This window comes from Segetibacter sp. 3557_3 (genome assembly GCF_004354985.1).
Lineage (GTDB): Bacteria > Bacteroidota > Bacteroidia > Chitinophagales > Chitinophagaceae > Segetibacter.
Genome location: NZ_SMSK01000014.1, coordinates 115,343 through 173,013, shown reverse-complemented (window position 1 = coordinate 173,013; position 57,671 = coordinate 115,343). Strand labels below are relative to the sequence as shown.

General features: G+C 45.7%; 52 protein-coding genes (2 of these 52 running past the window's edge). 23 read left to right on the top strand and 29 right to left on the bottom strand.

Features of this window, described 5'->3' with window-relative positions; genetic code table 11:
- From murI to yidD, 4 genes are all read left to right on the top strand, one after another.
- Positions 1 to 378, top strand: partial view of a glutamate racemase gene (gene murI / locus EXU57_RS18740; RefSeq protein ID WP_133269767.1) — the 3' end only. 441 nt of this gene lie to the left of the window's left edge; only the last 378 of its 819 coding nucleotides appear in the window; its start codon lies beyond the left edge, outside the window; the stop codon is at positions 376 to 378.
- Between the two features lie 213 nt (positions 379 to 591).
- Positions 592 to 747: a 50S ribosomal protein L34 gene (gene rpmH / locus EXU57_RS18735; protein ID WP_133269766.1), complete on the top strand. Its 156-nt coding sequence runs from the start codon at positions 592 to 594 to the stop codon at positions 745 to 747.
- A 32-nt stretch (positions 748 to 779) separates the two neighbouring features.
- Positions 780 to 1,229 carry a ribonuclease P protein component gene (locus tag EXU57_RS18730; RefSeq protein ID WP_207955532.1) on the top strand — a complete coding sequence of 150 codons (450 nt, stop codon included), beginning with the start codon at positions 780 to 782 and terminating at the stop codon, positions 1,227 to 1,229.
- Positions 1,216 to 1,449: a membrane protein insertion efficiency factor YidD gene (yidD, locus tag EXU57_RS18725; protein WP_317130034.1), complete on the top strand. Its 234-nt coding sequence runs from the start codon at positions 1,216 to 1,218 to the stop codon at positions 1,447 to 1,449. Before EXU57_RS18730 ends, yidD begins: the two co-directional genes overlap by 14 nt.
- 54 nt (positions 1,450 to 1,503) lie before the next feature.
- Here the strand turns inward: yidD and EXU57_RS18720 are convergent, their stop codons facing one another.
- Positions 1,504 to 2,109 (bottom strand): superoxide dismutase, encoded by a 606-nt coding sequence (locus tag EXU57_RS18720; protein WP_133269764.1) that lies wholly within the window; start codon positions 2,107 to 2,109, stop codon positions 1,504 to 1,506.
- A gap of 300 nt (positions 2,110 to 2,409) precedes the next feature.
- On the opposite strand from EXU57_RS18720, the gene EXU57_RS18715 reads away from it, so the two are divergent.
- Both EXU57_RS18715 and EXU57_RS18710 read left to right on the top strand, forming a co-directional pair.
- Positions 2,410 to 2,802, top strand: a complete 393-nt coding sequence (locus EXU57_RS18715) for a response regulator (RefSeq protein WP_133269763.1) — start codon at positions 2,410 to 2,412, stop codon at positions 2,800 to 2,802.
- A gap of 118 nt (positions 2,803 to 2,920) precedes the next feature.
- On the top strand, positions 2,921 to 3,244 hold the full coding sequence (locus tag EXU57_RS18710; protein ID WP_133269762.1) for a hypothetical protein: 324 nt from the start codon (positions 2,921 to 2,923) through the stop codon (positions 3,242 to 3,244).
- 22 nt (positions 3,245 to 3,266) lie between these two features.
- Here the strand turns inward: EXU57_RS18710 and EXU57_RS18705 are convergent, their stop codons facing one another.
- The 5 genes from EXU57_RS18705 to EXU57_RS18685 form a co-directional block, all read right to left on the bottom strand.
- Positions 3,267 to 3,722, bottom strand: coding sequence for a response regulator (locus EXU57_RS18705; RefSeq protein ID WP_133269761.1), 456 nt, complete (start codon positions 3,720 to 3,722; stop codon positions 3,267 to 3,269).
- 148 nt (positions 3,723 to 3,870) lie between these two features.
- Entirely contained in the window at positions 3,871 to 5,007 is a 1,137-nt protein-coding gene (locus EXU57_RS18700; protein WP_133269760.1) for an NAD(P)/FAD-dependent oxidoreductase, read from the bottom strand.
- Positions 5,000 to 5,689 carry a methyltransferase domain-containing protein gene (locus EXU57_RS18695; protein ID WP_133269759.1) on the bottom strand — a complete coding sequence of 230 codons (690 nt, stop codon included), beginning with the start codon at positions 5,687 to 5,689 and terminating at the stop codon, positions 5,000 to 5,002. The genes EXU57_RS18700 and EXU57_RS18695 overlap by 8 nt, the downstream gene beginning before the upstream one ends.
- Complete coding sequence (locus EXU57_RS18690) at positions 5,686 to 6,768, bottom strand: type III polyketide synthase (protein WP_133269758.1); 1,083 nt, start codon at positions 6,766 to 6,768, stop codon at positions 5,686 to 5,688. The genes EXU57_RS18695 and EXU57_RS18690 overlap by 4 nt, the downstream gene beginning before the upstream one ends.
- On the bottom strand, positions 6,761 to 7,633 hold the full coding sequence (locus tag EXU57_RS18685) for a UbiA family prenyltransferase (protein ID WP_243745655.1): 873 nt from the start codon (positions 7,631 to 7,633) through the stop codon (positions 6,761 to 6,763). Before EXU57_RS18685 ends, EXU57_RS18690 begins: the two co-directional genes overlap by 8 nt.
- A 123-nt stretch (positions 7,634 to 7,756) precedes the next feature.
- On the opposite strand from EXU57_RS18685, the gene EXU57_RS18680 reads away from it, so the two are divergent.
- Genes EXU57_RS18680 through EXU57_RS18670 form a run of 3 tightly spaced genes read left to right on the top strand, consistent with a single transcriptional unit; the run spans position 7,757 to position 9,298 of the window.
- On the top strand, positions 7,757 to 8,356 hold the full coding sequence (locus EXU57_RS18680; RefSeq protein ID WP_133269757.1) for a DNA-3-methyladenine glycosylase family protein: 600 nt from the start codon (positions 7,757 to 7,759) through the stop codon (positions 8,354 to 8,356).
- Positions 8,357 to 8,388: 32 nt separating this feature from the next.
- Positions 8,389 to 8,730 carry a heavy metal-binding domain-containing protein gene (locus EXU57_RS18675; RefSeq protein ID WP_133269756.1) on the top strand — a complete coding sequence of 114 codons (342 nt, stop codon included), beginning with the start codon at positions 8,389 to 8,391 and terminating at the stop codon, positions 8,728 to 8,730.
- 52 nt (positions 8,731 to 8,782) lie between these two features.
- Entirely contained in the window at positions 8,783 to 9,298 is a 516-nt protein-coding gene (locus tag EXU57_RS18670; protein WP_133269755.1) for a hypothetical protein, read from the top strand.
- A gap of 7 nt (positions 9,299 to 9,305) precedes the next feature.
- On the opposite strand, the gene EXU57_RS18665 is transcribed toward EXU57_RS18670, so the two are convergent.
- From EXU57_RS18665 to paaA, 9 genes are all read right to left on the bottom strand, one after another.
- Complete coding sequence (locus EXU57_RS18665) at positions 9,306 to 9,716, bottom strand: hypothetical protein (protein ID WP_133269754.1); 411 nt, start codon at positions 9,714 to 9,716, stop codon at positions 9,306 to 9,308.
- A 307-nt stretch (positions 9,717 to 10,023) separates the two neighbouring features.
- A complete protein-coding gene (gene obgE, locus EXU57_RS18660; RefSeq protein WP_133269753.1) occupies positions 10,024 to 11,022 on the bottom strand; it encodes a GTPase ObgE in 999 nt (332 codons plus the stop codon).
- Positions 11,023 to 11,453: 431 nt separating this feature from the next.
- A complete protein-coding gene (locus EXU57_RS18655) occupies positions 11,454 to 12,047 on the bottom strand; it encodes a transferase hexapeptide repeat family protein (protein ID WP_133269752.1) in 594 nt (197 codons plus the stop codon).
- Between the two features lie 253 nt (positions 12,048 to 12,300).
- Positions 12,301 to 13,074 (bottom strand): enoyl-CoA hydratase-related protein, encoded by a 774-nt coding sequence (locus EXU57_RS18650; protein WP_133269751.1) that lies wholly within the window; start codon positions 13,072 to 13,074, stop codon positions 12,301 to 12,303.
- Between the two features lie 29 nt (positions 13,075 to 13,103).
- Complete coding sequence (paaD, locus tag EXU57_RS18645) at positions 13,104 to 13,616, bottom strand: 1,2-phenylacetyl-CoA epoxidase subunit PaaD (RefSeq protein ID WP_133269750.1); 513 nt, start codon at positions 13,614 to 13,616, stop codon at positions 13,104 to 13,106.
- A gap of 25 nt (positions 13,617 to 13,641) precedes the next feature.
- Entirely contained in the window at positions 13,642 to 14,421 is a 780-nt protein-coding gene (gene paaC, locus EXU57_RS18640) for a 1,2-phenylacetyl-CoA epoxidase subunit PaaC (RefSeq protein ID WP_207955531.1), read from the bottom strand.
- Between the two features lie 70 nt (positions 14,422 to 14,491).
- On the bottom strand, positions 14,492 to 14,872 hold the full coding sequence (locus tag EXU57_RS18635; RefSeq protein WP_133269748.1) for a four helix bundle protein: 381 nt from the start codon (positions 14,870 to 14,872) through the stop codon (positions 14,492 to 14,494).
- A 281-nt stretch (positions 14,873 to 15,153) separates the two neighbouring features.
- Positions 15,154 to 15,438, bottom strand: a complete 285-nt coding sequence (paaB, locus tag EXU57_RS18630) for a 1,2-phenylacetyl-CoA epoxidase subunit PaaB (protein WP_133269747.1) — start codon at positions 15,436 to 15,438, stop codon at positions 15,154 to 15,156.
- A gap of 92 nt (positions 15,439 to 15,530) precedes the next feature.
- Positions 15,531 to 16,478, bottom strand: a complete 948-nt coding sequence (gene paaA, locus EXU57_RS18625) for a 1,2-phenylacetyl-CoA epoxidase subunit PaaA (RefSeq protein ID WP_133269746.1) — start codon at positions 16,476 to 16,478, stop codon at positions 15,531 to 15,533.
- A 337-nt stretch (positions 16,479 to 16,815) separates the two neighbouring features.
- Here paaA and EXU57_RS18620 point away from each other — a divergent pair, with 337 nt between their 5' ends.
- The 11 genes from EXU57_RS18620 (at position 16,816) to EXU57_RS18570 (ending at position 36,926) form a co-directional block, all read left to right on the top strand.
- Positions 16,816 to 19,875, top strand: coding sequence for a SusC/RagA family TonB-linked outer membrane protein (locus EXU57_RS18620; RefSeq protein ID WP_133269745.1), 3,060 nt, complete (start codon positions 16,816 to 16,818; stop codon positions 19,873 to 19,875).
- Between the two features lie 23 nt (positions 19,876 to 19,898).
- The gene (locus EXU57_RS18615) at positions 19,899 to 21,440 is read left to right on the top strand and encodes a RagB/SusD family nutrient uptake outer membrane protein (RefSeq protein ID WP_133269744.1); all 1,542 of its coding nucleotides are present in this window, start codon (positions 19,899 to 19,901) and stop codon (positions 21,438 to 21,440) included.
- Between the two features lie 19 nt (positions 21,441 to 21,459).
- The gene (locus EXU57_RS18610) at positions 21,460 to 22,350 is read left to right on the top strand and encodes a LamG domain-containing protein (RefSeq protein ID WP_133269743.1); all 891 of its coding nucleotides are present in this window, start codon (positions 21,460 to 21,462) and stop codon (positions 22,348 to 22,350) included.
- Positions 22,351 to 22,568: 218 nt separating this feature from the next.
- Positions 22,569 to 25,628, top strand: a complete 3,060-nt coding sequence (locus EXU57_RS18605) for a SusC/RagA family TonB-linked outer membrane protein (protein WP_243745654.1) — start codon at positions 22,569 to 22,571, stop codon at positions 25,626 to 25,628.
- A 23-nt stretch (positions 25,629 to 25,651) separates the two neighbouring features.
- Entirely contained in the window at positions 25,652 to 27,175 is a 1,524-nt protein-coding gene (locus EXU57_RS18600) for a RagB/SusD family nutrient uptake outer membrane protein (RefSeq protein ID WP_133269741.1), read from the top strand.
- 20 nt (positions 27,176 to 27,195) lie between these two features.
- A complete protein-coding gene (locus EXU57_RS18595) occupies positions 27,196 to 28,077 on the top strand; it encodes a LamG-like jellyroll fold domain-containing protein (RefSeq protein WP_133269740.1) in 882 nt (293 codons plus the stop codon).
- Between the two features lie 156 nt (positions 28,078 to 28,233).
- Complete coding sequence (locus tag EXU57_RS18590; RefSeq protein WP_243745653.1) at positions 28,234 to 29,814, top strand: glucoamylase family protein; 1,581 nt, start codon at positions 28,234 to 28,236, stop codon at positions 29,812 to 29,814.
- Between the two features lie 176 nt (positions 29,815 to 29,990).
- The gene (locus EXU57_RS18585) at positions 29,991 to 31,364 is read left to right on the top strand and encodes a glucoamylase family protein (RefSeq protein WP_243745652.1); all 1,374 of its coding nucleotides are present in this window, start codon (positions 29,991 to 29,993) and stop codon (positions 31,362 to 31,364) included.
- A gap of 423 nt (positions 31,365 to 31,787) precedes the next feature.
- Positions 31,788 to 33,539, top strand: coding sequence for a family 43 glycosylhydrolase (locus EXU57_RS18580; protein ID WP_243745651.1), 1,752 nt, complete (start codon positions 31,788 to 31,790; stop codon positions 33,537 to 33,539).
- A gap of 103 nt (positions 33,540 to 33,642) precedes the next feature.
- Entirely contained in the window at positions 33,643 to 35,934 is a 2,292-nt protein-coding gene (bglX, locus tag EXU57_RS18575) for a beta-glucosidase BglX (RefSeq protein WP_133269738.1), read from the top strand.
- Between the two features lie 203 nt (positions 35,935 to 36,137).
- Positions 36,138 to 36,926: a prolyl oligopeptidase family serine peptidase gene (locus EXU57_RS18570; RefSeq protein ID WP_133269737.1), complete on the top strand. Its 789-nt coding sequence runs from the start codon at positions 36,138 to 36,140 to the stop codon at positions 36,924 to 36,926.
- A 372-nt stretch (positions 36,927 to 37,298) separates the two neighbouring features.
- Here EXU57_RS18570 and paaE read toward each other — a convergent pair whose 3' ends face one another.
- The 3 genes from paaE to EXU57_RS18555 all read right to left on the bottom strand — a co-directional run bounded on the left by paaE (position 37,299) and on the right by EXU57_RS18555 (position 42,130).
- Positions 37,299 to 38,366, bottom strand: coding sequence for a 1,2-phenylacetyl-CoA epoxidase subunit PaaE (gene paaE / locus EXU57_RS18565; protein ID WP_133269736.1), 1,068 nt, complete (start codon positions 38,364 to 38,366; stop codon positions 37,299 to 37,301).
- 46 nt (positions 38,367 to 38,412) lie between these two features.
- On the bottom strand, positions 38,413 to 39,009 hold the full coding sequence (locus EXU57_RS18560; RefSeq protein ID WP_133269735.1) for a TetR/AcrR family transcriptional regulator: 597 nt from the start codon (positions 39,007 to 39,009) through the stop codon (positions 38,413 to 38,415).
- Between the two features lie 196 nt (positions 39,010 to 39,205).
- Positions 39,206 to 42,130, bottom strand: coding sequence for a glycoside hydrolase family 3 N-terminal domain-containing protein (locus EXU57_RS18555; protein WP_207955528.1), 2,925 nt, complete (start codon positions 42,128 to 42,130; stop codon positions 39,206 to 39,208).
- Between the two features lie 260 nt (positions 42,131 to 42,390).
- Between EXU57_RS18555 and EXU57_RS18550 the strand changes: the two genes are divergently transcribed.
- Positions 42,391 to 43,413 carry an LD-carboxypeptidase gene (locus EXU57_RS18550; RefSeq protein ID WP_243745650.1) on the top strand — a complete coding sequence of 341 codons (1,023 nt, stop codon included), beginning with the start codon at positions 42,391 to 42,393 and terminating at the stop codon, positions 43,411 to 43,413.
- 130 nt (positions 43,414 to 43,543) lie between these two features.
- Entirely contained in the window at positions 43,544 to 44,323 is a 780-nt protein-coding gene (locus EXU57_RS18545; RefSeq protein WP_133269733.1) for a porin family protein, read from the top strand.
- Positions 44,324 to 44,587: 264 nt separating this feature from the next.
- On the opposite strand, the gene EXU57_RS18540 is transcribed toward EXU57_RS18545, so the two are convergent.
- From EXU57_RS18540 to EXU57_RS18490, 11 genes are all read right to left on the bottom strand, one after another.
- Positions 44,588 to 44,971 (bottom strand): VanZ family protein, encoded by a 384-nt coding sequence (locus EXU57_RS18540; protein WP_165958201.1) that lies wholly within the window; start codon positions 44,969 to 44,971, stop codon positions 44,588 to 44,590.
- A gap of 85 nt (positions 44,972 to 45,056) precedes the next feature.
- On the bottom strand, positions 45,057 to 45,620 hold the full coding sequence (locus EXU57_RS18535; protein ID WP_133269731.1) for a fasciclin domain-containing protein: 564 nt from the start codon (positions 45,618 to 45,620) through the stop codon (positions 45,057 to 45,059).
- 1,049 nt (positions 45,621 to 46,669) lie between these two features.
- Positions 46,670 to 47,500 (bottom strand): anti-sigma factor domain-containing protein, encoded by an 831-nt coding sequence (locus tag EXU57_RS18530; RefSeq protein WP_133269730.1) that lies wholly within the window; start codon positions 47,498 to 47,500, stop codon positions 46,670 to 46,672.
- Positions 47,501 to 48,004: an RNA polymerase sigma factor gene (locus EXU57_RS18525; protein WP_133269788.1), complete on the bottom strand. Its 504-nt coding sequence runs from the start codon at positions 48,002 to 48,004 to the stop codon at positions 47,501 to 47,503.
- A 116-nt stretch (positions 48,005 to 48,120) separates the two neighbouring features.
- Positions 48,121 to 48,498 carry a glycine cleavage system protein GcvH gene (gcvH, locus tag EXU57_RS18520; RefSeq protein ID WP_133269729.1) on the bottom strand — a complete coding sequence of 126 codons (378 nt, stop codon included), beginning with the start codon at positions 48,496 to 48,498 and terminating at the stop codon, positions 48,121 to 48,123.
- A 50-nt stretch (positions 48,499 to 48,548) separates the two neighbouring features.
- Positions 48,549 to 49,355, bottom strand: coding sequence for a peptidylprolyl isomerase (locus EXU57_RS18515; protein ID WP_133269728.1), 807 nt, complete (start codon positions 49,353 to 49,355; stop codon positions 48,549 to 48,551).
- A gap of 9 nt (positions 49,356 to 49,364) precedes the next feature.
- The gene (locus tag EXU57_RS18510) at positions 49,365 to 49,709 is read right to left on the bottom strand and encodes a hypothetical protein (RefSeq protein ID WP_133269727.1); all 345 of its coding nucleotides are present in this window, start codon (positions 49,707 to 49,709) and stop codon (positions 49,365 to 49,367) included.
- A gap of 179 nt (positions 49,710 to 49,888) precedes the next feature.
- Positions 49,889 to 51,049 (bottom strand): galactokinase, encoded by a 1,161-nt coding sequence (gene galK / locus EXU57_RS18505; protein WP_133269726.1) that lies wholly within the window; start codon positions 51,047 to 51,049, stop codon positions 49,889 to 49,891.
- Positions 51,050 to 51,057: 8 nt separating this feature from the next.
- Entirely contained in the window at positions 51,058 to 52,005 is a 948-nt protein-coding gene (locus EXU57_RS18500; RefSeq protein WP_133269725.1) for an aldose 1-epimerase, read from the bottom strand.
- A gap of 27 nt (positions 52,006 to 52,032) precedes the next feature.
- Positions 52,033 to 53,193 carry a hypothetical protein gene (locus EXU57_RS18495; protein ID WP_133269724.1) on the bottom strand — a complete coding sequence of 387 codons (1,161 nt, stop codon included), beginning with the start codon at positions 53,191 to 53,193 and terminating at the stop codon, positions 52,033 to 52,035.
- Positions 53,177 to 54,163: a DUF2157 domain-containing protein gene (locus EXU57_RS18490; protein WP_133269723.1), complete on the bottom strand. Its 987-nt coding sequence runs from the start codon at positions 54,161 to 54,163 to the stop codon at positions 53,177 to 53,179. Before EXU57_RS18490 ends, EXU57_RS18495 begins: the two co-directional genes overlap by 17 nt.
- A 319-nt stretch (positions 54,164 to 54,482) precedes the next feature.
- Here EXU57_RS18490 and EXU57_RS18485 point away from each other — a divergent pair, with 319 nt between their 5' ends.
- Positions 54,483 to 57,671, top strand: the 5' portion of a protein-coding gene (locus EXU57_RS18485) for a methylmalonyl-CoA mutase family protein (RefSeq protein WP_133269722.1). Its footprint extends 270 nt past the window's final position; the window shows 3,189 of its 3,459 coding nt (coding positions 1-3,189); the start codon lies at positions 54,483 to 54,485; its stop codon lies beyond the right edge, outside the window.

Here is a 57,671-nt window from a genome sequence, read left to right as displayed (position 1 = left end):
GCATGCCCGATGTGGGTTCCGCTAATTGAGAATAATGAACACAATTCTCCCGGAGCTGATTATTTTATCAGCCAGTGCGTGGAGCGACTGCTGGAGAAGTCGCCGTTGATCGATACCATCCTGCTTGCATGTACCCACTATCCTTTGTTAATGCACAAGCTTCAGAAGCTGCTGCCTGCAAGCGTAACCCTGCTGCCACAGGGAAGCATTGTGGCTGAAAGCTTATGCAACTACCTCGGGCGGCACCCGGAGATAGCCGCAAATTGCAGCAAGAATGGCAGTGTTCGCTTCTATACCACCGACTCTGCGCTGACTTTCAATCAACAAGGTTCCCTTTTTTATGGAAGTGAGGTATCGTCCGCTCATGTGGAGCTCTAGTTCATTTTAATTCGCAGGACCGGTTTATCGAACTGTAGACTGGTGAGCGGACCAACACTCAAGCAAAAACGAGTGCCAGGCTTAAAAAAACTCGCCCGAGAAATCCATTCTTAATTTTTTTGCCCTACTTTTGCCGTCCTTTCACCGAGGCAGTACTTATGGGATGTACGGCCAGGCCGAAACAATATTTCCGGGTTAGTAAAAAACAAAAAAATGAAACGTACATTTCAACCACATACACGCCGCCGTAAATCTGTACACGGTTTTCGTAAACGTATGGAAAGCGCTAATGGCCGCAAAGTGCTGGCAAGCCGCCGTAGCAAGGGCCGCGTAAAACTTACTGTATCCGACGAAAGACGCCTGAAGTAACGGTGATGCCTTCGCGATCAAACATATAAGCCCTGTCTTTCGATAGGGCTTTTTTTATCAATTCTTTTGTTATCATACACCACAGCTACAATAGTACCGAACGGCTAAAAAGTCGGAAGTTAATCGAGGATCTCTTTAAAACGGGAACCAGTTTAAATGGTTTCCCGGTTAAGCTATTGTACAAGGTAGTCGACGACATCAATCAACCGCTGCTTCAAGCGGGGGTCAGTGTTGGCGCTAAACGGTTTAAAAAGGCCGTGGATCGTATTAGGATTAAACGTTTGTTGAGGGAGAGCTACCGGCTACAAAAGTACCAGTTGCAGGATCAATTGTACAAGCGTAACATCCGTGTTGTGTTATTTTTGATATACATCGGGCCGGAGATGCCTGAGTACGATCTGGTATATGCAAAAACAGGTCTTCTTATCGCACGTCTTACCGAACATTTTACGCCGAAAACGCCGTTGCGTGAAAAGCATTAAAGAAATACTTATTGGGCCCTTCATCTTGCTAATAAGGGGATACCAGGTGCTGATTTCGCCGTTGCTTGGTCCTAAGTGCAGGTTTACGCCTACGTGCTCCCAATACGCTCTCATAGCGTTGAAAAAGCACGGGCTGCTAAAGGGAAGCTGGCTTTCAGTTAAGCGGATTGTGCGTTGCAATCCCTGGGGTGGACATGGACATGATCCTGTACCGGAATGAGCTATAAAAATCAAAAGCCCCGCAACGCCGGGCTTTTGATTAAGGTAAGCAAGATTATTGTGCTGCTGAAAATCTTTCCGAGACCTTATTCCAGTTCACTACGTTCCAGAAAGCGGCCAGGTAATCCGGGCGCTTGTTCTGATACTTAAGATAGTAGGCGTGTTCCCAGACATCAATGCCTAAAAGCGGCGTGCCTTTTACTTCGGCAACATCCATCAACGGATTATCCTGGTTTGGTGTTGATGATACTTCAAGTTTACCATTATTACTGGTCAGCCATGCCCAGCCGCTTCCAAAGCGAGTTGTACCAGCCTGGTTCATTTTTTCTTTTAAGGCATCGAATGAGCCAAAAGTGCTGGTAATTGCTTCCATAAGAGGTCCGGTAGGTTGTCCGTCAGCTGATGGCGTCAGGCTTTCCCAAAAGAAGCTATGGTTCCAGTGACCACCGCCGTTATTACGTACGGCAGGGCTGATTGCACCAGCTGAAGCTACCAGTTGTTCAAGGCTTTTGTTTTCGTGTTCTGTACCTGCAATTGCTTTATTAAGATTATCAACATACGCCTGGTGGTGTTTGCCATGATGGATCTGCATGGTAGCGGCGTCTATATGCGGTTCGAGGGCTTCTGGCGCATAAGGCAAAGCCGGTAGAGTAAATGCCATAGTTATAAATTTTGATGTTTGAGGTGAATGTAATACCAACAAATTTATGCCTGATAAGTTAGAAGTTCATTGTCTCTCAAGCAAATGTTTCTGAATTCGGAAACGCGCGAGGTAAGATCCGGAAGAGTGATGTATGCGAATACATCGGATCAGCTGACGAAAACTGTTGAACTCAAGCCGTAAAGTTCTGATCTCGCAATAGTTCTGACCAATTGCTGATAATGGCTTTGATTAAATATTCTCTTTATAAATCTTACATTTATTTGAGAAATTGTTTCTACACTTCAAAAAAATTCATTATTGATTAAAGCTGTTTTGTACTGGCAGCATTTTTATTCACATATTATCATGGGAAAGAAGAAGGTGTTAATAATAGATGATGAGGTTGACTTTTGTTTACTCATGCAATTCTATCTATCAAAAAAGAACTGCGAGGTTCAAATATCTCATACGCTTAAAGAAGGCATGGGTTTACTGGAAAACGATAATCCGGACATCGTGATACTCGATAACAATTTGCCAGATGGTCTTGGTTGGCCTGCCGCAAAAAGTATTCTTGCAGTAATACCCGATGTTCAGCTTTTCCTAATCAGCGCAAATAAGTCAAACAATAAACCTGAAATCTCTAATTCTCATTTCCATGTTGTCGAGAAGCCAATTTCGATAACGCAAATCGATAACTTTCTCCGTTAAGTTACCGGCTTTTTTTTGCCGGACTGAACGTCAAATCCTTTCCTTATCGCGCCTCATCTAATCTTTCCTGTTTCTGGTACAGTTTTAATGGTACTTAGTGGTACTCAAATCATATTTTATGGACAATCAACAATATTTGGATGAACAAACCAAAGGTTCTTCTCCAACCTCTTCACCTCAGGATCCTGAAACAAACAGCGGAGAGTCTTACGGACAGGGTCCTAAACCAATTGTCAATGAGCAGGAGCAGCATAAAAGCGTAAACCAGGAAGAATATGTTGATGATCTTGCTGCAAATACCCGTTTCGGCGAGTCAGACAAATATGGTTTTCCAAAGAATAACGACCTCGACATTACAAGTACTCCGCCGGTAACCGAGATAGACGATGACCTGGATAGCTCGAAAAACAACGTTCCAAACTTGAACGATCGATCAGCATAAGCTTTTGGCCGGCACGAAACCTTTAAATTGACCAGGTGGCGCATTGTATCCAAAATCTACCTAAGTCGCCCATGGTACGGGCCCAGTCGGTAGCAGTTTTTGGTTTAGTTACATAGCAGTTTGCTCCCAGTTCGTACGCTTTTTCTATGTCTTTTGATGAACTTGATGTAGATAGCACTACAACCGGTATCCTGCAGAAATCGTTATCCTCTTTTATCTCCTTTAATGCTTCAAAACCATCTTTCCTGGGCATGTTGATGTCCATGATAATCAATTGAGGTAACGCCTGGAGATTTTGTTCTTTTGCTTTTTTACGGAGATGGTCCATCAATAACTGTCCATCTTCAACATCGTTCACTTCCACAGGCAGATTGTTCTCTTCAAATGACGTCCGGGCAAACTCAATATCTTCAGCATCATCGTCGGCAATAAGTATCCGGAACGGCTTTGTTGATAAATGGCGATTATTTGAGCCCATAAGTACAATTTAGGTTGACAGATAATTGGATAGAGTGGCTTATTATACCGATAAGGTAGACGTTTCATTTTAAACAGAACAGTTTTATATCCCGTTTAGGTGTGTCTTTCGCAAAAGTACAACTTGCAGGTTGTAGTTCGTTCTTGTACTAAAAGGGTTTACCATGGGTAAGGCCAATGATAATTTTTGCGATCGACGGAACTGCGTTCATTGATCGCAGAAAAACTTTCGTGGTAAAGTTGCCTCCAAAAAGCTGTTGAACCCACCGGCCCGTTCGTAACCGGCTTCCAAATTCCTGTTTCCAGCGCTTCGAATACGATAGCTCCAGTGCGTGCCGACTAATTTTATCCTCCAAAAAATCTTGTATAAGTCCAAATGCAATCTTCGAAGAGTGCATGGCCATGCTCATCCCATTACCGCATAAGGGAGTAATCATACCGGCAGCATCCCCAACCATTAGTATATGATCTTCAACCAGCGACTTGGACGAGAAACTTACACCCGAAATCGTTAGTGGCTCCTTATAGAGAAATTCGGCTGTGCTAAAAATCCTGTCAAGTTGTGGATTTTTTGCCAGCACCTCCTGTTCCATTACTTTGATGTTACTGCCCGCGGATCTCAGATTTTCAGCAGTAGTAAGGTAACACAGGCAACACTTATCGTCTTCAATGTTCGATATGCCGCAGTAGCCATTTTTAAAATTGTGTAAGGAAATAAGATTTTTCGGTTGCGGATACCTAATGTGATACTTAACACCAATGTAGTTGTTCAGTGATGACGGTTTTTGCAAAATGAAAGGTCTTCTGAACTTAACGTCGAGGTTGCTTTTTTTGCCATAACAACCGGTAACTACCTTTGCAACGATGTGTCCTGCAGTGCTTAATATTGTAAACTGCCCGCTCTTGTACTCCGCGCTGGAAACCTTGCACTTCGTAAATACATCTGCTGACTCTTTTGCAATATCAAACAGGTAATTGTCAAGTACATACCGGCTGATGCCGAACCCACCCTGATGTAAAGGGAACTCCGCGATCTTTCCATCAATGTCGGAAGCCTGCAATGTATCAATGAGCGGAATACCAAATCCTTGTAGATCTACCCCAAGTGATTCGATAAAGCTGCGACTTTCAAGACTGATGTATTCGCCACAAACCTTATGGTAAGGATATTCTTCTTTTTCGAACAATGCAACCTTATAACCTGCCTTGCCACCTTGAATGGCCAGCGCAAGGCCCGCAAGTCCTCCGCCGATAATGGCTATGTCGTATATCTTACTACTATTCATGGGAACAAACCAGGAGATGTCGAAAAGCCCACTGCCAAGTAAGCGAATACTCTTTTATTCCAGCCCGGTTTAAAATAGATTGCCATTCTTCTTTTTTAAAGCCCCTTGCAACACTTAGCGGGGCATCGTTCTTAACAAGGTACGATGAAGAAAACAATTTAGTTAACAGTTTGATGGACCGGTAAGCTAAGGGGTGCCTGTGCAGATCATTGATGAAAAACCCTCTTGTGCTATTATTATGCATCCACCTGATCTGCCCAACCAGTTCATCATCCGAAAAATGATGACACAATAAACTGGAGTAAATGATATCAGGTTTTGGGTTAAACCGAACTGACCGGTAATCACTGGTTATCCAGGTAACACCACCAGGCATTTGCTTTTTAGCGTATGCAATACATTCCGGTTTGAGATCTATCCCGATAAAAGAGGCTTTAATATTATTGCGCGAACACCAGGTGCTTAATGCGATCATATTGTCGGCTCCGCCACAACCTACTTCACATATTGTTATCTCTTTCGCATCGTGCAACAGTAGTTTCAAGCCGCGAACCGAAATCGCATGCCCGCCCAAAAGGGTATTCACGATATTGAGCTCCTTCATGTTCTGCCTGATGTCGGCAAACGGAATATCATCCCTGTCCAGAAACTCTTTTTCGTATGATCTTTCGACCAGGTTCATGAGGTAGATGCAATAAATGTTTCCATTGTAAGTCCGGGGCCAAAAGCTACACCAAATACACTTGCAGGTTTCTCACCAATGTTTTCCAAAATCTTTTTTAGCACAAATAGTATGGTCGGCGACGACATGTTGCCGTAGTTACAAAGCACATCGGCCGAATACGACATAGCACAATCTGTAAGCCCGGTTTGTTGTTGAATGACGTCAAGAATCTTACGCCCGCCCGGGTGAAAGCACCAATGCGTAATATCTTCTTTGTTTACCTGTGCCTGTAATAATGCCTTCTCGATTAAACCTCCAATATCGTCTTTGATTAAAGCTGGGATATAAGAGCTCAGGGTCATCAAAAAGCCTTTTTCACTTATTTTCCAGCTCATGTCGTTGTAACCCTTGTTGGCAATATAGGAATAGAAACTCGTGAGTGAAAGTGTGTGCTTCTTTTTGATGGTGTTCGAAACGAGCACTGCTGCACTTCCGTCGCTGAATAGGAGACTACTTGCAGCATTGTCGACATTGTACTCATTTTGAAAGTGAATCGTGCACAGTTCAGTTGCCACCACCATCACGTTAGCCCCGGCTGTTGATGCACAGATCATCTGAGCAAGCTTAAGTGCGTGTATAGCTGCGTAACAACCCATAAAGTTTACAGAGGTTCGGAAGCAATCCGGTCGTAAACCCAACGCATTTACGAGTTCGATATCCAAACCCGGAGCACTCATGCCTGTACAGCTCACCGTGATCAGGTGGGTGATCTCATGCGCATCAAGGTGCCCGCGAATACAATCGTTTACCGCTTCAAGAGACAAGGAAAGGGCATGTTTACTGAATAGTTCCATTCGGGCAGCAAGCGATGGCGCCACATTTTCTTTTAATGACATTAGTGGGGTAGCTGCCTGTTTACCGTTGTATTCTTCAAGTACCGAATAACGCTGGTTGATGCCACTGTGCGAATACAGGAACGACAATTTTCTTTTATCTGTTTCATCAAGACCAAAAGCTTGCTGCATAAACTGCAGGATATCCTGTTGGGGATGTTGATGCGCCGGGACAGCTGTTCCTATTGAAATGATATTAGCCAAGTTGATTGAGGATAAGTAATGTTATAAATCCCGCGCTTGTACACGTGCTTGCAATCCAGTTCATCTTCATCGTATTTTGAAAGTCTGCATAGCGCTCATCTTTCCAGACACGGATCGCCCAGCGTATGAAAAATACAAGTACAGGAATAAAGAACATTTGTAAAATGAAAAAGCGGGTTAATTGTTGATGATTACTGTAATATAAAAACAACAACAGGAATGCAATTGCATACATGATACTACAGAATATAAATGTGCCACGCTTTCCCAGCAACATACTGATGGTGGTTACCCCATCTTTGCGGTCCTGATCGTGCTGATACACCTGCGTAATCGGATAAAAACCGCCAATCAAAAATGCTGCAGAAAGTAACAGGGTAAGTGGCATGTGTACCGTTCTGTAAATTTCTGCGCCATGGTAGACCATGAAAAATGTAAGGGCTCCCTGGTTGATGATCACTGTCAGGTAACCTAATATTGGGTACTGCTTCAGCCGTACTCCCCGAAAACTATATAGCCTTGAACACAGGATATAAAACAAGAAAACAAACGCAAAAGTTGTTGAAATCAGAAAGGAAAGAATAATTGCAATAAGATCCATTGCAATGGTAACTAAAAATAGTTGCCGGGTTGGCTGCATAGGCGACTTGATACCTCCTATACTTTCTTCATCCCTATCCATATAACTGTTATAGCCATTACTCGATGGATACAACAGAAAGTGAAGTAGAACAAATATCAATGCCGCCCTCCCCCAATGAATCGCCGGCACAAAGCTTAACGCAAACCAATACACAGGCATCAGGAAATATGAAAATGGAAAACGTAAGAGTTGTATGGTAGAGCGCTTGAGCACCTGTTGCATTTAGTGGTGATTAAATCAGCAGTTCCTATCCGGACAGTTGATAAAACGACAGGCCACTCACATATCGTGCACCTGGTTTATCAGACTTATTGGGTATGCATATTAATCAATTAACTTAGAAGTATGGACTACATGATGCATTTGAAAAAAGACAGGAAACTGTCGAAGATACTTGCCGCACCATTGCCTCCCCTTACGCTACATACAAACATTCCTTTGCGGTTGATTACGAGCATCATGGGGCAGCAACTTAGTACGAAAGTAGCGCAGGTAATCTACAGGCGTTTTCTGGAAATCTATCAAGGAAACGAACCGGCCCCAAAACAGGTGCTTGCTACACCAAACGAGACACTACGGGCGATAGGGCTGTCGAATGCAAAAGTTAGTTACGTGAAAAATGTTGCCCAGTTTTGTATTGATAACAACATTACGGATGACAAGTTGCTCACGATGAGTAATGAAGAAATCATCGAATTACTGACTACAATCAAGGGCGTAGGTAAATGGACCGTTGAAATGTTACTCATGTTTACGCTGGGAAGGGAAGATGTATTTGCCGTTGACGACCTGGGAATTCAACAAGGCATGATGAAAGTTTTTAATCTCAGTAACGAGGACAAGAAAAAACTAAAACAAGATATGCTTGCCATTTCAGCAAAGTGGTCTCCATATCGAACCTATGCTTGTCTGCACCTTTGGAAATGGAAGGATGGGGAAGTTTGAATAGCCTAATTTTACGTTATACAGAAATCATTATGATCACTACAACCACGAATACGATTGAGGGCTATCCGGTTAAAGATTACCTGGGTGTAATAAGCTCCGAGGCAATTATTGGCGCAAACATATTTAAAGACCTTTTTGCCGGGCTTGCTGACATTGTTGGAGGGCGAAGTATGACCTATGAAAAAGTGATTGACGAAGCACGTACAAATGCGTTAAACGAACTTACTGATAAGGCACGTAAAATAGGTGCAAACGCAATCATAGGTATCGACCTGGATTTTGAAACCGTAGGAGCGAGCGGCAGCATGTTGATGGTAATCGCAACCGGTACGGCGGTCAGAATAGAGGCAAACTCAGGGGGCCAGTTGTAAGATCCGGAAAGTGCGTAGGCTAATTGGTGTTTAAAAAATCAAATAAAACTTGATGTATAAGATTGTTGTGATGGCTGTTCTGCTGGTTTTGACAGCTTGCGGAGATGCACGTAATCCAAAGAACAATACTGAGAAGAACATTTATCGTTCAGCAGACAAGATGCTGCTCGCTTTTCGAAATAAAGACTGGGAAACTTTTATGACATACCTGCACCCCAATATGATTGCCCGCCTGGGTGGAAAAGATCAGATGGCCAGGCTTATGACAGCACAAATGAAAGATGTACCCGACTCAGCAATAAAAAAATTAATGGTGTCAAGAATACTGCAAGTGAAAGAAACACCTACAGATGTTCAGTGTATTGTTGAGCAACAAATGATGATGCACCTACAAGGCGCAGAGGTAACTTCAACCACTTACCTTGTAGGCGAATCACTTGATCATGGAAAAAACTGGACTTTTTTTGATGCATCAAACAGCGGTGTAGCAAGTCCTGGAACAATTAAGCCAAATCTTAGCCCGGAACTAAAGATTCCTGAGAAAAAACAGGATGCCCGGGAGTTATGATGCCAGCTTACAGGCGCTTAACTACAAGATTTTCTACCACCTTTGTTTGGGGCCGTATTGAAAAGGTTTCTTTAATTACCTCTTTGTTCATACGTATACCAAAGCTTACCAGGCCTTGTTCCGGCGTTTTTTGCAGGTAGATTTTCCTGCTGAAATTTTTGGTGTCGTAGCTGTGGCGGTACAGGGTTTCATTCTGCTCATTTTTAACCTCCAGAATAAATGGTTTTCCTTCCGGATTAAGAAAGTCTACTGAAAATGTCAGCAGGTGCTCGGTAGCACCGAGATACCTGATGTTGGCAGCTGATGATACGGAGTCTTTTGCCGGATCTGTAACACTTGCGCTAACGGACAAAAAGGAAAAGGACGCTGCGATTAGTAAACACAGTTTTCCCCGATGCATAAATAATTGCTTTTTCATAACGTTGTTTTTAAAGTGCGAAAAAAGAGATAATTGGAAGCAACGCTTATACAAGCAATGACAGGTGCAAACAATCTAAAGCAATCGGGAGAATGAAGGCAAGCTGGTATGGCAGCAAGAAGGATGTCGAGGATCGAGGTTTGATTTAAACCGTTAGCCTCAATGAGCCGTAAAAGTAATCGAATTTTGTGAACCGGTTACATAGTTCATATGAACAAATTGTAACGATCAATCGTACAACAATCAGAATAAATATCGGGCCAATTTGTATATCCTACGATGCAACTTTAGTAGTGAAATATGATCGCTAAACAGGTTTATTCAGCGTTTTCCAAAGCAGGTCCTTGAGCTCCGTGAGTCCCTGCTGGGTCACTGAAGAAATAAAAAGATGAGGTATGTTTTCAGGTAACTCCTTCTTAATGTCTCTTTTTAATTCATCATCCAGCATGTCGCTTTTACTAATAGCGATGATGAAGTCTTTCTGCAACATCTCAGGATTATACTCTTCGAGTTCTTTTAATAAAATCGCAAATTCTTCTTTATGATCCTTGCTGTCAGCTGGCAGTAAAAACAACAGGCAGGCATTTCTTTCAATGTGTCGTAAAAAACGATGTCCAAGCCCTTTTCCTTCAGCCGCGCCCTCTATTATTCCGGGCAGATCCGCAATGCAAAAGCTTTTGCCATCCCGGTATTCAACCATTCCCAGGTGAGGCACCAGGGTTGTAAAAGCATAATCAGCGATTTTTGGTTTTGCTGCAGTTATGGTCGACAGCAGGGTTGATTTTCCTGCATTAGGGAAACCCACAAGACCAACATCTGCAAGCACCTTTAGTTCAAGTACCTTCCAACCTTCAACTCCTTCTTCGCCAGGTTGAGCATGTTCCGGCGCCTGGTTAGTAGGGGTGGCAAAATTAGAATTGCCAAGGCCGCCGCGTCCACCCTTCATCCAAATCACTTCTTGCCCTTCTTCCAGGATTTCTGCTTCAACGTTTCCGCTGAGTTCATCTTTAGCAATCGTTCCTAATGGCACTTCAATGATCACGTCTTTGCCTTCGCGTCCGGTCATATTGCTTTTACTACCGTTTTCACCGTTCTCGGCAAGTACGTTTTTATAATAACGCAAATGCAGCAACGTCCATAGCTGACTGTTGCCCCTAAGTATAATGTGTCCGCCGCGTCCCCCGTCACCGCCGTCAGGCCCACCCATAGCGGTAAGTTTATTACGAAGAAAATGCCTGCATCCTGCACCGCCATGACCACTGCGTGCGAAAATGCGTATATAGTCAATAAAGTTTGTCTTTTCCATTTGTAGCTAAAGCAGCAAAGATAAGCTTTATGGTACGCGCAGCGGACGATCGCCCAACATCGTTGCCCGCCCGGTCCACCCCAGTCGGACGCCCGCCCGGATGAACCGGTTCGGACGGGGGTATCACTCACTTATACCGAATCTTTTGATCTTTTCAGAGGCGTATAATGCTAAGGTGCATTTACCGGTACTAGTTAATTATGAGTTCCTGCTGCAGCCGTTAATTTTTACTGGCAAACTATTAGCTGTCGCCTATTCGCTTTAAAAAAAATCTGTGGCAATCCGTTCAATCCAGGATACCCGGGTGCCATTGTTAGCATACACACAATAGCACTTGTAAGGTTATGCGTGCAACAGCAAGTTCTTGACAATACCAGCCGACATAGATTTAAATTCGCCTTGTCTCAGAGAGGTTTTCATGCTAAGAAAAGCTAAGGCCGGTTCTTTTTCCACGTAAAGTAATTTGCCGGCTGTACCGGCCGGCCTGGCTCTGGTTCGGTAAGCGGATCACATTCCTTCCAAGCTTCAAACATCTGCTGTGGCAATTGTTGGTATAACCTGGTGCCATCCGTTTTCCAGGCAATCATATCGTCGCTAACCTCCTTGATAATTTTTGCAGGGTTTCCAACCAGTAAGCTGCGATCCGGGATGTTATCACCTGCTTTTACAAAGCTTAACGCGCCAATGATACATTCATCACCAACGATCACATTGTCCATGATAACGGCATTCATACCAACGAGGCAGTTGCGCCCGATTGTCGCCCCATGAATAACAGCCCCGTGACCAATATGCGCACCTTCTTTCAGGAGCACTGAAACACCCGGGAACATGTGGATCGTACAGTTTTCCTGCACGTTACAGCCATCTTCAATCACAATTCCACCCCAGTCGCCCCGGAGCGCAGCGCCCGGCCCTATGTATACGTTTTTGCCGATTATAACATTGCCGGTAACTGCAGCTTGCGGATGCACAAAAGAACCCGGATGTACCACAGGTGTAAAGCCGTTGAAGCAGTAAAACATTTTTGAAATTTGTGGTATTGGTTTTTTCCAGATTTAATAACCCAATTACCTGGTAAGCAAACTGGATCTTGTCACGCGGGGTTGATGTCAATCGTTCAGGGTTTGATGCCGATTAATTCGTGCTTGAACCCTCGACAAGTGGTCGGTAGTTCCGGTTCCCTTTTAACCGGCGTTTTCCCTGTGCAACGGCAGCATTGTTCCAATTGCAATCGAAAGATCTGGTGTGATTAATACTTAGTAGTTGGAGCCCGGGCTACTCGCCCTTAAAAACGGGGGATCGCTTTTCAAGGAATGCAGCAACGCCTTCCTTAAAGTCGTTTGTCGCAGCGGCCCGCTGTTGCAACTTGTCTTCATTTTGCAACTGCTCATCCATTGTATGACTAATCGACCATCTTAGTGCCTGTTTAATATAAGCCAGGCCTTTTGTGGGCATCTGCGCAAGCCGGTTTGTAAGCGCTATGGCGTTTTCGGAAAATGAAGCATCATCAAAAACTTTGTATATCATTCCAAAACGTTCTGCATCCTCTGCGGAAATTTTTTCACCCAGCATCATTAACGCACTTGCCTTTTGCCATCCAACCAGGCGGGGAAGGAAAAAAGTTCCACCGGTGTCAGGTATCAATCCGATCTGGCTAAATGATTGAATGAAAGACGCACTGGTCGCCGCAACAATGATATCGCAACATAAAGCAAGGTTGGCCCCTGCACCTGCAGCAACGCCATTAACGGCTGCAACAACCGGTTTTGATAAGCGTCGGATTTTTGAAACCAACGGATTGTATCGCTCCGACAAGATATGGTTCATACCCGGAAAATTGGGGTCGGTTAACTCAGCAAGGTCTTGTCCTGCAGAAAATGCCTTACCTGCACCGGTGATCATTACAGCCCGGATATGGGGTGCGGCGCAATCGTCCAGTGCCGCCTGCAGGTGCTCCGTCATTTTGTGGTTAAACGCATTCAGTTTATCCGGACGGTTTAATGTAATAAATGCGACCTGTTCCCTGGTTTCAAAAATTAATGCAGGCATAGCTTCAATTTAGTAGCTGCAATTTAAGCTCAATGACATTTAAAATAATCAAACGGCTCTTTACAATCGTTGCACTGGTACATCGATTTGCAGGCTGTACTTGCAAACCGGCTGATGAGCCGGGTATGGTAGGAATCGCAGCGTGGGCACTGTACTGCTTCATCGGCCTGGAATGCATCAGGAGAACAAACGCTGTGTACTGCGTTTGGAGGTGCTATCCCGTATGCCTTTAACTTCTCTTTTCCGTTGTGGGTCATCCAGGCTGTCGTCCATGCGGGGGAAAGGCTGGTAGTGACCTGTACATCTTTAAAGCCATGTTGTAATAATGCAACCCTTACCTGCAATGCAATCAGGTCCATGGCTGGGCAGCCGCTGTAAGTTGGAGTAATCACAATATTAATCTTACGGCTATCATTTTCATCCGGCAAGTGTACCTCGCGCACGATGCCAAGATCGAGTATGGACAATACTGGCAACTCAGGATCTTTCACCGTTTCCAGTATGTCGTATATTCTTCCAGGAATTGCTGTTGCGCTGTTCATCTGCTTAGTTGTGATCCGGCCCCAGTCACCAGGTTGCGCCAGGGTGGGTTCGTTGAAGAAATTGCATCTCCGACAAAAGGTAACTCAGGTGCTCCGAATGGAATCCTTCTTTTCCGTTGGTGACAAAAAAATTGTCCTTTGTTAGTTGAAGGGTAGCCTCGTTGAATATGGTTTCTACCTTGTCCATCCATCGTTCTTTGAGCGCCGCAGGGTCAACACCAAAGCCGGCCGCGGCGGCTTGTTTTTCAAATGGGGCCGGGTTGAATAGCTCTGGTGTAAATGGCTCAAGATTACTGATCGCAACAAGCATTCTTTCATGACTTTCTGTTGTGCCGTCGCCGAGCCTGATCACCCATTCACTGCTCCAGCGAAGATGATACGTGGTTTCTTTTATAGATTTTTCAGCTATCGCTGCCAGTTGCCTGTCCCCACTTTTCAACAGGTCGGTGTACAGGTAATATTGATAAGTGCTAAAGAAAAACTGCCGCAGGATAGTGTGTGCCCAGTCGCCATTGGGTTGTTCTACCAGCTGAACATTCCGGTATTCACCGGCATCGCGTAAATAAGCCAGGTGATCTTCGGTAATGGTTGTTCCGATATTCCTGAACGTTGCAAAAGTCGACTTAACCGGGTCTATCAACGTTGCTGCATATTGGTAGAAATTGCGTGCATGTCCAACCAGGTCCAGTGCAATATTGCTTAGCGCAATATCTTGTTCCAGTATGGGTCCATGTCCCGTCCACTCACTGTTTCTATGCCCCAGTATCAGGGCGTTGTCGGCAAGGTGGAGGGAGTAGGTCGGCAGTATGTAAGTTTGGAAGTCGATAAGTTGATAAGTTGATAGGTTGATAAGTTGATAGGTTGTCAGCGACGGATCAGGTGCTGGTATTCTTTCTGAGCCAGCTGATGTAACCGTTTAATAATCGTTCTATTTCATCGATGAAGTTCTTTAAATATTGAAGTTTTTCTTTGTCTATGTATTTGGCGTCATACGCATCAATAAGATGGTTATAACACTCGCTAAGCGAACCGCGTGCCTGAATGCAAAAGTGCAGTTGGTCTTTGAAAGTGTACCTCCCGTGCCCTTCGGATATATTGGCGTTTATCGATCTTGACGCACGAATGAGTTGATCGCCGAGCCGGTATTTCTCGTCAGCTGGAAATGATTTAACAACATCAAAGATTTCATTTTTAAATACTCGTGTTTTTTTCCAAACGTCGAGCTGTGTAAAACTTTGATGAGGAGTTTCGCTCATTGTTTTCAAAGTTGTTAGTGGGAGACTAGCCACTATTAAGCAAAAGAAGATACTTCGATTTACGAGATTTCTAGGAGGAAAACTTAAGCTGCTAATTGATATCAAAGTACAAGAGTGCGACGCAACGATGCTGCCCCATGCGCCTATGCCGGGCCCAAAAACGAAATTACCCCACTTAATACTTTAGCGAAAAGCTTTTTTCTCCCCTAAAAATTCACAGCCTGCCGACTTATCACACCAGTCAACCTATCAACTTATCAACCTATCAACTTGTTCCCAAATTACATGTGCTTCAACGCCTCAGGCAAATCGTAAAAGGTGGGATGACGATAAGGTTTGTCGTTTGCCGGATCGTATAAGCTGGAAGCCTCTTCCGGATTGCTTGCATGTATGTTGCGGCTTTCAACCACCCATATGCTAATGCCTTCCATGCGGCGGGTATAAACATCACGCGCGTTTTCAATGGCCATAGCTGCATCGGCGGCGTGCAGGCTGCCCACATGTTTGTGGTCGAGCCCCTGCCGGCCGCGAATAAAGACTTCCCATAAAGGCCAGTCCTGGTTCATAATTACACATTAATAAGATGGTGAAAAGGGAGCGGGTATTCAAACAGCAAGCAATTGTTAAAGGCCATGGCTCCCTTTCACCATATAAGTTATCAGGCTGCCGCCTGTGATTGTTGTTGTCGTTTTTTATCGGCATAAGCTGCCGCAGCATCCCGTACCCACTGTCCGTCGTCATGCGCTTTGCGGCGTGCATCAAGCCGCTGTTTATTACAAGGGCCATTACCATTAACCACCTGCCAGAACTCGGTCCAGTTGATCGGGCCAAAATCGTAATGACGGGTTTCCTCGTTCCACTTCAGGTGCTCGTCGGGCAATTCGAGGTTTAAAAACTTTACCTGCTCCGCACAAACATCAATAAACTTTTGCCGCAACTCATCATTCGAAAACCGTTTGATTTTCCAACGCATGCTTTGCAGTGTGTTTGGACTCTCGTCGTCTTTCGGTCCGAACATCATTACACTCGGCCACCACCAGCGGTTCAGTGCATCCTGCGCCATCGCGCGTTGCGCATCGGAGCCACGGCTCAAAGTCAGGAGTATCTCAAAACCTTGTCGTTGATGAAAGCTTTCCTCTTTGCAGATGCGCACCATTGCCCGTGCATAAGGTCCGAAGCTGCTTCTACACAGCGGTACCTGGTTCATAATAGCGGCACCATCAACGAGCCAGCCAATTGCGCCAATATCGGCCCAGGTTAGTGTTGGATAATTGAAAATGGAAGAATATTTGGCTTTGCCGGAATGCAGCTGATCCAGCATTTCCTGCCTGCTGATACCAAGTGTTTCTGCAGCACTGTATAAATAAAGTCCGTGTCCTGCTTCGTCCTGGACCTTTGCAATAAGCGTAGCTTTTCTTTTGAGTGAAGGCGCACGCGTAATCCAGTTTCCCTCGGGCAACATGCCTACAATCTCACTGTGCGCATGCTGGCTGATTTGCCGGATAAGCATCTTACGGTATTGCTCAGGCATCCAGTCTTTCGGCTCGATTTTAATTTCCTGGTCAATTTTATTAGTAAAAGAAACTTCTGGTTCCGTCGACATCATACCCGTGGTTTAATGTTCAAATGTAGGTAAGTTTATTATAAAAAACTAACAGTTGTTAGTATGTTTGTTAAGCGGAATAGCTGCTGTTGACAAGGGTTATTTAAAGGCGGCAGTTGCTTTTAGATGAAGGTGTTAAGTGTAGGATGCCGATAGCATCTTTGAGGCGGCATGGTATGGTTTTAGTGATTCATTAACAACGACTTTCTCCAGCTAAATCTTTAACGATGTGCATAATCCAATCTTCGATCCTTCATGATCTTTCTCCACCATCGTTTAACTGAGTACGCAGGCTTTTTGTTTCCGGCAATAGCCGGATAAATTCACAAATACTTTCCATATGAAATCGAATTCAACTCCTAACAAGGATGCCGGTACCTGGCGTCTGAACTTTTTATTTTTCTTTTTTACCCTCACTTTATGTTCTTCCGTCTTGTTTGGCCAGAACACCAGTTTCCTGGTCACCGGTAAAGTAACCAGCGATAGCGGCAATGCGCTTGGTGGTGTTAGTGTACAGGTAAAGGGAACAGCCCGCGGAACAAGCACCGATGCAACAGGCAACTATGGCATTTCGGCAAGCGAGACGTCGGTATTGGTTTTTTCGTCAATCGGTTATACTACGCAGGAAGTTCCGGTTGCCGGAAAACAGGTTATTAACGTAACACTCAATGCCAGCTCAGGTCAGCTGGAGCAGGTTGTTGTTGTTGGTTATGGTACCCAACGCAAGCGGGATGTTACCGGTTCTGTTGCAAGCGTAAGCGGGGCCGAAATTGCAAAGCAGCCCGTGCTTACTGCAGCACAGGCCATACAAGGAAAGGTTGCAGGCGTACAAATTCTTACCTCAGGAGACCCCAATAGTTCACCAACGGTACGCATCAGGGGAGTAGGCACCATGTTGGGCGGAGCGGCACCATTATATGTAGTGGATGGTGTAATCACGGATGATATCAGGAACATCAACTCCGCAGACATCACCAGCATGGATATTCTAAAAGACGCGTCAGCAACCGCAATCTATGGCATGCGTGCAGCAAACGGTGTGCTGCTGATTACCACTAAAAAAGGACGCACGGGCAAGATGGTAGTAGCTTACGATGGGCTTGTTGGTGTAAAAGAAGTGGCCAGGCTGGTGAATATGGCTGGCTCAAATCAATATGCCAATTATGTTAATGAAGCGAGCATTTATTATGGGAGTGGCGACAGCCTCATAAGGGGCGCACAACTGGCGGCGGGTGGCAATACCGATTGGTATGATGTGATCCTCAAGAAGAGCCTTCAGCAGAATCACAACGTTTCCATCTCTGGCGGAAGTGAAAGCATCAATTATTTTTTGAGTGCGGGCTATGTGGGTGATGGCGGTGTCATTAAAACAAATGACTTTGAACGTTTCACCTTGCGCTCGAACAACGAATATAAGTTGAGCCGTATGTTACGGCTTTCAACCCTGGTATCGTATAGCCGGACAAACTTGCGTGATGTTGACCTCGGTGTTTTTGATATCGCTTACCGCGCCGCGCCATACGTGCCTGCCAAGGTAGGCGAGCTCTACGGTAACACCTCGCTCTCAAACAACATTTCAAACCCATTGCTTAACCTGGAAAAATTAAATAATTCCAGCATGGGCAATAGGTTGCAGGGTACGTTTTCCGGGGAGTATAAACCCATACCCTGGTTAACACTACGTACCAGCTACGGCGTAGATTTAAATTTTTACCGCAATAGCACTTACCGTTATAGGTATACCAATACCGGTGCTAACAATATCTTCTTAACCTCCGGTGGAAACCAGTTGGTTAACCGGAGCCAGCTTGCGCTGCAGGCAGATAACAGCAACAAGTGGGTTTGGGATAATACTGCAACCATCACTAAGGTGATCGGCGCGCACAATTTTAGCCTGCTGGTTGGAGCCACTGCCGAAGAATACCGGTTTAATACAACCCGCGGAACCCGTTTGGACGTACCTGAAAATGAAGACCAGTGGTACCTGGATGCGGGTGTGCCTGCATCGGCAACAAACGCAAACAGCGGTGACAGGTGGGCAAGAAACTCTTACCTGAGCAGGCTGAATTACAGTTTTAATAACCGTTACCTGCTTACGGCAACTTACCGGGCCGATGCCACCTCGCGCTTTCCTTCGCAAAATCGATGGGGCTACTTCCCATCAATTGGTTTGGGATGGAACATTTCGAGAGAAGACTTTATGGCGGGCCAAAACCTTTTCGACAACCTAAAGCTACGTGCAAGCTGGGGGCGGGTAGGCAACGACCAGATCAGCAGCAATTTGTACAACCCACTGGCGACACTCAACGTTCCGTATTATTATAATGGATCCGAATACCTCGGTATATCTTTTAACCAGGCGGTAGATAAAAACCTGAAGTGGGAAACCACCGAAGAGTATGACCTCGGGCTGGAATTTGCTATTTTAAAAAACAAACTCTCGGGCACAATTGACTACTACCATAAGACCACAAGAGACGCGCTGATCAACATCTTTTTTAACGGCCAGGTATTGGGCGATATCGATAATCAATACACCACCAATGCTGCCAACTTCACCAATAAAGGGGTTGAATTTAGCCTTAACTGGACCGACCGGGTAAGCAAAAACTTCGACTACAACCTGAATGGTAATATTGCTTTCAACCAAAACAGAATTATAGGTTTAAATGGCGGCCAGGCACTCACCAGCGGTTCGGTAGGAAGCCAGGGGTTTACCACCAAATCAGATAACGGGCAAACCATTGGCAGCTTCTTCATACTGCAGGCCGACGGTATATTTCAAAATGCTGCTGAGATTACAGGTTCGGCGCAACCCAATGCCCAACCTGGTGACCTTAGGTATAAAGACCTTAGTGGACCAAATGGTAAACCCGATGGCATAATCAACGACCTCGATCGTGCATATAGCGGTTCTTACCAACCAAAATTTACGTTCGGTTTAAATGGTTCCGTTAACTATGCCGCTTTCGATTTTAGTTTTGGCTCTTATGGCACTTCAGGCGGTAAGATTTACAATGCAAAAAAGGCTGCACGTTCAGATGCCCGCGACAACGTAGAAACAGAAGTGGCTAAAAACCGGTGGACCCCAAATAACCCGGGCACCAACATTCCAAGAGCGAACCTGAACCAACTACCCGCATCTACTTATTTTCTTGAAAGTGGAAGCTTCTGGCGCATCAACAACCTAACGCTGGGTTATACTTTGCCAGGTAACCTGCTGGCAAACCGCTTTCAACGTTTAAGGGTATATGTAACCGCTCAAAACCTTTTAACCATCACCGGCTATAGTGGATTTACTCCGGAGATCGTTAGCGGCAATAACCTGAATGCCGGTATTGAACAAACCATTTATCCTACCACACGTACGTTCGCTTTCGGCGTTAACGTTGGCCTTTAAACCTCACCCATAAACACACGAACATGATACGTTATACTCATTATAAATTGCTGGTGCTCGCTGTTCCGCTGTTGATGGTTGCGGGCTGCAGCAAAAAGTTTTTAGAGATCGATCCGCAAGGGCAGTTAACTGAAGTGCAGGCATTGCGAGATCCCGAAGCCGCTAACCAATTGGTAGGAGGGGTTTACAATACCCTTTACCTTGGTGGCTTTGATAATAGCACCGTTGGCTTTCAATGGGCAATACTGGGCGATGTAGCTTCGGACGATTCAGATAAAGGCAGCACACCATCCGACTATGATGCCGGTGGTGCCGGTGATGTTGACAACTTCAGGCCAAACCCTGCAAATGGCATCTATAATAACATCTGGAACGGCCATTACCTGGGTATTGCCCGCGCAAATAAAGCTATCGACATCCTGAACAGCAGTACAATTGAAACAACTGCAAAAAATCGTTTGCTTGGCGAGGCACGCTTCCTTCGTGGATTCTATTACTTCAACCTCGTTCGTGCATTTGGGGGTGTACCAAAAGTTGTTCGTGTACCCGAACCTGCTGAAGTAAATAGCGACGAGTTTCAGACCCGCGCATCTGTTGCAGATATCTATGCAGTGATATTAGAAGATCTTCAGTTTGCTGTAGATAATTTATCGGTAAAAGGTACCGCCGGTACTCAGTTGGGCAGGGCTACTAAGGGCGCTGCCCAAAGCTACCTGGCCAAGGTGTATATGTATCAGAAGAACTGGCAAAAAACGTTGGAACTTACCCAGGGGGTGATCAACTCCAACCAGTATACTTTGGTTCCCAACTACAACCTTGTTTTCCGCGAAAAAGCGGTTAGTGGTGTTGGCGGCGCAAACAATTCAGAGTCGATATTTGAAGTGCAAACAGGATTGAACGTTGCTGAAAACGCGGTAAGTCCCTTGTACAGCAATGGCCAGGGCCCACGCGGTCGTGGTGGCTGGAACGACCTTGGTTTTGGCTTTAACAGCCCTTCTGCCGACCTCGCCGGCTTTTATGAACCCGGGGATACCAGGAGAAACGCAACAATTATTTTTATCAATCCAACCGTGGCCGGTCGCGATAATGGCACCTATCTATGGGACGGTTTCCGGCTCCCATCCCAGGACTCCGTAGAAAATCCAAGATACAATTACAAGGCTTACCATAGCCCGCTGTTAGAGTCTGGCCAACTTACCAGCAACAAGGATACAAAGCCAAAAAACATCAGGCTGATGCGTTATGCAGAAGTATTGCTGATGTATGCCGAAGCACAGGCGATGCTTGGCAATGCTGCTGAAGCAACGGCCAAATTAAATATGGTTCGGTCGCGTGCAAACCTGCCGGCGTCTACCGGCACGCAGGCAAATATCTGGCGCGAACGTCGGGCAGAACTCGCTATGGAGCACGATCGCTTTTTCGACCTGGTTCGCCAGGGCAGGGCCGGTACTGTGTTAAGGGCGCATGGCAAACCATTTGTCGATGGCCGTAACGAGGTCTTTCCTATTCCTAATGCACAACGCGATCTCAGTGGTGGTCGGCTTACCCAAAACAACGGTTACTAATTTATAAAACAACAGCTTTATGAAATCCTATATAAAATTTTCGCAGGTATTTGTCGGCGTCTTGCTGATGTATTTAGCCGGCTGCTCGAAGCCCGAATTGGATGATGATTTTACAAAAGGCGATCCCCCGCCGATTGCCGGTGGCTTTGTAAACTCAAGTGAAATATCCCCTGCTAACCTGGTTGCACATTTTACGTTTGATGGTACAATAGCCGATGCTAAAAACGGGGTCAGCGGTGGAAAAACTTCCGGAAACACGAGCTTCGTTCCGGGTATTAAAGGGCAGGCTTACCAGGGCTCTTCAAATGGATTTATCGCCTACGAAAATCCCGGCCCTGTAGCAACACTAACCAGTTTTACGGTAAGCTTATGGATCAATACAGCAAAACACGATGGCGGCGCACAAGGTGTTTTTATGCTTGCCAAACAAGACGGATCCTTTTGGGGTAACTTCTTCATGATGATTGAGGGAAACAACAGTACCGATAACAAGATGTTGATGAAGTTGCATTTTGAAAAAAATACGGCTGCAAATATTGAACATTGGATTGAACCAGGCGGAGACCTGAGGGCCGATGATATGTACAATGCCTGGCGCCACGTTGCATGGACGTATGACGAAACAACCTCCAAGGCCGGTTGGTTCGTCAGTGGTCAGAAGCGTCCACTGGCGACAGGTGCTGAAGACCGGAAAGCCGATGCAACAAACCCGTTGGGCGCACTAAATTTTAAAAGTGCAACAAGGTTTATTATCGGCGCATTTCAAAACCAGCTGGGAGCACCTTTTAATGCACCCGAGTCGTGGATGCTTCCATATACCGGTAAGCTCGATGAGCTGCGCATTTACAACAAAGCCTTGTCTGCACAGGAGATAAGTGCATTAAGCATCCTGGAACGGCAGGGAAGATAAACATGCTTAATCGCTACAACTAAGGATTTTTTTGGACCGGGCGGTTGAACTACTATCTTGCTTTACTTGCGTCGCACTCTTGTGCTTTTGGCAGCGCTATTCACCGCTTCTGATTTGCGTGTGTACAATGTGCTTAGCCAGCGGCAAGGATGTTTTAAACGAAGTAATGCAGGATGTTTTACTTTGTTCATCAATTAAACTAAAATAAAACGATGGGTGTGAATCTTTCTTTGTTCAAAGGGATGGGCTTTTTTTCAAAGGTTCGAATGCTAAGAGTATGTATGTTTTTGTTAATGGTGGGTTATGGTGCCTTGCCGGCAATGGCAAGGTATGCCGACATCATTATTAAGGGTAAGGTTACTTCCGGCACCGGGGAGTCGCTTGCCGGCGTTTCAGTGGAAGTAAAAGGTACAACAGTCGGCGCGAGCACAGATGTAAACGGCAACTTTACGGTAACGGCAGATGAAAGCGCCACGCTGGTGTTTTCTTATGTTGGCTATGGTTCGCAGGAGGTGCTGGTAAACAACAGGTCAACAATAAACGTAACAATGAGCACCAGTAGTGGTCAATTGGAACAGGTAGTTGTTGTTGGTTATGGCACCCAAAGAAAACGCGACCTCACCGGTTCCGTTACGTCGGTGAAAGGGGAAGACGTTGCTCGTATGCCAAACACGAACCCAATTGCTTCATTACAGGGCAAGGTTGCCGGGCTCACTATTACCAACTCGGGAAACGCCGGATCAAGCCCGGTCGTACGCATACGTGGTATCAACAGTACCAATAGCGCAAGCCCGGTGTACGTGGTTGATGGTGTACTGCATGATAACATTGACTTCCTAAATCCTGCAGACATCGAAACAATCGATGTACTTCGTGATCCATCTTCTATCGCCATCTACGGACTCAGGGGTGCCAACGGCGTAATCGCAATTACGTCGAAGAAGGCTGCACGCGGACAAACCCGGGTTAACTTTACCAGTTCGCTTGGTGTACAAAGAGTTATTAATAGAATTGCTGTTACCGATGCCGAAGGTTTTAAAAAGCTTTACGCGGCGCAGTTATCAAACCTTGGGGCGGCACCTTTCGACTTTACCAATTACACAGCCAATACAAATTGGCAGGATGAAATTTTCCGCGATGCTTTGATCAATATCAACAGCCTTGGTTTTTCGAACAGCAGCGAAAAAAGTACCACCCTGTTAAACATTGGTTATACCAACCAGGACGGCGTTTTGAAATATGATAATTATAAGCGTTACCTCGTAAGGTTAAATGAAGAAATCAGGTTCAATGATAAGATTAAAGTTGGTGGTTCAATAACCGGCTTTCACTGGATATCAAATCCCGAAGCGGCTGGTTTAAACAATGCATTATGGGCGGCGCCTATTGTTCCGATCAAAACGGATACGGGCACTTATTACAGTATGCCATCCTTCCAGCGCGCACAGGTTGGCAATCCTGTAGCGGCACTAAATCGTAATACCCGTACCTCCATCAGCAAAGGCTTTCGAATTGTTGGAAGCCTGTTTGCAGAAGTAAAGTTTCTTAAAAGTTTTACCTGGCGCTCTACGGTGTATACTGACCTTGGCTTTAATAATTCAAGGGACTATTCACCATTGCCTTTTGCATTTGTTAACCTGGGCGAAGGCACCAATCCTACTACAACTACCTACGACAATACAGTAAGAACTGGGGTTAGTCAATCACAAAGTGAATCAAAAAGGTTTCAACAGGATCATACCTTAACCTTCGATAAAAAGCTTGGCAGCGATCATGCGCTTACAGTACTTGCGGGCTTTACCTCTATCTACAGCCATGGTTCAAGCATCAATGGCAACCGTCGCGATACAACGGTAAATGTGCCAAATAATCCCGACTTCTGGTACCTAAGCACAATCAACATCAATAACCCGGGTGCATTTGGGGGAGGCGGAAGTGAAAGTTCCATTGTGGGTGCATTTGGTCGTGTGAGCTATGCGTACAAGGGTAAGTACTTATTAAATGCTACGCTTCGCCGTGATGGTAGTTCCAAGTTTGCTCCTGAAAATCGTTGGGGTACTTTCAGCAGCCTTGGTGTTGGTTGGGTTGTTACCGATGACAGTTTTTTCAACAATGTTAAAACCATCAACTTTCTAAAGTTGCGGGGAGCATGGGGTGAAACCGGAAATGCGAATGGCTTTGCCGATAACCTTTACCGCCCCGGTATCTCTAATGCATCAACAGCGGTATTTGGTAACAATGTGTACACCGCCATACAGGCCTCCTATATCCCTGACCCGAACCTTCATTGGGAGGTTGTAAGGGGATTTGATGTGGGTCTTGATATGAAGATGTTCAACAACCGGTTAAACGCTGAATTAAACCTTTATGATCGCACAACGACCGATATTCTTACTGCACTTACATTGCCTAATGAAAGCCGTAGTTATTTCACCAACCTGGGTAAGATAACCAATAAAGGAATTGAGTTAAGTCTGGGTTGGTCCGACAAAATAGGTAAAGATTTCACTTACAGTTTTTCACCCAATTTCAGTTATAATGAAAATGTCGTGAATTCTATCGGTGACAAAACAAATTTTCAGCTGATCGGGAACAATGGTGCAAACCTTACTGAAACCGGTAAGTCTATCGGCTACTTCTACGGGTACAGGCAAACCGGAATTTACCAGACAACAGCCGACATTACCAAGTCTGCTGCATTTACAAATTCTCTACCCGGCGATATTGCTTTTGCCGACATCAACGGCGATGGGTTAATTACTTCCGCTGATCGTACCTATCTTGGAACACCCTTCCCACCATATAGTTTTGGGCTAAGTTTGTCTTTCGGATACAAGGGATTTGATGCGATGTTTGAAGGCCAGGGAGTTGCCGGAAATAAGATTTATACTCAACGTCGCATAGCCAACTTCACGGTGCTTAATTACGAAAGCAACAGGTTAAATGCATGGACAACACCAGGCAGCACCAACATCGAACCCATACTCGATAATTCCCGCGGAAACAATTACCTGTTCAGTAGTTACTACCTGGAGCCCGGCGACTACTTCCGCATACGTACGGTGCAAATCGGCTATACCTTCGGGCGTAATGCACTATCGTTCCTCGGCATTCAAAAAGCCCGTATATACCTCAGCGGGCAAAACATTGTAAGTTGGAGCCAGGTAACGGGCTATACCCCTGAAGCGCAGATTGGCAGCATATTAGGTGGGGGAGCCGATAACGGCGTTTACCCTGTGCCCGCAACTTATTCCTTTGGTGTGAATGTAAATTTCTAGCAAGTACTCAAACATCTTCAGTAATGAAACAATCAAAACTCCTTTCAAAATACTTATTGGTTCTTTTTATACCGCTATCGATCATCATAATACTTACGGGTTGCAGTAAACTCCTTGATACAAACCGCCAGGGGGGTTACGACGAATCAAACTATCCTTACCCCGGCGGCTCCGGTCCGTATGACCAATTTATTTTTGGGGCATATAACGACCTTAGAAGTTATTCTGTTCACGTTGACGGGTTTGTTGCAGCCACCAGCATCAGGAGCGATGATGCAGATAAGGGCAGCACACCTGCTGATGGTGGCGCCGACCTGATCAGTATGGATAACTTCCCCGTATTGCCAAGCAGTGGTCGTGCCAATGCATTGTGGACCGGTTATTTCGGGTTAATTAACAAGTGCAATAATACCCTGTACCAAATCGGAACTAATGCTGCTATTACCGCAACCGAAGCCGTTAAATTGCAAACCCAGGCAGAAGCCAGGTTTATGCGTGGTTATTCTTATTTCATGCTCGTTCGGTTATTCGGAAGGGTTCCGCTGATTGATACTTTTTACGTAGATCCTGCAGCCCAAAACAATATCCCGCAAAGCACACCTGCCCAGATTTACAGTTTCGTTGAAAACGATCTGAACTTCGCTGCTATGTATTTGCCCCTTAAATGGGATGCGAAGTTTGTTGGCCGGGCCACTAAAGGAATGGCTAACGGTATACTTGCCAAAGTGTACCTGACCCAACAAAAATGGGCCCTTGCTATGAGCACGGCTAATGCGGTGATTACCTCAGGGCAATACGACCTTTCGACCCCATACGCTAAAATTTTCAGCGAAGACGGTGAAAACAGCAGTGAATCGATTTTTGAGATACAGGCCACTGCTGATGCAAATAATCCAACGTCGCAGGGAATTCAATACACCAGTATCCAGGGAGTGAGGGGAGCGGGAGCATGGGACCTTGGCTGGGGTTGGAACAGCCCAAGCACATACCTTGAGGCGGCTTACGAAGCCGGCGATCCCCGCCGGGCAAGAACGATATTGTATGCTGGCGGCACAACCATTCACGGGGAGGCTGTGCCTACTTCGGTGCCCAATCCAAGGTACAACCATAAGGTACATACCAATCCGGCATTTAGATCCTCCGTCGGTAGTCGATTTGGCTGGTGGATGAATGTGCGGATCCTGCGCTATGCGGATGTTGTACTCATGTACGCCGAAGCTGCAAATGAAATGGGCAATACTACTGAAGCACTCGAAAAATTGGAACTTGTTCGTGCAAGGGCGAGAGCAGGAAACAATACCATTTTACCACCTGTTTCTACAAGGGACCAGGCGCAACTGCGTAATGCGATTCGCCAGGAGAGAAGGGTTGAACTTGCTATGGAGCATGAGCGGTTTTTTGATCTTGTACGTTGGGGTATCGCGGGTACAACCCTACCTGCCGCTGGTAAAACAAATTATGTAGATAGCCGTGATCGGCTGCTACCTATTCCACAAACACAGATAGACCTGAGTAAAGGGGTGTTAACGCAAAACCCGGGGTATTAATCTTTCAAATACAAAAAAATATGAAGTTGATAAAAACATTCCTGTTTAGCGGAGTTGCCGGGTTTGTCGTTTTAGTGAGCGCATGCAAAAAAGACGGTAATCCAAATAACCTTTCACCAGTTTCTCCTAATGACTACGCCGGTAAAATCGATGGCTACAATAGTTCTGATGAGGTGTATCCCAAAAACCTTGTTGCTTACTGGAGTTTCGACGAATCCAAAAATGAATTGAAGAGTGCAACTGCCCCAACTGCAACGGCAAATGATGCCCTTGTTGATGGCGGTGTAAAGGGAAAAGCATTAAGCCTGAATAACGGCTATCTATACTATGCAAAACAATTCACTGCTTTCAAAACAGATTCACTTCAAAGTTTTTCCATCAGCAGCTGGGTCAAAATATTAAATAATGGCAGTAAGCGAACCATGCTCTTTCAACTGGCCAGGCCAGGGATGTTTAATGGCAACATCAATTTTGCCCTGAATACACAGGCCTTTCCCGCAACGAATTTAGATGTACTTAGAATTCAGCCAACCTTTACCACGGTGGGTGGTGGGTCGCAGGATAATGTAAACAATACTTTGTCGCCTAAGATCGGCCCCGATAAATGGACACATATTGTACTTACTTATGATGGAGTTTCGGGCACATTCAACATCTGGGCAGATGCCGCTAAAATCGGTGGATTTCCAAACCGGGGCACCGGCAATAATCTCTTCAAATCATGGGAACCAAATGAAGTTATCATCGGGTCAAACTACAATGGTATTCCGGGAAAGCAGGTCAACACCGATGTAACGTTTGCCCCAATGACGGGCCAACTAGATGAACTAAGGATCTTCAACATCCCGTTGCCGGATGCGCACATCAAAGCACTCTATAACCTGGGTAAAGCGAATAAATAGTAAACGTAAATGCCTCCAATAGGTAGGATAAATAATATAATGACAAATCAAAATTACGCACTGAAGAAAGTAGTAGATAATCGGTCTCAGCTAGCAGGGCCTCTATTAATTTTCTGCCTTTTGATCAGTGCTATTGGATGTAAGAAAACGGAGGCTGTGGCACCTGCGGACGCAGTTTTGTCGTTTACCGTAAATAATGTTTACAATGGCACCTTAATCTATAATGCACTTAATGTAAACCCTGCCGTTAAATTCAATTTTACCGAACCCGTTGACCGGGGCAGCGCTCAGAAAGCACTCAGGTTAACGGATGCTACCGGCCAGGCAGTTAACGTGGGTACGCGCTTTGAAAATGCAGATAAAACAGTTGTGGTAACGCCACAAAATAACCTGGCTGCATTTAGCAGGTACACACTTGCAATTGATAACACTTTGCAATCTGCATCGGGTGGCCGGTTGGTAAACCCGGTAAGTATAACCCTCAATACCGGGATAGACTCAACAGACAAATTTCCGCGTATATCCGACTCAGCTCTGCTTGACCTGGTACAGCAACAAACCCTAAAGTACTTCTGGGACTTTGGCCATCCTGTTTCGGGCCTGGCACGAGAAAGAAATACATCAGGAAACGTGGTAACCGCAGGAGGCTCAGGATTTGGAATCATGGCCATGATTGCCGGCATAAACAGGAACTTTATCAGCCGTGCCGATGGACTTGCACGTTTACAGAAGATTGTTGGTTTTCTTAAAAACAATGCGCAAACGTTTCACGGCGCCTTTCCACACTGGATCAATGGAACCACCGGTGCAGTAGTTCCGTTTAGCGCGAGGGATAATGGTGCCGACCTGGTAGAAACATCTTTCATCGTTCAGGGTCTGCTAACGGCAAGGCAATACTTTAATGGAAACAATATTGCTGAAACAACATTACGCAACGACATCAACACCATATGGAACAGGGTAGAGTGGAACTGGTTTAGAAAAAACAACGAGAACGTACTGTACTGGCACTGGAGCCCGACTGCAGCATGGGACATCAACCTCCAAATCAAAGGTTGGAACGAGTGCCTTATTACCTATGTGCTTGCAGCATCATCACCTACGAACGCTATACCGAAGTTGGTGTACGATGCGGGTTGGGCAGGTAACGGATCCATACGGAATGGCAACCGCTACTATGGCCTTGAACTTCCACTTGGACCAGATCGGGGAGGTCCCTTGTTTTTTGAGCACTATTCATTTTTGGGTATAAACCCCTATGGCTTATCGGATCAATACGCCAACTACCAGACACAGGCGGTAAACCACACCAAGATAAATTACGAGTATTGCAAGGCAAATCCCAAAGGACATTATGGCTACAGCGCCTCTTGCTGGGGTTTAACTGCAAGTGATATTCCTAATGGTTATACTGCAAGTTCACCAAACAACGACGTTGGTGTAATTGCACCCACAGCAGCACTTTCATCAATGCCGTATACACCAGCAGAATCGATGGAAGCACTACGGTTCTTTTATTACAAACTTGGCGACAAGGCATGGAAAGAATATGGTTTTGTTGATGCATTTTCGCTGAAGGACGGTTGGTTTGCAAATTCGTTCCTGGCAATCGACCAGGCACCAATTGTAGTGATGATTGAAAACCACAGGAGCCAATTGTTGTGGAACCTGTTTACGAGCTGCCCCGAAGTAAAAAGCGGGATGAAAACCTTGGGCTTTACTGCGCCTTACCTTTAGCACTCAGAACCAGGCACAATACAAATGAGCTTTGTATTTGGACCAGGGAAAAGAGCAGCGATGTAATTTTTGTTACCCGTCCGTTTCGCAATTGTACGACTGACGCATGCTTGTACCTGATACAAGGAAAACTTAAATAAGCAGTGCTCCTATTGTATTTGATTAAAGACCGCATTATGAAACTATCTTTCTTCTATAAACATCCCATCTGTATTGCCGGTCTAATGTTGATCGTTCTGCTGTCATCACATTGCAAGGGAAGGCAAATAATCCGGGCTACGGAAAACAAGATACCGGTAGAATACCAGGCTATATACGATACGGTACAAAGGGCAACATTCAACTATTTCTGGGAAGGTGCGGAGCCGGTTAGTGGGATGGCAAGAGAGCGAATACATATGGATGGTGACTACCCGCAACGGGATCAGAACATTGTTACCATTGGGGGTGCTGGCTTTGGGGTGATGGCAATTCTTATTGGTATCGAACGCAAGTACATTAGTCGGGCAGCCGGTTTCGAACGCATGCAACGGATTGTAGGCTTCCTCGAAAAAGCTGATCGTTTTGATGGGGTTTGGCCGCATTGGCTGAATGGCGAAACAGGGAAAGTAAAACCGTTTTCCCGCAAAGATGATGGCGGCGATCTTGTTGAAAGCTCTTTTTTGTTGGAGGGATTACTTGCTGCCCGGCAGTATTTTCGCGCAGGTAGCAGTGCTGAAAAAGCGCTTGCAAACAGGATTGATGCTCTTTGGAGAGCAGTTGATTTTACCTGGTACCGTAACGGCAAAAATGTACTGTATTGGCACTGGTCGCCAAACTATGGATGGGAAATGAATTTTCCCGTAACAGGCTATAATGAATGCCTGGTTATGTATGTGCTTGCTGCCGCTTCGCCTACCTATTCCGTACCTGCTGAAGTTTACCACCAGGGCTGGGCAAAAAATGGAGCAATCAATGATACCACAACAAAATTCGGGCACACCTTAAACCTTTCGCATAATGGCAGCAAGGAATATGGCGGACCACTTTTCTGGGCTCACTATTCCTATGTTGGACTGGATCCACGTGGACTAAACGACCGGTATACCAACTACTGGGAACACAATACCAATCATACCCTGATCAACTACCAATGGTGTGTGCAGAACCCAAAGCAGTTCAAAGGTTATGGCCCAAACAGTTGGGGACTAACTGCGAGCTATTCAGTAAAAGGATACGCCGGTCATTCACCCGGAATGGAAAGGGATCTGGGGGTAATTTCACCTACTGCTGCCTTATCGTCTATGCCCTATACACCAAGTGAATCCATGCGTGCGATGAAGCATTGGTACAACGATTATAATGGAAAGCTCTTAGGCAAATACGGTTTTTATGATGCGTTCAGTGAAACGGATAACTGGTACCCGCAACGATACCTGGCGATTGACCAGGGACCAATTGTGGTGATGATGGAGAACTACAGGAGTGGGTTGATCTGGAACCTGTTTATGAGCTGCCCGGAGATTAAAACCGGGTTGAAGAAACTGGGGTTTGTTACGAAGGGGCGATGAATAATGATGTTGAATGTTATATGTTGAATGTTGTATGTAGAAAATTATGAGTTAAGAATTAAGAGTGATTGGTCTTATGTTGAATGTTGTATGTTATATGTTGAATGAAGGCTAGAGTAGTTAAGCATATCGGCTTTAATATTTGAAATGGTTTGGCGTTAGTGCTCAACCCTGAAGGGGTTGAATGTAAATAGCCCCGGATGCAATCCGGGGAAAGGAACAAGTAGGGCTTTCACAACCCTGAAGGGGTTGAATTTAAATAGCCCCGGATGCAATCCGGGGGGGGGAGAAACACACCGGCTGTGTTGCGCAATGAGCGTCATTATTGCAACAGAATCCGCCGCCACAAAGAACAAAAGATAAACGGATTGCGACGCAACGATGTTGCCACATGGTGATGTCGCTGGTACCAAAAAGCTACTGATGTTATTCGAAAATTATAGTCATATGCAAAATGTCAGGTCGTTGATTGTTGGAATTCTTTCTTTGTGCAATGCTACCCTTTCTTTTGCCCAGTCAACACAAATGCGAACGTATTGCAACCCGCTGAACCTGGACTATACCTACATGGTGTATAACTCGTATAACGATCTTTCTTACCGGTCCGGTGCTGATCCTGCTGTTGTTGAATTCAGAAATGAGTACTATATGTTTGTTACCCGCTCAATGGGTTACTGGCATTCTACTGATCTTTTAAACTGGAGTTTTATTACACCGGAAAAGTGGTACTTCCAAGGTTCAAACGCCCCGGCTGCGCATAACTATAAAGACTCGGTATTATACGTTGCAGGTGACCCTTCGGGTAATATGAGTATCCTTTATACCGACAATCCAAAGCGGGGCGATTGGAAAGCAGTACCGGGCATATTGGGCGACCTTCAGGATCCTGATCTTTTTATTGACGACGACGGACAAGCTTATATGTTTTGGGGTTCTTCAAATGTATACCCGATCAGGGGACGAAAGCTCGACAAAAATGATCGCTTTAAACCAGCAAAAGAAATTACAGAGTTGTTTAAACTGGACGGCAAAAAACATGGCTGGGAGCGGTTTGGAGAGGACCACCGCGATACGGTATTGGCAGGTTATATGGAAGGGGCATGGTTAACCAAATACAACAACAAATATTATATGCAGTACGCCGCACCCGGCACTGAATTTAATGTTTACGGGGATGGGGTATACATTTCCGATGCGCCACTCGGGCCTTATCGTTATGCGCCAAACAATCCTGTTTTTTATAAGCCGGGTGGCTTTGCAAATGGGGCAGGGCATGGCAGCACCGTAATTGGTCCGGCAAAAAAATACTGGCATTTTGCTTCAATGGCTGTTTCGGTAAATGTAAACTGGGAGCGACGGATCTGTATGTTCCCGACCTGGTTTGATAACGATGGATTGATGTACAGCAACACCTCATTTGGAGATTACCCGCACTATGCGCCGGCGGTTCCGGGCAAGCACGGTGAGTTCGCCGGCTGGATGTTGTTGTCGTATAATAAACCCGTTACGGCTTCATCAGTCTCGCAGGACTTCAAAGCCCAAAATCTTACTGATGAAAACATCAAAACCTTTTGGCTCGCCAGCAATAACGACTCTACACAATGGGTGCAGGTTGACCTGCAAAAGCCAGGAAAAGTCTATGCCATTCAATTAAACTTTCACGATTATAAGTCTGCATTGTACGGCCGGGTACCGGGCTTGTACCATCGCTATGTGATCGACGGTTCTGTGGATGGCCGCACCTGGATTAAGCTTGTTGACAGAAGTGACAGCTATAAAGACGTACCCAACGACTACGTTGAAATTGCTGCACCACAAACAGTGCGGTATATCCGTTATCGCAACATTCATGTACCCACACCGCACCTTGCCATCTCTGGTTTGCGGGTATTTGGATTGGGTGAGGGAAAAGTACCGGCCACTGTAAAAGGGTTTAACGTATCGCGAAAAACCGACCGGCGTGATGCGATGATTCAATGGACAAAACAAGATTGCCAGGGTTATAACATTCTCTGGGGAATAGCACCTGATAAATTGCACAACTCCTGGATGGTTTATGGTAAAAACGAACTGGAACTAAAAAGTCTCTCAACTGAACAGGCTTACTACTTTTCAATTGAAGCGTTCAATGAGAATGGGGTATCGGCGAGGTCGAAGGTGGTGAGGATAGAGTAGGTTGGGAATTGGGCATTAAGGTATTTGGTATTAAGGTAGAGTTGATAAGTTGAATGGTTGATTAGTTGAGTGTTTAACTGCTTTAATTTGAAAAACTATGAAGATGAATAGAATATTGTTGTTGATGGTCGCGGTTGCGACTGCTGCAGGTTTAGGCGCGCAAAAACCAGTGGCACAACCTGCAAACAAGATGACGGCTTTTGTAAATGCATTAATGGCGAAGATGACCGTTGATGAAAAGATCGGGCAATTGAACCTGCTAAACCCGGGCGGTGGTGTAGCCACCGGTGCAGTTGTAAGCAGCGGGGTTGAATCGAAGATCAAGTCTGGTGGGGTAGGGGCCTTGTTTGGCATTATTGGCGTAGATAAGATAAGGCAGGCACAGCAACTCGCCGTGAGCAGCAGCCGTTTGAAGATCCCGATGATATTTGGTTCCGATGTTATCCATGGATATAAAACCACTTTTCCGGTACCACTTGCCCTATCGTGCAGTTGGGACCTTGCTATGATCGAACGGAGCGCAAGGCTTGCAGCAGAAGAAGCTACTGCCGACGGCTTGTCGTGGGTATACTCGCCAATGGTTGATATTGCCCGCGATCCACGCTGGGGACGGGTTGTGGAAGGTGCAGGTGAAGATACTTACCTCGGTTCTAAGATTGCCGCAGCCATGGTGAAAGGTTACCAGGGTAACGATCTTGCCGCCAACAATACCGTTATGGCCTGCGTGAAACACTTTGCCCTTTATGGTGCCGCTGAGGCAGGCCGGGATTACAATTCTGTAGACATGAGCCGGCTTAAAATGTACGAGACCTACCTGCCACCTTACAGGGCCGCGATAGATGCCGGTGCCGGTAGTGTAATGACCTCCTTCAACGATATCGATGGCATCCCTGCAAGCGGTAACAAATGGTTGATGACGGATCTGCTCCGCAAGCAGTGGGGCTTTAAAGGTTTTGTTGTTACTGACTATACTGCAATCAACGAAATGGTCGATCATGGGGTTGGCGACCTGCAGGTTGCATCTGCACTTGCATTGAAAGCAGGGGTAGATATGGACATGGTGGGCGAAGGTTTTTTAACCACACTAAAGAAATCGCTGCAACAGGGAAAGGTTACCCAACGGCAAATTGACGATGGCTGCCGCCGTGTACTCGAAGCCAAGTATAAGCTCGGCCTCTTCGAAGATCCTTTTCGTTATTGCGACAGCAGCCGTACCCAAAGGGAAGTGCTGAGCGCTGATAAGCGTACCGCCGCCCGCGAGTTTGGTGCGCGCTCATGTGTATTGCTAAAAAACAATAACCAAACCCTGCCATTAAAAAAGTCGGGCACCATCGCTTTAATCGGGCCGCTTGCAAACAACAAGAGTAATATGCTGGGTACATGGGCGGTTAGTGGCGAGCCGCAACTTTCCGTGCCCGTGCTTGATGGAATGAGAAGTGTTGGAGGTTCGGGTGTAAACATACTCTATGCAAAGGGTGCAAACATTACCGACGACACGGCGCTTGCCAAAAAGGTAAACGTATTTGGCGTTCGCGCCGATGTAGACTCCCTATCACCTGATCAACTGCTGACCCAGGCGCTTGAGGTTGCCGGCCGTGCAGATGTAATCGTAGCCGTTGTTGGTGAAGCATCGGAGATGAGTGGTGAAGCAGCAAGCAGGTCCGATATCAGCTTGCCTGTTAACCAACAGCGCCTTTTGCAGGCACTGGCAAAAACGGGTAAGCCACTCGTTGTGGTGCTTATGAATGGAAGGCCCTTAATTTTAAACATGGAAGCGGAACTGGCTACATCGTTGCTGGATGTTTGGTTCCAGGGTCATGAAGCAGGAAATGCTATAGCCGATGTGTTGTTTGGCAATTACAACCCTTCAGGTAAACTCACCATGACTTTTCCAAGGAATGTTGGACAAATACCGATTTACTACAACCATAAAAATACGGGTCGTCCACAAGGTGCGGGACCAACCCAAAAGTTCCGCTCCAATTACCTTGATGTTTCAAATGAGCCATTGTTCCCGTTTGGCTTTGGCTTAAGTTATACCACCTTTAGTTATAGCGAAATAAAACTCAATCGCACGAGTATGCGTGCTGCTGACCAACTGCAGCTCAGGGTTACGCTAAGCAACACTGGCCAGTTCGATGGCGAAGAGGTGGTTCAGTTGTACCTGCACGACGAATATGCTTCCATAACACAGCCGGTTAAAAAATTGAAGGCTTTTCAGAAAATCAGGTTGCAGGCGGGCGAGTCGAAAGACATCGTTTTTAATTTAACCGTGGATGACCTTAAGTTTGTTGGCAGCGACCTTAAGCCCATTTACGAGCCGGGCAACTTTACTGTATTCGTAGGTGGAAATAGCCGCGATCTAAAACAAGCAAAGTTTGTATTGGTACCATAGTATACGGTGTGGCGAAAACGCTGGCCAATAAAATTTTTTGGAGAAGATCATTCAACCAATCAGCATCGCGGTTGCCACGTCAGCCCGGCCCACCATTCAAGGGGCTCAATTCAACTGGAGTTTTCATATAGGCTTTTACGCCTGCTTTTAAAAATTTCTAACGCTGCTAAAGCCTCATTATTAAACGGGATGCCTTATTTATCATGATTAGAATTTTGCTTTCAATCTTAGGTGTTGCAGGCTTCTTCAACACGCATGCACAAGACAAATCGCAGTTTGCAAAACGCTGGTTTATACAAAACGGCGATACCATGCCCTACCGGGTTTTACTTCCAGCCGGCTACGATAGTTCAAAACGGTACCCGTTGATTTTGTTCCTGCATGGTCGGGGTGAAAGCGGTCGGGATAATGAAAGCCAACTTGCAAATGGTGCAGCCCTGTTCCTGAGGGATACTGTTCGGAAACGCTATCCGGCAATTGTTGTTTTTCCGCAATGCCCTGCTAATAACTACTGGAGTAATGTAATTGCGGAAACGGCCGGCACTTTAAACAGCAAGCGCAATTTCTACTTCACCGTTAATGGAGATCCGACAGACGCTATGCGTACACTGATGTCTCTGACCGATCACCTGCTAAATCGTTTTAACGTTAATCGTCAGCAGGTATATGTTGGTGGTTTATCCATGGGAGGCATGGGGGTTTATGAACTGGTTAGGCGAAAGCCCCAAATATTTGCTGCTGCGTTTGCGATATGCGGCGGTGCACACCCGGCAACGGCAAAAGAGCTGAGGAAAACGAGGTGGTGGCTTTTTCATGGATTGAAGGACGACATTGTTGATCCGCAGTTTACCAAAAACATGGAAGTGGCGCTTGAAAAGGCGGGTGCCGGTGTGAAAGCAACTTATTATACGAATGCCAATCACAACAGCTGGGATAGCGCGTTTGAAGAGCCGGGATTATTGCAATGGTTGTTTACGCAAAAGAGATGGTAGTCAAATTATGAGTTAGTCTGGTTTAGTTAAGATTTCCGTTGGACCTAACTACAGAATCCCGATTGTAAATCGTTGCCCGCCCGCCCGTATGAACTATGTTCGGGCGGGGGCTTGTACTGTATACCATTTTTGAACAATCTAATGAACAAGAGCTTAACTAAACGACACGGAGTTACGATTATAGAATAATAGCGTGTTGGGCAAATAAATCCGGTAAAAACTATAATTGGAATCGAACAGCTTTTTGAGTCCCTTTTATCGGCAGATGAATTTTTTGAGATAGTGGGATAAAGTGAGTTGAACATAATGTTCCGGGTTCATTTGGGAGAAGTTGCGATTTCTAAATTACGGAGGGTAATGAATATCCTGACTTTATTTCACATCGTAATCAATAACTACCTTTTCCGTACGCGGGTGGGACTGGCAGGTTAGAATAAAACCCTGCTCCAGTTCGTCGGGTTCAAGTGCATAGTTCAGCGTCATGTCTACCTTTCCTTCAACAAGCTTTGCCCGGCATGTACAACAAACCCCACCCTTACAGGCATAAGGCAGATCGGCGCCTTGCCGCAGGGCTGCGTCTAATATACTTTCACTATCGAAGGCGAGCTGAAAATCAAACGAGGTGCCGTCAAGTTTAATCGTGATTGCGCTTTTTCGTTCGGTTGTGCTTTTTTCAACAGGGCTGTTTTGTTGCTTAACCGGGGTTCCAAATAACTCAAAGTGAATTTTGTTAGGGTCCACCCCGTGTTCAAGGAGGTATTCTTTCACCTCGAAAATCATTTCAGCAGGTCCACATAAAAAGAAGCCTGCAGTTTGGTTGAGGTCGAGGAGCTTTTCAAAAAGCGCCGCGCATTTTTCTTTGTTAATCCGGCCAACGTTTATCGGTGCATCCATCTTTTCCCTGCTGAGAATATGAATGATCCTGAACCTTGAGACAAACTTGTTCTTCAAGGCTTCCAGTTGTTCCCTGAATATTATGCTGCTGCGGTTACGGTTGCCATACACCAGTGTAAACTTGCTGTTTGGCTCCGTCACCAGGGTTGTTTTGATGATCGAGAAAATAGGGGTGATGCCACTGCCTGCTGCAAACGCTATATAGCTGTTCTTGTTTTCGCGGTCTAGTGTTGCATGAAACTTTCCTGAGGGTCGCATCACCTCGAGTATGTCACCAGCTTTGAAACTCTGGTTGGCATATGATGAAAACACGCCCTGGTCAACCTTTTTTATTGCGATCCTTAATTCATTATCGAGTGGACTGCTGCATATTGAATAGGAACGCCGTACTTCCTGTCCGTTGATATTTAAGCGAAGTGTTAACGATTGCCCATGATGATAGGAAAATTCGTCCTTTAAGTTTTCAGGTACATCAAACAACAACGAGATGCAGTCGGCTGTTTCCCTGCGAACTTCTTTAATCGTCAACGGATGAAAATGTCCCAATGTTCAATGGTTTAGCAGTTGTTTAAAGGGATGGCAGTGCTCAGCCCTATTCAATCGTTTTTATACCCAGGATCAGGTGTTGCACCATGTTGTTTTCGAGCTCGGCAGCAGTTACATTCTTCTTATGACGATGCCAGTATTCTATTCCCCTCACCGCCGAAAGTATTGTAAGTACTGCGATGTAAGGATTGACTTTTCGGATCTCTTTTTTGACAACACCTTTTTCGATGATGCTTCCAAAACGTTTTTCGTATTCGCGCCGGCGGTTTAAGAAATCGGTATGATAAGGTTCCTTAAGGTGATGCCAGTCGTGGTTGCTGACGTGAACTTCTTCAAAGCGTTGAAGCATCATTTTTATATGAAAGCGAATGATGGCTTCAATCTTTAGGATAGCGGGTTGCTTTAGTTTTTCAAGCGCCTCAAGGTGATTTGTAAAATCATCACCAACCTTAAAACAAATGTCGCGTAATAGTTCTTCTTTGCTGCTGATGTGGTTGTACAAGCTCGCTGCTTCAACGCCTACCTTTTCTGCAAGGTCGCGCATGCTCGTTGCGCGATATCCTTTTTGCCTGAACAAAATGGATGCCTGGGTAGTGATGATGTCTTTCCTGCTATTTTGTTCGGTGCTTTTTATACGTGCCATCAGCTAAAGGGAACAGTAAAGGTAGGGAAACTAACGCCTGTTAGTTTAGGTGGTCATATCAACGTACATGGAAAATGGGGATTTGCCCGGCGGTGAAAGAACTCCATTTAGAGTCAAGGTGAAATCAAATGTTATCATCAAGATACACCGGGACCAATGCCCTTTTGTTATTGGTAGCGGGTGCTCTAACGAATGGCTAATTCGCAGCTGTTGACTCCTGTGTTGGCTTTATCGCTTTGTAGATTGCTTCATGAATGTTTGACCGGACATTCATTTTGATCAGCCTGTTCATATCGCCATTAGGTGCAACCCGGTTCGAAAGAAAAATATAGATCAGGTCGGCAGCAGGATCAACCCATACGCCAATGCCGGTATAGCCGGTATGCCCGAAAGTAGCGGGCGAGGCACTCCTGGTTGGATAGGGATCCTTGCGGGTAGCATTATCTTTCTCCGGCTTGTCGAAGCCAAGACCCCGTCTGCTGATTGGGCTATGGTAGGCCGTGAAATAGTCAATGGTTTCTTTCTTAAGCAACCTTACACCGTTGAGTTCACCCCCGTTAAGGAGCAGCTGGTAAAGTTGTACCAGGTCGTATGCGTTGCTGAAGAGACCTGCGTGGCCGGCCACACCGCCAAACATTGCTGCCCCCTGGTCATGAACATCACCCCTTAGTTGTTGCTTACGAAACTCCTTATCCAGTTCTGTTGGAGCGATTTCATCTTTAGCAAAATGGTCAAGGGGCCTGAACCCAGTTGTTGTCATATTTAAGGGCAGGTAAAACGTTTGCCGCACGTATTCTTCCAACTTCTGCCCACTTACTGCTTCAACCACCTTACCGAGAAAGATAAAGTCGTTATCGCTGTACACATACTGGTTTGCAGGACCTAACGGGCTCCTTAGTATTCTTTGTAACAGCGTGTCTTCGTAAGCCCGATTAAGATAAAGGTTTTCAGCCACCCGGGTAGGAAATGCTTCGTTAGGCGTAGTTGAATAAATTCCCGGGTAGTATCTACTCTCTGCATCGAAAGTGGAGCGATAAAATGGAATGTAGGCAACCAATCCTGCCTGGTGCAACAAAAGATTCTCGATGGTGATACCCTCTTTATTGGAGCCTTTTACCCAAGGCAGGTAATCGCCCAGTGTTTTCTTTAGATCAAGCTTGCCTTCTTCGTAAAGCTTCATAACGGATACAGTAGTGGCCGAGGTCTTGGTTACCGAGGCAAGGTCAAATATGGTCTCGCGGTTGAGTACTTCCGTGCTGTCGTAATTGGTATGTCCATATGCTTTGTAAAACCCAACCTTTCCTTTGCGTGCAACCAGCACTACGCAACCGGGGGTAGCGCGTTGTTTAACTGCGTCGAGTGCCAGCGAGTCGATCGCTTTTAGAGCGTCGGGGTTAAAGCCGACAGAGTCGGGGACCACTTCCGGAAGGTATTCGTTGATGCGGATACCGCTACCAAAAGGAAGCTTTGGTGAAACGGTTACGGGTAATTTTCCTTTGGCTACAATCTTGCCTTCAAGTAAATCCGCAGCGGCATTCTGGGTAATTTCATCATCCTCATAGCAAGCAACCAGGTTTGGCGCATTACTGATATTTTTAATCGCGTATGGATTGCCGAATGCAAGGGTGACAGATGGCACTTCGTCCTGGAGCCTGTTAATGAAGTTTAAAGCGGAATAGCTCAGGGCAAAGTTTGCAGCGGGACGCCTGCTATACGCATGCATGCCGATGACTACCGCATCGTATTTATCCTTCATTACCTCAGTTAGCATCGGCACGGTGCCGAGATCCCTTTTGTAATTAAAAAGGTAAACGTCGGCTTTATGATCGGCTTGAAGCCTTTTGGCAAACGCATTTGGTTTGTCAAGCCCGATACCGATATAGGCAATACGTTTTTTATGATCGAGTGGCACCAACGCTTCGTCGCGGTGCTGCAACAAGGTTAATGCGTTGGCAGCCAAAAGGCGGTTGATCTTGTTGGTTTGTTCATTCAGCGCACTTGTAATGTTAGCGGTATCAACGGGGGTCAGCCGGCTGAGGCCAAGGGTGTATTTTGCAAGCAAAACTTTCTTCACCCTATTATCAATATCATCCTGTTTGAGCCTGCCCTGCTTTATGGCTGTAACAATCTTTTCAATGCTGGCCGGCACATCACCAGGAAGGCACAACATATCATTGCCTGCAATGAGCGATTGTACCGAGGCTTCTCCTGAGGGGTAAAATTTTGTGACACCCTGCATCTCGAGTGCATCGGTGAAAGTCAATCCCTTATAACCCAGTTCTTCACGCAGCAATCCCGTTACATTTTTGTACGAAAGGGAGGTTGCCTGGTTTTCGATATTGTCGATTGCCGGAATGTAAAGGTGTGCAATCATCACACTGCCTACACCTGCTTTAAATATTTCACGGAAGGGATAAAGCTCAAGTGAGTCCAGTTGTGCCCTGCTCTTGTTAATTACCGGCAGGTCAAAGTGGCTGTCGACGTCGACATCGCCATGTCCCGGAAAGTGCTTGGCACAGGCCATCACGCCAACATCCTGCATTCCCCGCATGTATTCGATCCCGTAAAGGGCAACCTTGTACTTGTCTTCACCAAAACTGCGGTCGTTGATAACCGGATTGTTTGGATTGTTATTTACATCCACATCAGGAGCAAAGTTTACATGAATGCCCAGCCTTTTACATTGCTCACCAACAGCCCGTCCGAACTGGTACACAAGAGCGGCGTCGAGAACCGCTCCAATCATGAGTTGACGCGGAAAATTGATGACGCTGTCGAGGCGCATACCCAGTCCCCATTCACCATCGATGCTGATCATCAACGGCGTTTTAGCAATGTCCTGGTAGTAGTTGGTGAGTGTTGCCTGACGCACCGGGCCACCCTGGAAAAAACAAAGTCCGCCGACATTGTATTTTTGAATAAGCGCGCTTACCTCTTCCACATGCTTTTTACCAAGATTGCTGTGCGCCCTTATAATCATCAGCTGCGCAATTTTTTCTTCTTTGCTCAGGCCGCTAAAAACACTGTCAACCCAACGGTTTGCAACGGCATCCGCGGGCTGAGCAATTAAGCCCGTTGTAAACAAGCTGAGTAGTAGAACTAATACACCGGTTTTCTTCATATCCATTTCTTAAAATAGGGCTACAAGTTAGTATAAATCAACATCCCCCTTAACGATTTAAAGCAGTTCAACTGTTAAATGCAGGAACCTACAACCTCCGTTTCGATCAAATAGCTGAGCCGTTACGGGCGATCGCAAAAAACTCCCCATTGGTATATCGTGCCTGGGTCAGGTGCTTGACACTTATGCTAAAACAGCATAAGTTTGACCTCGAACCGGGTGCAGGCTGAAAATTCCTATTTTTATCCCGAAGCGCATAAATGAACCGAAAAAAATTTCTTCAAACCCTGTTACCGCTTTCAGTTGGAGCGATGATCAGCCACAGGGGCTTTAGCAGGAACACGGTTCCGGATTTCCCGGTCGCATTGCCGCCAAATCTTAAGGCCGGAGATACCATTGGGATAACCTGTCCTGCAGGTTTCGTAACACCGGAAAAGATCCTGAATTGCGCGGCAATACTCAAAAACTGGGGCTTTAGAGTATGTTATGGGAACACCGTTGGTAAACAGTGGATGCGCTTCGGGGGGACAGACAGAGAACGGCTCGAAGATTTTCAAACTCTCCTGGATGATGATAACATCCATGCGGTACTTTTTGGCAAAGGGGGTTATGGCACGATGCGGATCATCGACCAGGTGAACTGGGAAAAGTTTCGTGAGAAGCCAAAATGGCTGATCGGCTATAGTGACCTTACAACTGTACACCTGCACGTTCAGGCAAACCTGGGTATCCCTACCCTACATGGTGACATGGTTACAGGTATGTCGGGCGATTATGACAGGTCTTCATCTACCTTGTTTGATGCTTTACACGGAATTCCGTTACAATATGCTTTCAGGGGATCAGCGATGAACCGCCCCGGGTTTGCAACAGCTACTTTAGTGGGTGGGAACCTTAGTATGATTGCAGCCTGTGCCGGCAGCAAAAGTGACATAAATACCGCCGGTAAAATCTTGTTTATCGAAGAAGTTTCTGAATACAAGTACACAATTGACCGTATGTTGTTGAACCTGAAACGTTCCGGTAAGCTGGACAAATTGGCCGGGCTCATCCTTGGCGGTTTTACGGCGGTTAAGGTCGACCAGGAGGAGACCTTCCAGATGTCAGTCGAGGAAATCGTTTACGAGAAGGTGAGGGAGTATGGATATCCCGTATGCTTCAATTTCCCTGCAGGGCATATGAAAGACAATTGCGCGCTAAAGCTCGGTGTTCCTCATGAACTAACGGTCAACCAAAAAGAAGTCACCCTTGTTGAAATCCCCCAACCTTTGGTTTCAGGTTAATGTTGCACTCCTCTGCTTTGGCCTAAATACAAGGTCTGTTCGGGGCATGAATCCAGCCTGTTATGAGCAGCATGTGCAATACTGCGGTTGTTTTTGAGTTATCTTGTTGATTAATCCAAATTGCCGATTTATGAAAAAGATCGTTCTCGTGTTTGTTGTTTTCGTCTTGTCTAACACACTGGCTTCTGCACAGGACTGGCGAGTGGGACTAAAAGCCGGCTTAAGTATTCCGAAACTTCGCGCAAGCAGCGACGACGAAGCATTTAGTTCCGGGTACAGAACGATTCTCGGCCCACAAGCGGGTTTATTGGCAGAGTACAGGTTTAATGACCTTTTTTCAATACAAACGGAGGTCAATTACTCCGCACAGGGTGGTAAAAAGTCTGGTAAGCAAAAAGTCAGGACCTCCATATTTGCTGCTATGGTGCCAGTAGGTTTAAACCTGCCGGAATACCTGTATGCAAATTTCAACAGTGAAGTAGCATTGAGTTACCTGGAAGTACCTGTGTTAGCGAAATTCAGTTTCAGCACTTCAAGTCTTTCCCGGTTGTCCGTTTATGGCGGCCCCTTTGTTGGGTACCTGCTCGAAGCGACAGGCAAATCAGCGGGGAAAAGCAGAATTTACACGGACGGAGCTCAGACGACAGAATTTACAATTCCAGTTGGAGGGGTTCCGGTTGCCGTTGGTGTTCAGGATCTTACAATGAAACAGGATATAACCGAACAGTGTAACCGAACTAATTATGGTTTACAAGGCGGGATTTCGTACGCGTATACTTTTTCGCGGTTCGAGGTATTTGCGGCGGCAGGTGGCACTTACGGTTTCAGGTACCTTCAAAAGAATGCTGATCTTGGTACAAACAAAACAGGTGGAGCCTTTGCAAACATCGGCGCAACGATCAGCTTATAGTAAGGGTTGTGCTATCGATATTCAGCCTATGTCATTAACAGATTTTTAATTAATCCTTAGTCCTTTCGGCCTGGAAATTGCAAATTCTTAAGAGCCGGTGGATGAAAATAAGCAAAAGTTGTATATAGAAAACTTTAACAACGGCTGCAAGTTATCCGGCATCAAATTTGAAATCTATCTTATACGGTTACTGAGAAGTAATCAAATTTTCTCATAAGCAGTTAGTTTTGGTTGCGGCCCCGATTTCCATCGGGGCCTATTTTTTTATACAACTTTCACCAGGTACTTCCTGGCCCACAAATAGGCGCAAGCACATCCAAGTGTATCGAAAATAATATCCCAAAGGTCGAAGGACCTGTTTACAACGAAATACTTCTGAATAACTTCAACTACAAGGCCGTAAAAAACTGCGGCAAGGCTGATTTTAAAGTAGAGTGCCTTTCGGGTGGCAATGTTTTCCAGATGCCGTACGGGCCGGAAAAATAGGTAACAGAGTATGAAAAAAAGAAAGCTGTGAACGAGCTTATCAAAATTAGGAAGTGCAAATATTTCTTCCCGTGGCAGTTGATCGCCGGGAATGAAAAAAAGAATAGATGAGAGAATCAACCAGCATATTGCCGGGACAAACGAGTCGGTCAGGTTTCTCAATGAGGATGATTTCAGCGCAAAATAACATAAAAAAAAAGGAGCCACCCCTGGCTCCTTTCCATCTGAAAAAAAACTCCGCTAAGAGTTAGCTTTTCGGGATCTCCACACTATCAACTACGTGAATTACGCCATTGCTTTGGTACACATCTGCGATGGTTACATTACTCATTCCGCCATTTTCATCTTTGATCATGATCTGGTTTCCTTTTGCGGTAAACGTTAATGTACCACCTTGAACGGTTTTAGCAGCGAAAGAACCGCCATTGTCTTTGATCATTTTGGCCAAAGACTTACTGTCGATACGACCTGGAACAACATGGTAGGTCAGGATCTTTGTAAGTGTTTCCTTGTTTTCCGGTTTAACAAGTGTTTCAACAGTTCCTTTTGGCAGTTTTTCGAAAGCTGCATTTGTTGGAGCGAATACAGTGAAAGGACCGGCACCACTAAGTGTTTCTACCAGACCAGCCGCTTTAACTGCAGCTACTAAAGTTGTATGATCCTTACTATTGACAGCGTTTTCGACAATGGTTTTACTTGGATACATTGCCGCACCACCAACCATTACTGTCTTTTCCTGTGCATTAACAGCAGCGGTAAATAAAACTGTAGAAAGGCATAATACGCCAAATGATCTTAATACTTTTTTCATGAGTTGTTTAATTAAAGTTGTTTTTATTAATTGTTGATTTTATGCATCTACGTGACGCGGTGATCATTGGTTTTAATATTTTTTCAAGTTTTTATTTTTTTTTGCTAGTGATAAACGTTAGATAACTAAGTGATTAAAGAGATTAAACAGAATGACTAAAATGGGTAAAGGGCGGGAAATAATTTGTATTGCAATTCTGCACGTGAACAATTTATTATCACGTATTGTTTAATAATAGATCGTGCTATACCGGGAGGTTGTTATTTAACTGATAGCATTTGTTTAGATAGTTATGGATTTATTCTCCTTGTAGTGATAAAACATTTATCCATAAAGAAGTGAATCTATTAAACAAATGAAAGTGTTTGGGTACGCATTTGAAATGCTTCCTGAATTCATTTAATTAATAATTCAAATTGCGTTTTATTATGTATTTAAGCATGCAGCTTGCAAACTTATGTTGTAAAAACAAATGCATTATGCTGAAGTCAATCCTATCCTGATTTACAGATGTATAAATAATACCTGGTATGGAGTTTTTTGCTGCTCCGGTTTTAGTATGCTATTCTAGCACTATTTAATCATTAAGCAGTTTATGAACGATAATAGATTAATCGCTAGTAAATGACGTCGTTTTTGCAGTAATCAACTGCCTTAATTCATTAATGTAAATCTGAGTGTAGACAATTACTATCAGCAATTATTTAAGTTGCTCAACATTATTTTTTTGCCGAATACGGCACAGAAAGTACAAGTGAGTGACACAACGATGCCGACGGGAGTTGCTAAAGCCGGTCTCCAAAAAAATCTTATTGGAATGGATTATACCCTGATATAGTGCAATACCTGCTTTTCGGAACTGTTCCAGGTCCCTCTGTTATAATCTAAAATAGCGATCCGGATTGTTAGGTCCAATCCGCAGGACTATTTGATTTCTTTGGTGCTTTTTTGAATAAAGCATTAAACAAGAAAACTACTGGAATTGGTTAGGATTGTGTTTAGGACTATACGGGTGTGAGGAAGTGCGGATCAAGCGCAGTGAACTTCTACTAAACTTCGGTATAAACTAACATTTGGCTCATCGTTGGAGTTGGGCTTCCCCCGGCATTTTCAAGCGTAATTGCAAAACCTTGAGCGCGTTGAATATTTTTCATCTTGCATACTCCGGGGCATTCCATGTCTAGTACACCCGCATCAACAGGTTTGCCGTCTACAAGGGCCCAGAGCTGGTATTGCTTGCCTGGAATTGGGGCAGGCAGTTTGTTCGCCATTACATAAACATCTTTAGAGCGTCCGTCCCAAAACAGCATGGCCATGTTATCCTGCTTGCCTTCTATGCCTGGCATTTTAAACATGTTCATGTTCGAGTCGGCCATCATTCTCACGGCGGCTTGCCAGTCGTGCAGTTTGGTTTGCATAACCTGGTTGTTTGCCTGAAGGGTGTTTCGGTCAGAAAGCAACGCCTGGTAGCGCTCGGAGGTATCTGAATAACGGTTGAAGAGGTAGATATTAAACGCAGCACTGGTTAACAAAAGGATGATGGAAGCTGCAGCGGCAAATTGCCATACTTTGTAACCTGGTGGTTGGGTTAACCTTTGTGATGAAGTGTCTTGCAGCGGAACGATGATGGCGCGATCATCTTTTGACTTATTAAACTCCCCGGCCAGTGTGTTCATGATATTCAACTTCACTGAAGGAGGAGGCATAATTGCATCGTGAAAAGCATTGTGCTCTAACGAATGTGAAAATTCATCGATAGCTGTTTGTACCTCGGGATACTTTAGCCTGAGTTGGTTTACTTCCGTAATTTCCTCGTCAGTAGCAATACCCAGCACATAGCTCTCGATAACTCCACTTTGTATGTATGCTCTTATATCCACTTACAATTGAATAACTTCTTTTAGTTGGGTTAGGGCGCTCCTCATCCGGGTTTTTACGGTTCCCAGCGGAATCTGGAGCATTTTTGATATTTCATCCTGTGTGTATCCCTGGAAATAAGACAATTCAATCAGGATACGATAGTCTTCTTTAAGTTTGCTCACCAGCTTCTTAAGGCCAATTTTGTCTGTATTCAGCTGGGTGCTTCCTCCCATATCGTAAATGTTTTCAGTTAGCTCCCTGCTTTGCTGGTTCTTTTGAAAACCTTTACTTCTTACTGTATCGATACTTGCGTTCCTGGCAACATTTAACATCCAGGTAAATAGCCGCCCTTTCGAATTATCGTAACTTTCTATTTGCCTCCATATCTTAATAAACACCTCCTGCAATACGTCGTTTGCGAGCTCTTTATCCGGGACTATATTTAATATAATCGAATAAAGCGCCCCGGAGTAGTGATCATACAGGTAGCTAAAGGCATCTTCCTGCCGCTGTTTCAAGTACATCACTAATTCCGACTCAGTATATGAAATAACATTACTCAATAGCGGGAACGTGGGGTGTTTGCCTTTCGGCCGATGGAGTGAACTAGATACGAAGAATGTAATATCATGGTTTTGCGTTAAGCTACAATTGCCTCATAAGCTTCGGCATCAAGGAGGGCCTCGACATCGGTGGGATCATTAACAGTCATGCGTATCATCCAGCCAGCACCATATGGATCGGTGTTTACAAGTTCCGGCTGGTTTGCGAGAGCAGGGTTAACCTCGTCGATGGTTCCCGCAACGGGCAAAAATAAATCGCTGACGGTCTTTACAGCTTCAACAGTACCAAAGGTTGCTTCTGCTTCGAACGACTTGCCTGTACTGTCGATATCAACGTATACGATGTCTCCCAATTCTCTTTGTGCAAAATCGGTAATGCCGATGGTTGCCGTGGTTCCTTCAAGTTTCAGCCACTCGTGGTCTTTGGTATAACGGAGATCGGGAGGAAAGTTCATGTATAGCTTTTTTGTAATTGACTAATATGGATAAAATTAAAGGAAAGCACTCAATTAAGTAGTCTCATTTTCATACGAATGTCCTGAATGGGGCGGTCGCCCGGCCCTTTTGGTGAACGTGCAATCTGGTCGATGATTTCCAGCCCGGTTATAACTTCGCCAAAAACGGTATAGCTCTGATCTAAAAAAGGTGTGCCACCGATCGTGCGATAGGTTTCTTTTTGCAACTCGGTATATTGAAACGTAGGATTGGAGGGTTGAACTCGTCCAACAAATACTTCATCGAGTTCTGCAGCAGTATAAGGTTTGCCCTGAACGATGTAAAACTGGCAATTGCTGCTCGCCTTTTCAGGATTGTTATCCCGGGCGGCTGCAAGTGCACCTTTTTTGTGAAAGCATGCCGGATTAAACTCAGCAGGTATACGGTCACCAGGTGCTTTTCCCATCCCAAGTGGCTGGCCGGCTTGCGCATGCTTACTATTTGGGTCGCCACCCTGGATCATAAAGCCTTCAATAATGCGGTGAAACAAAAGGCTATCGTAAAACCCTGTTTCAACCAGTTTGATAAAGTTGTCGCGGTGTAATGGCGTGCTGTCGTACAGCTTTGCAACGATTACACCCATATCGGTGGTAATCTCTACCAGCCTTTCAGTGGATGGGGTTACTACCTTTTTTACCGGTTTTTTTGCCACGGGCTTCTTTACCGGAGTTTTGGCAGCGGGCTTTTTAACAGCTCCTTTCTTTTGTGTGGGAGTGGTTTTTTGAGCCGGGGTTTTCTTAACCGGCGGTTTTTTTGTTTGCGCCCATGGTGACAGCGCAACAAGGCAGCTTAAACAAACGATGAAAAGTCGGAACATCTTTCTTTATTAGAATTCATTTTTTTCGAAATAAAGCAATACATGATCTTTCAGAAAGTTTTCCTGCTCAATCATATTCATATCGGGGATGGCTTTTAGTTGCCTGAAATGTGGCCAGCCATCCGAGTCGCGGCGCTCGAGTTCATAAAACCCGCTGGCGCTCATAACTGTACAAACCGCCACGTGCATCAGGTCCTGCTTTTCTTCTTTGGTAATCTTTTCCTTCATATAACCCGTTTCCTGCATACCTATCAAGAACAGTACGGCTTCCATGTCGGGCTTTTTACCAAAGCGCTCCAGCATTTTGGCTTCCAGTTTCCACCACCTTGACTGTAAATCGTCAGCGTAATTCATAACGGCGCAAAAATAAGGGATTGTCTGATCGCCGGGTCAATCTGCTGCAATATGGGATGTTGGAAGTTAGCGGGACAGCTGCAAAACCCTAAACATGTTTGTGCCACATTGGTTCATTCCGCGGGTACATGCCTGCTGAAGTGAGCTTCCGGGTGCTGTTTTATGAAAAGTAGCACGGGTTAACCACCAATCGCCTCGTAGGTGCCGTCGCTTGTGGCAACTTCGTAAACTTCGGCATCGATGTCAAATGTGGATTTGTACTCAGTAGTAATCGTTTCAACTATGGTATTCCAGTGCTCTTTCCTGATGAGGTTTATGGTACAGCCACCGAAACCACCACCCATAACCCGGCTGCCAATGATTTCAGGGTATTTTCTTGCCTGCTCAACCAGGAAGTCAAGCTCGGGACAACTTACATCGTACAGTTTACTTAAACCCTCATGTGTTTCATACATCAACTTGCCCAATCCCTCAAGGTTATTGGCTTCGCAAAGAAGTGCGGCCTTTTGGGTCCTTGCTATTTCCTGGGTAACGTAAAGGCAACGCTTGAAGATGTCGCCGCCCAGGTCAGATTCGTGTTCCTGTACCTGTTCGGGGGTTATATCCCGGAATGTTTTTGCATCGGGGTAAAAAGATTGCAGCGTTTTCAGGCCCTGTTCGCATTGTTGCCGCCGAACATTGTATTCGCCACTTGCCAGCGAGTGATGCACTTTTGTATTTATGAGAATGATCGAATATTCTTCAAGACTAAGCGGTAAGTATCGATGTTCAATCGTCAGGCAGTCGAGCAGGATCACGTGGTTCATCTTTCCCATCATGTTTGCATACTGGTCCATGATGCCGCACATAACCTTTGGGAAAGTATGTTCAGCTTTCTGGCCCATTAGTGCTATGGTTTTCCGGTCTAATCCAAGGCTAAAAACTTCATTTAAGGCTGTCAGCAGTCCACACTCCACTGCTGCAGAAGAAGAAAGACCGCTTCCAATTGGTATATTTCCGCCAAAGGCGCAGTCAAACCCTTTGATGATCAGCCCTCTTTGTTGGGCCTGGTCAATAACGCCGAGTACGTAGTTCTGCCAGCCATCGATCGGGTGAATATTGTCGAGACTGATTTCAAGATGCTCATCAAGATCTACGCTATAAAACCTGGCCGAGTTAGTGCCATTCGGGGCAACGGCATACCAGATACCCTTATCAATTGCCGCGGGAAGTACAAAACCAGCATTGTAGTCAATATGCTCACCAATGAGGTTTATACGGCCCGGGGAATAAAACAGTCTTGCGGCTGATTTATACTGCTCATAAAACTTTTCTACGACAAGGTTGGAGGATGTAGACATAGCGGTTGTTAGTAGGTTTTGGTGACAAATGTAGTGGTAAAGCAACCAGACTGACCTGGTTCCAGCACACGAAGACCGATGCCATTGTTAAACGTGTTTGGGGCGGCACTCAGGTTTTCGATGGCAATACTCTGCCGGTGTGGCGGTGTATAAACATGAAGGTAGGGATAAGATCGGGATGGACGTATTTCAACGGCGAGCCTGTTTTTTGGATTTCTGATTACACACATTGGCTGACATTCTGCAAAATTTAGTACAAAAGAATTATCCAGGTGCACATTTCCCAACGTGGTGATGGCGCTGAAGTTGTCGTTAGGTATCAGTTCGCCCGTGGGTATCAGGTCATGGTCTAGAATGATTGACTGCTTGCCCTGGAACTCCAACTGGTAGTCGTTAATGCTACCGCCAAGGGTAAAGTACGGGTGCCAGCCATCAGCAATGGGAAGCAGCTTATCACCCGTGTTGTAAATGCAGGTTGTCAACTTCAGCATATTATCCGGCTGCAATTCGTATTCCACCTCGCATTTATAACTAAAGGGAAACCCTTCGCAATTGCCATCATAAAGCACTGCTAACCTGACTACGGCACAGTGATCATCGTTTCGGGTTTCTGTAATGGCAAACTCCTGGTCATACAACAAACCATTGATCGCATGCCCACCCCAGTTTGATGGCAGCGTATACATACGTTCACCAAATCGATAGCTGTTATTCCTGAGTCGGCCGGGGAATGGTGAAAGTTTTGCGCTTTTGAATGTCGACTTGATTCCTGTAATGGCTTCAGTGGGTGAATGGTATCCGTCAATTACGTTTACCAGTTGGCTTTCATGCTTAACACAATACTGGTTCAATAAAGCACCTAATGTGTAGATTTCAACAAAGCTCCCCGTCGCTGAATCCGTGAGGACGATGATGCCCGGATTTGATGCAGATGGTATGTTGGTTTTGAATGGCATGCAATTGCTTTACCTACGAGTGCGAAGCTAGAATCGTTCGCCTGCACCTGCTCCCCCGAAACTTCCACCCCCGAAGGTGGTATCATTTTGAACGGTTTGTGTGTTCCCAAACGCTTCCCCTACAACCACAGCTTCAAGATTTGCGCCTTCAGCGCTTTCGTCATCAGCCTCATCGAATGTAAATCCATTCCGGGGAACCCGAAGGTATCTCATTATCCCGTATGATGATACCACGGTGAACAGGCCGGCAATGAGCATAGCTACTTCAGCTGTAACTATTGGAAAGTATTGGAGGAACGTAAGCACGGCGACCCCTGCAAGTACGAGACCTACCCGGAGCAGTGTGCGGTCTTTACGTGCAATTCCGAGTACAACATAAATCAGCGGCACGAGCAACGTCCATGTCCATAAAAATCCCGGCAACGGGAATGCATACACTGATCGCGTCCTCTGCCCGATATGCTGACAGATGAGCACCACAACATGGAAGTTTCCCGACGCGTACAAAGTAAATAATGCAAGAATGCCGATCCACTTCAGGGTATTGCGATAGTATAATGCAGCCTGGTAGCGCAGGCCCCGGATGCTAATGAAGTAGATCAGCCCTGAAACGGCAGCCATCACAAAAGGGAATGTTTGCAGTGCAGGGGATCCTAACTGAAGGTAGCAAAAAAATACGAAGCTCAGCAGTGCCAGGATTGCGACAATCCCTATGCTTGCATCGGAAAAACGAAGACATAGAAAGGCGCAAATTACAAATGCAACAAGGCTGATAAAAATCTCGAAAAGGCCATTTTCGCCCATGTTCATACTCGCCCCAATTCCGCCAATAATCAACCAGGCAGTTGTAAACATCAAAATATTATCTACCCCTGAATTGAAGTGATTTTTTCGCGCCATTATCTCGAGCATAACATAGCAAAGTAGTCCATAAAAAACCAGGAAGCCGCTGATTGAATTGTACAATTGAAAAACGAGCACCAGCAGTCCCGCTGAGAGCAGGAGAATAATAATCGTAAGCAGGCCGAGACCAGCTTGTGCAACAGGGCCCGGTTGGTACAACTTCACCGGGTAAGCCGTTTTTATGGATGTACGCTGATCTGCTGTAATATAGCCCACATTCAGGGCTTCATCAGCCTGGTCATTTACATGCAGGTTGAACAATTCTGTTTTAGGATAGACCAGCATGCTTCAGTCGTTTATTCTGTTGAATTAAAAAGATTACAAGAGCGATTGCGGAACCAATCAGGTATAATAAGGTCAGGTAAAGGATGCCATCACTTCCCATGAGGCGGGAGAGCCCGTGGAGAATTACGTAGCTCATTGCGATATAACTATAAAGGGTGCTTACCAGCACGAAGTAAAACGATCTTTCCCTTACAGCGTCTTTGTATTGAAAGTAGGCTAAGAGAACGATGGCAAAAAACCAGGCAGGGTACAACGATTCAGCTTGCGCCATAGCTGCAATCAGCGATACATACAACAGGTGTATACCAAAATTCCGATAGGTGAAGCTGAAGTGGGGCTTAAGCTTTTTTGCAGTAGAAAGGAACCCCGCTGCCAGAAGCGTTCCACCCAGTAGTATACCCGTAAAGGTTATGCGGTCGGAGCTAAAGTTGTTGTTTTCAAGCAACCTCATTGGTGTGATGCTGATCCCCACCCATGTAGCAAGATTGATGATTGCCAGGCTTAACACGCCGAGGTGGTCAAAGTAATAGGCACTAAAAAACAAGATGACCATCGGTATAAACGTAGCCAGTCCCCAGCGAGTTCCGAATACGGAAAATTCAAATTGCAGGTAAGCAACGAGGGTAAGCATTAAAAGGCAGCCCAGTAACAGGATGTAGTCAAAAAGCACACCCGGCGACTGTACGCTGCCATAATCAAAACCTGCTGCTTTTTTGAAGGCGTATGCAAAGCAACCCGCGCAGGTGAGCGCAATAAAGCCAACAATGGACAGGTGACCAATTTCGTTGATGTTCTTATAAACAAGGATGCCGAGGCCCGTGGTAAGCAGGAGAATACCGAGGTAGAGCAGAACCTTAAGTTCGCCACGAACATTTATGATGGGAAAGACGTTCTCCGTTCTGATCCGATCAAGGGCTTCACGATCAAGGTAGCCCTCCTCATGAAGTTTTTCAAACAACGGTATGTCCATAAGTTCGCCTTTTTGTTTGAAAGATAACTTGTAAGTGTGACTAATGAAAGCTGCAGCTACGCTCTTTTACCAAGGGGTAGCTTTGCGTTTACGAACGGGGAAGGGGAGCAAACCCGGAGGTAGGGGGGAATAGCCAATCAAGGTTTGGGGTTAATCAGGGGAGAAGCAAAGCCATTCTCCATTTTAACTCAGGTTTTCGCCTTCCTGAGCCCGATATGGTGGACTGATTACCATCCGGTGTTAACTACTCTGTCGGCGAATACCGGGTCTTTGCCGAGCCCGAAATACACTAAATTTGTCAATACTCAACGATTGAACTATGAAGGAGACCTCCACAGGTAAGGTGCGGATTGTGACAGCGGCATCACTTTTCGACGGCCACGATGCTGCCATCAACATCATGCGACGGATTATGCAGAGTAAAGGGGCCGAGATTATTCATCTCGGACACAACAGGAGTGTTGCCGAGATCGTGGAATGTGCAATTGAAGAAGATGCTCAAAGCATAGCCATTACCAGTTACCAGGGTGGTCATGTTGAGTTCTTCAAATACATGAAAGACCTGCTGGATGAAAATGGTTGTGGTCACATTAAGATTTTTGGAGGGGGTGGCGGAACCATCCTGCCTGCGGAAATCAGGGAACTGCACGACTATGGGATTACCAGGATCTACAGCCCCGATGATGGTCGCAAGATGGGGCTTGAGGGTATGATCGAAGACGTTGTCAACCAGTCTGCCGCCGGTAGCAAGCCTGCTAATGGAAGTTCAGGAAACCATGAACCACAAAGCGCTTACTGGAACGCACCCCAAAGATGGAACGGTAAACTTCCCCTCGCTGAAGTCAAGGACGTCCGGCGGATAGCCAGGGCAATTACCCTTGCTGAAAACGGGTTTGATAATGACCCGGCAGCAACGGAAAAGGTGGCTGTACCACCGGCCAGTGTTGACCCAGCCCCTGTCGCAAAAACCTCAGCTGTGCTTGGAATTACAGGAACTGGTGGTGCAGGTAAGTCGTCGGTAACAGATGAGCTGGTGCGGAGGTTCCTTCGTGCTTACACCGATAAGACAATCGCCGTTATTTCTGTTGATCCATCTAAGAAAAAAACCGGGGGTGCATTGCTCGGCGATCGCATCCGCATGAATTCGATACATCATGGCCGGGCGTATATGCGCAGCCTGGCCACCCGCGAAAGTGATAAGGCATTGAGCAATTATGTGCAGGAAGCTATTGACGTTTGCCGGGCAGCAGGGTTCGACCTGGTAATCCTGGAAAGTGCCGGGGTTGGTCAGAGTGATGCCGCCATACTGGATTATGTTGACGTTAGTGTGTACGTGATGACCCCCGAATATGGTGCTGCTTCACAGCTTGAAAAGATCAACATGCTCGACTATGCCGATGTTGTTTGTATTAACAAGTTTGATAAAGCCGGTGCAGCAGATGCCCTGATCGATGTTAGAAAACAATACAAACGCAACCACGGATTATGGACAGCCAAAGACGAGACACTGCCGGTTATTGGTTCTATTGCGTCGAAGTTTAACGACGAGGGTATCAATAAACTGTTTTTTGAAATCATGAAGGCGGTTGAACATAAAACCGGTATTCGTTTTAGTGAGGAGCCGATCGTTGAGATTGTTTCAGCGCACTCGATCAGTGGATTGATCATTCCACCAAAGAGGGTGCGCTACCTCTCGGAAATCTCGGATGAAGTTCGCCGTTATAATAAACTCGCTAAGGAGCAGGCTGAGCTCGCCAGCAGGCTTTACCGGCTTAATGGTGCGTTGGAAATTCTCAATGAAAAGGGAAGTACGGCAGCGCTTTCCAGTCCTGATTTAACTGCAGTTAAGGAAGGTATTGAACAACAATTATTGCCTGTAAATAAGAAACTGATAGCCGACTGGCGAGGTACCAGGGAAAGTTTTCAGAAGCCCTTTTTTGAATACGAAGTAAGGGGTAAGGTTATCCGGCAACCCCTTTATGTTGAAACACTCAGCGGTACTAAAATACCAAAGATTGCCGTGCCCCCGTACCGCGATTGGGGCGACATCCTGCAATGGCAATTACAGGAGAACTTTCCGGGGGAGTTCCCCTATACGGCAGGGGTCTTTCCCCTGAAGCGGGTAGAGGAAGATCCAACCCGGATGTTTGCCGGTGAAGGCGGACCTGAGCGAACCAATAAACGGTTTCACTACGTTTCTCTTGGCCAGGCTGCCAAGCGCCTGTCAACGGCTTTTGACAGCGTGACCCTCTATGGCGAGGACCCGGATAAACGCCCGGACATATATGGTAAAGTGGGCAATAGCGGGGTAAGTGTTGCTACCGTTGAAGATGCAAAAAAACTATACAGTGGTTTCGATCTTTGTGATTCGAAGACATCCGTAAGTATGACGATCAATGGTCCGGCTGCAATCATCCTTGCTTTTTTTATGAATGCTGCGATCGACCAGCAATGCGAAACATGGATCACTAAACACGATAAGTGGGAGGAAGTCGAACGGATTATTGCAAAAAAGTTTGAGCACGCGCCGAGACCGTATTATTATAATCCTGCGTTCCCCGAGCGTTTGCCTGAGGGAAACAATGGTCTTGGTTTACGATTACTCGGTGTTAGCGGAGATGAGGTTTTGCCGGCTGACGTTTATGAGGGATTAAAAACACTCGCGCTCACCCAGGTGCGTGGTACAGTTCAGGCGGATATTCTCAAAGAGGACCAGGCCCAGAATACCTGCATATTCAGCACCGAGTTTTCCCTGAAACTGATGGGTGATGTACAAGAGTATTTTATCACCAATAACGTACGAAACTTCTATAGTGTCAGCATCAGCGGCTATCACATCGCTGAGGCAGGCGCTAACCCGATTAGTCAACTTGCATTCACGCTTGCAAATGGATTTACGTTCGTGGAATATTACCTGAGCCGGGGTATGCACATCGACGACTTTGCACCGAACCTGTCCTTCTTTTTCAGCAACGGTATGGACGCCGAATACAGCGTTATCGGCCGGGTAGCCCGGCGGATCTGGGCAAAGGCGATGAAGTATAAGTACAATGGTGCCGAACGCAGCCAAAAGCTGAAATATCACATACAGACCAGCGGTCGCAGCCTGCACGCCCAGGAGATCGATTTCAACGATATCCGAACTACCCTCCAGGCCTTATACGCGATTTACGACAACTGTAACAGCCTGCATACAAATGCCTACGACGAGGCGATCACTACACCTACGGAAGAAAGCGTTCGCCGGGCGATGGCCATACAATTGATCATTAACCGTGAACTGGGTACGGCGAAAAACGAAAACCCTAACCAGGGAAGCTTCCTGATCGAAGAACTAACCGATCTTGTTGAAGAGGCGGTGATGATAGAATTTGACCGGCTGAATGAACGGGGCGGTGTATTGGGTGCTATGGAAAGGATGTATCAACGCAACAAGATCCAGGAAGAAAGCCTTTACTACGAACACCAGAAACATACGGGTGAACTGCCATTGATCGGTGTAAATACT

Coding starts and splice junctions, on each gene's coding strand:
- rpmH (WP_133269766.1), top strand. CDS start 592: ATGAAACGTACATTTCAACCACATACACGCCGCCGTAAATCTGTACAC.
- EXU57_RS18720 (WP_133269764.1), bottom strand. CDS start 2,109: ATGGCATTTACTCTACCGGCTTTGCCTTATGCGCCAGAAGCCCTCGAA.
- EXU57_RS18710 (WP_133269762.1), top strand. CDS start 2,921: ATGGACAATCAACAATATTTGGATGAACAAACCAAAGGTTCTTCTCCA.
- EXU57_RS18705 (WP_133269761.1), bottom strand. CDS start 3,722: ATGGGCTCAAATAATCGCCATTTATCAACAAAGCCGTTCCGGATACTT.
- EXU57_RS18700 (WP_133269760.1), bottom strand. CDS start 5,007: ATGAATAGTAGTAAGATATACGACATAGCCATTATCGGCGGAGGACTT.
- EXU57_RS18695 (WP_133269759.1), bottom strand. CDS start 5,689: ATGAACCTGGTCGAAAGATCATACGAAAAAGAGTTTCTGGACAGGGAT.
- EXU57_RS18685 (WP_243745655.1), bottom strand. CDS start 7,633: ATGCAACAGGTGCTCAAGCGCTCTACCATACAACTCTTACGTTTTCCA.
- EXU57_RS18680 (WP_133269757.1), top strand. CDS start 7,757: ATGGACTACATGATGCATTTGAAAAAAGACAGGAAACTGTCGAAGATA.
- EXU57_RS18675 (WP_133269756.1), top strand. CDS start 8,389: ATGATCACTACAACCACGAATACGATTGAGGGCTATCCGGTTAAAGAT.
- EXU57_RS18670 (WP_133269755.1), top strand. CDS start 8,783: ATGTATAAGATTGTTGTGATGGCTGTTCTGCTGGTTTTGACAGCTTGC.
- EXU57_RS18665 (WP_133269754.1), bottom strand. CDS start 9,716: ATGAAAAAGCAATTATTTATGCATCGGGGAAAACTGTGTTTACTAATC.
- obgE (WP_133269753.1), bottom strand. CDS start 11,022: ATGGAAAAGACAAACTTTATTGACTATATACGCATTTTCGCACGCAGT.
- EXU57_RS18655 (WP_133269752.1), bottom strand. CDS start 12,047: ATGTTTTACTGCTTCAACGGCTTTACACCTGTGGTACATCCGGGTTCT.
- EXU57_RS18650 (WP_133269751.1), bottom strand. CDS start 13,074: ATGCCTGCATTAATTTTTGAAACCAGGGAACAGGTCGCATTTATTACA.
- paaD (WP_133269750.1), bottom strand. CDS start 13,616: ATGAACAGCGCAACAGCAATTCCTGGAAGAATATACGACATACTGGAA.
- EXU57_RS18635 (WP_133269748.1), bottom strand. CDS start 14,872: ATGAGCGAAACTCCTCATCAAAGTTTTACACAGCTCGACGTTTGGAAA.
- paaB (WP_133269747.1), bottom strand. CDS start 15,438: ATGAACCAGGACTGGCCTTTATGGGAAGTCTTTATTCGCGGCCGGCAG.
- paaA (WP_133269746.1), bottom strand. CDS start 16,478: ATGATGTCGACGGAACCAGAAGTTTCTTTTACTAATAAAATTGACCAG.
- EXU57_RS18620 (WP_133269745.1), top strand. CDS start 16,816: ATGAAATCGAATTCAACTCCTAACAAGGATGCCGGTACCTGGCGTCTG.
- EXU57_RS18615 (WP_133269744.1), top strand. CDS start 19,899: ATGATACGTTATACTCATTATAAATTGCTGGTGCTCGCTGTTCCGCTG.
- EXU57_RS18610 (WP_133269743.1), top strand. CDS start 21,460: ATGAAATCCTATATAAAATTTTCGCAGGTATTTGTCGGCGTCTTGCTG.
- EXU57_RS18600 (WP_133269741.1), top strand. CDS start 25,652: ATGAAACAATCAAAACTCCTTTCAAAATACTTATTGGTTCTTTTTATA.
- EXU57_RS18595 (WP_133269740.1), top strand. CDS start 27,196: ATGAAGTTGATAAAAACATTCCTGTTTAGCGGAGTTGCCGGGTTTGTC.
- EXU57_RS18585 (WP_243745652.1), top strand. CDS start 29,991: ATGAAACTATCTTTCTTCTATAAACATCCCATCTGTATTGCCGGTCTA.
- EXU57_RS18580 (WP_243745651.1), top strand. CDS start 31,788: ATGTTATTCGAAAATTATAGTCATATGCAAAATGTCAGGTCGTTGATT.
- bglX (WP_133269738.1), top strand. CDS start 33,643: ATGAATAGAATATTGTTGTTGATGGTCGCGGTTGCGACTGCTGCAGGT.
- EXU57_RS18570 (WP_133269737.1), top strand. CDS start 36,138: ATGATTAGAATTTTGCTTTCAATCTTAGGTGTTGCAGGCTTCTTCAAC.
- EXU57_RS18560 (WP_133269735.1), bottom strand. CDS start 39,009: ATGGCACGTATAAAAAGCACCGAACAAAATAGCAGGAAAGACATCATC.
- EXU57_RS18555 (WP_207955528.1), bottom strand. CDS start 42,130: ATGAAGAAAACCGGTGTATTAGTTCTACTACTCAGCTTGTTTACAACG.
- EXU57_RS18550 (WP_243745650.1), top strand. CDS start 42,391: ATGAACCGAAAAAAATTTCTTCAAACCCTGTTACCGCTTTCAGTTGGA.
- EXU57_RS18545 (WP_133269733.1), top strand. CDS start 43,544: ATGAAAAAGATCGTTCTCGTGTTTGTTGTTTTCGTCTTGTCTAACACA.
- EXU57_RS18535 (WP_133269731.1), bottom strand. CDS start 45,620: ATGAAAAAAGTATTAAGATCATTTGGCGTATTATGCCTTTCTACAGTT.
- EXU57_RS18525 (WP_133269788.1), bottom strand. CDS start 48,004: ATGTACTTGAAACAGCGGCAGGAAGATGCCTTTAGCTACCTGTATGAT.
- gcvH (WP_133269729.1), bottom strand. CDS start 48,498: ATGAACTTTCCTCCCGATCTCCGTTATACCAAAGACCACGAGTGGCTG.
- EXU57_RS18515 (WP_133269728.1), bottom strand. CDS start 49,355: ATGTTCCGACTTTTCATCGTTTGTTTAAGCTGCCTTGTTGCGCTGTCA.
- EXU57_RS18510 (WP_133269727.1), bottom strand. CDS start 49,709: ATGAATTACGCTGACGATTTACAGTCAAGGTGGTGGAAACTGGAAGCC.
- galK (WP_133269726.1), bottom strand. CDS start 51,049: ATGTCTACATCCTCCAACCTTGTCGTAGAAAAGTTTTATGAGCAGTAT.
- EXU57_RS18500 (WP_133269725.1), bottom strand. CDS start 52,005: ATGCCATTCAAAACCAACATACCATCTGCATCAAATCCGGGCATCATC.
- EXU57_RS18495 (WP_133269724.1), bottom strand. CDS start 53,193: ATGCTGGTCTATCCTAAAACAGAATTGTTCAACCTGCATGTAAATGAC.
- EXU57_RS18490 (WP_133269723.1), bottom strand. CDS start 54,163: ATGGACATACCGTTGTTTGAAAAACTTCATGAGGAGGGCTACCTTGAT.